This is a genomic window from Paenibacillus solani (assembly GCF_001277345.1).
GTDB lineage: Bacteria > Bacillota > Bacilli > Paenibacillales > Paenibacillaceae > Paenibacillus_AQ > Paenibacillus_AQ solani.
In genome coordinates this window covers 1603876-1644717 of record NZ_LIUT01000001.1, presented here as the reverse complement: position 1 = coordinate 1644717, position 40842 = coordinate 1603876, and the positions used below count along the sequence as shown (strand labels likewise).

Here is a 40842-nt window from a genome sequence, read left to right as displayed (position 1 = left end):
TGGCTAACAGTTCCTACTGCCAAGCCTGTAGCGGACTTTCACCGCCAAGTTATCGCCCATGCCGGGCGCACCTAAAAGAACAAGGATGCCTCTTTATGCACCCTTGTTCTAATTTGTTTCATTTTATTATTCTAAAGGCCTGCCTTCTTTATAATAAAGATTCCGCTGAAGAATCACGAAGAAAATATGTACGTTCCGATACCCGTGTTCCGACAGAATGTCGTGAATGCTGGCTGCGATCGCATCATGAATTTCCTGAGATCTTTGGAACATAAGAATTTCCACAGATAATGGCGTATTTGTAATGATCTGATAAGGAAGCCCTTCGATTTTCACAATTTCCTTCGGGATTTGCACAATCCCCGCGAATTCCTCAACAACCTTTGGCGTTAGTTCTTCAAGAAAGACTTCTGGAAATCCCTTAAAACGTAAATATGGCACTCTAATCCCTTCATTTCGTCGATTTATTGTCTTGTAGCTGTCCAAAGTGACTTTTGTCCTTCCTATCTACTATACAATAATGTTTATGTGAAAGGAATCACTATGATTTAATATTCAAATTCATCAGCAATACACGGTTATACTTATTGTTTCACTTGCTGTGTACGGAGCGAAGCTATAGACTTGATAAGTGTTCCACTTCATCCAACAAATATTTTAGCTTAAGGAGTTGAAACCTGATATGGGCCGTCAACTATGGGATGCGGATTGGGAGATTACTAAGCCATTAGTCCAGCAATTGATTCACCACCAATTTCCGCAATTATCCTCCCTCCCGATCCAAGAAATTGGGAACGGATGGGACAATTCCGTCTTTCGTATCGGCGATGATTACGTGTTTCGTTTTCCCAGAAGACAAATAGCCGTTTCTTTATTAAGAACCGAAGCGAGAATTCTCCCTAAGCTTGAAAACTACATAACGATTCCTTATTCTAAGCCTCTCTTCTTCGGAGAAGGGAGCGAAGAGTATCCATTTCCCTTTCTCGGATATACCTATCTATCAGGAAAGTTTCCGATTGGCATATCGGATAAAGCTCGGAAGCAATCGACAGTAACGCTCGCTCGCTTCCTGAAGAACCTGCACGCATTTCCAGTAACAACGGCGCAGCAGGAGGGGGTACTGTTTGATCAGCGCAATCTGACAGATCTCGCTGAACGCAAAGATAAAATGCTGAGTTTTCTAGATCATCTTACCCTCTTTATTACTCAAGAGGAATTGAATGAAATCGCAGAATATCTGCATGGCATCACCCTGGATCGGGTGAAGCCTCAACATGTCCTTATCCATGGAGATCTCCACTTTAAAAACATGCTGGTCGACGATACCGGCAAGCTCACGGGAATCATTGATTGGGGTGACGTTAACATTGGGCATCCTGCCTGTGACCTGAGTATCGCGTACAGCTTCTTGCCCCCGGCATCAAGGCATGCATTCTATGAGATTTATGGGGAAGTAGACGAAGAGACCCAGATACTGGCGCAGATGATCGCTGTATACATCCCCATGTTAATACTCATGCAGGCCATCAATGACAAAGAAGAAGTCATTGCATTGGAAGCTAAATCGATTATACAGCGTGCCATTGCCAATTCGTGAGAATGGGTATGCCTTGGTCATGTCTCATATAAAAAAAGAAGCTTGAATGAACCGTTCAAGCTTCTTTATCATACAAGCAAGTAATACCGTGATTATATTTTAAACATCGCCATTAGCGGCATAATGGTTTTAATTACGTCCATCCCAAGTTTGATATGAGGTACGATTTGCCCAAAAAAACCAAAGGCGCTTGGACGGCCAGCCGCTCCCCCTTCCGCAGCACCTTCTGCTACTGGTGCACGGGGTGGCCCCCCAAACAAACCGCTTAAAAAGCCGGATATTTGCGCTTTATCTCCGCTGCAAGCAACTGAAGTGGGCATTTTTTTGTTGGCGAGAAGGCCCGATATCATCACCTCACGGTCTTGAATCTGAGTCAGTTCTCCAAAGTAGCAGCTGCCATCCTTGAGAACGACTACGACCGGTTGACCCACCCATTGCTGCGGGGCTCTGGTCTTGGAAGCAGTTCTGGACTTCCTTGCGCGATTTGAAGCCATTATAGGATCACCTCGCTTCCCATGCTCTTGATGATGACATCATATGCAATTACGCCTTTTTATCCTGTGCCTTTACCAGAGATTTCATATAAATTGCTTCGATAACCTAGCTCTGGCAGCACAGTACATTAACACAATAGTTTGCTTTAGAATTTTTTTTACAGTCGAATGTGGCTTTTTACCTTCTTCCGGTGTCTAATGAGTTGTAAGGTCAAGAGGAGGTTCTTATCCATGTCACGAGCTCATGACAATCTCCCTGTTTATCCGGATAATCAGGGAACCAAGCACATATTTGAAGATGTGTATGAAGAATACCGCCTGAGGATTCGCCATTATCTCGCATTGAAAGTAAATCCGATGGCTGCAGATGACTTAACACAACAAGTGTTCATAAAGGTAATGGAGAATCTCGATAAGTTTAATCGAAACTCCAGTCTGTTCACTTGGATCTTCAAAATAGCCCAGAACACTGTAAAAAATGAATATCGAAGCATATCACGAAAACATGAGATGCCTTATGACTTTACAAGCTATGAATCACAGTCGATCTCCCTTGATTTTGCCAGATATGTTGATATTCGAATTGATATTGGCGCGGCACTTAAGCAGCTAAGTGAGCTTGATCAGCAGATTATATCCCTGCGATTTTTCGTGGATTGTACTCTATCCGAAATATCCAAGATCGTGGGCATGCGTGAAAGTGCGGTTAAAAACCGTTTATACCGTGCTTTGGAAAAGTTAAAAAAAGAATTAAAAGAATGGGGGGACATCACCATGATGTCGATTCTCGATTTGATATCCATTGAAAGCAAAAGTGAAGGCAGTCATCGCCAGAGCAAGGTACATGAGGACCTCTTTCAAGAACTTAAGAATAATGTAGAACAGATCACAGCGAAATATAAACATCAGCCTTCAAGCAAGATTGTTATTGAAATATATCCCGATCTGCCAACGTTTCATCAAGCAGTAGGAGAAGTAGATGCACCTGATTGGTTCATGGGCACATTCGATAACAACATCTTAAAAATCGTCTCGCCCTTGAACCCGGGGCCCGAACATACGTATCAATCGATCCTAAGGTCCACGCTGCACTTGTATACGATGTGGTTGATTAGTGACATTAATCCACTCACTCCTAAATGGATCCGCCAGGGGATCGGAGGTTACGAAGCTCAGCAAATGTCCAGAGATTTCATTCGAAGCACCACTTCCGAAGCGATCCGTAATGGGACTATTCCCAGCTTCGAGGAACTTAACGACCATTCCTGGGAATTTGGCAAGACAGGATTTCAATTTTCATATCTGATCATAGAGTATATAACCAAGGAATATGGGCTAGGTCGATTAAATCAATTCATCCGAAATCTGGATGATTATCACGGCATCTTTCACCTGACTAAGGAAGAGCTTCATAGACAATGGGTAGAAGCGTTACAAAACCAACTAATTTAGCTTGATAAAGAAACCCGGCCTGGGGGCCGGGTTTCTTTTATTTTTCATGCCGCATATGCTGCGGTTTAGAGCTGCTCCCCGTCTCATGCTCTCCTGTTCTTACAGGTCCGATAGACGAAACTGCTGTATAGAGTCCTCTAAGTATAAGGAACACCAAATACCCAAGGACGCCGCCCATCGTATTAAGAATGAGATCATCCACGTCGAAAGTTCCCATGGTGAACACGAGCTGTGAGCACTCCAGCCCCAAGCTTAACGCGAAGGATATCACACAAGTGCCAATGAACCCGAGGAGCTTGCTCCTGAACAAAAGACCTACGAATATACCGGTGGGCATGAATATGGCGATATTGCCAAAGAGATTAATCACATCATGCGGACTCGAAAGGTTCTTCAAATTCATACGAATGGATTCAAAGGGCGTCAAATTAGCCAGCTGCAATCGGTTCTGCATACGTTGCGGGTTCTCAATCGCTCGATTCAGCTGCTCCCACAGAAATGATAGATCTACGGAACCGAACTTAAACAAAATCACCTTGAGCAAGATATAAAGATAAACAAGACATGGTATGACAAGGAACCATTTATACGATAATTTCATTTCGTTTCAACCCTGTTTAACTGTACCGTCACAATAATTCCGTCCATATTGTTTCCCGATATCTCATACTCGCTTTCTGCCGGTATCTCAATCTCCATATCTTTGGACGTAACAGGAACATATTTCACCTCATATTCATTCCCCTCAACGGTCGTTCTATAGCTGGATCTATCCTTCAGATAATCAAGATATTCTTCCAATGTAAGATTCAGTTCCTTCATAATCATGCTGTGCGGCTGACCAACATAACGAAAATGCCACGGTTCATACTGAATACCTGTAATCTTTGTCTTGTCTTGAGGATAACGCAGAATGAATCCGTACGCCCATGCATGCTCCTTCAGCCACTTCCCTTCGGGCGATCGATCAATCGACTGCTGCGTCGAACCGATATCCATCGAAAGCCCGAGATTATGTTCGCTGTAGCCTGGAGGTAGGGCGTAATCGGAACCTTTTTCTCGATATAGCTGTTCTTGCTCATCTTCATCGCGATATCCGCTGCTGATCATGAAGTGATTGACTCCGTCTTCTCCTGCGGCTCCAATCATATTACGGAAATGTTCCGCCACACTGTGTGATAACCGGATTGTATTGTCCAGAACGACATAACCATGCATTAAGTCTCGATTCTCAAACAATGTTACGATATCCTCCGGTACCGCTTCCGGATCAAGCGGGTGATTCTTATTAACCAGCACCAAATTTCCACGTGTCACTTGTTCATCTGTTACATGTATCGTAATGGTTCCTGATGGCTGATTCGATTGCGTGTCTGTACCCACTTTTAATTTTTGTCCATCTCTAATGTCCACTCTATCATTCTCGTTAGGCCTGTCCGTCAAAATGGAATCGCATCCGACCAATATAAATATAACGAGTATGATTAAACCCTTTTTCAACATAAACAACTCCCTCTAGCTTGGTCTCTCCAGAATAATGAATAGAGTTTAAGGAAAAGTAGAGAAAAGTTAAATTTTTTCTTAAGAGAGATAAGTGTGCCTGTCCCTTTTCCCTTTGACAAGATTGAAGCGGATGGCTTACCTTGTTATTTAGACAAAAAGAATAAAGAAGGTGCCAGTATCTTTGCTCAAACTATTTCGTTACTTACGTCCACATTGGGCCGCGGCCCTGCTTGCACCCTTGCTTATGCTGCTGGAGGTTGCCATGGACCTGCTGCAGCCCATGCTCATGGCAAGCATTATTGACCAAGGCGTCATGCAAAACGATACTTCACACATTCTAAGGACCGGTCTGTTCATGCTGGGGGCAGCTGCCGTCGGGCTTGTCGGAGGTGTGGGGTGTACAATCTATTCTTCGATTGCTTCGCAGCGTTTTGGCGCCGATATCTGCGCCGGGATTTATTTCGCAAAGTACAAACTCTATCGTTCCGCAATCTCGATGAAATATCTACCGGATCACTCATCACAAGATTAACCAACGATATCGTCCAGCTGCAGACGATGGTGCAGATGCTGCTCCGCATCTTCGTGCGTTCTCCGTTTCTGGCGATTGGCAGCATCATCATGGCGGTCATTATCAGCCCCAAGCTGGCCATCATTCTGGCTGTTGCCGTTCCGCTGTTGTTTATTGTGATGTTTTTCCTGATCCGGGCTACCCTGCCCTTGTTCGCCACCGTTCAGAAGAAGCTTGATAAAGTGAATACGGTGCTGAAGGAGAACTTTGCAGGCATCCGGGTTTCCAAAGCATTCGTGCGGGCCGGTTATGAGAAGGACCGGTTCCATCATGCCAATTCGGACTTTACGCAGGTTTCGGTGAAGACTCAGCGCATCGTCGCCCTCAATATGCCTATCCTGACGATGATCCTGAATATCAGCATCGTAATTGTCCTGTGGCTTGGTGGAAAAAATGCCATCGATGGTTCATTTGAGGTCGGACGACTGGTAGCTTTCATTAACTATGTTACGCAGGTGCTGTTCTCTGTTTCTTCTGTCGCAATGATGCTGGTGCGAATCTCGACAGCCAAGGTGTCTGCTGATCGTATCCAGGAAGTCATGCATATGGAATCCGAAATCGTGAACGAAGCCAATCCGACCATGAATTCGTACAAGCAAGGAGAAATCTTATATGACCACGTGACCTTCTCCTATGATCCCAAGATACAGAAGCCTGTATTGCAAGATGTCAGTTTCAAGGTACGGCCGGGGCAGACTGTTGCGATTATGGGAGCCACCGGTTCTGGAAAAACCTCACTGGTATCCCTGCTCCCCCGTTTATACGATGTAACATCCGGGCGGATATTCATCGATGGAACCGATGTGCGGCATATGGACTTGTCCGCATTACGTGAGCGAATTGGCATCGTCCTGCAGGAGTCCATTCTCTTCTCAGGCTCCATCCGCGATAACATCCGCTACGGAAAGCCGGATGCTGATGATGAAGACGTCATTGCTGCGGCTAAGGCTGCGCAAGCGCATGAGTTTATTTCATCCATGCCGGAAGGTTACGATACCATGCTTGGACAGCGCGGTGTCAATCTCTCCGGCGGACAGAAGCAGAGGATATCCATCGCAAGAGCCTTATTGCTGCGCCCCTCGATTCTTATTCTTGATGACAGCATGAGCGCCATCGATATGGGAACAGAATCGAGGCTGCAGAAAGAGTTGGCCAAGCTGATGATAGGACGCACCTGCCTCATGATTGCCCAGCGCATTTCGTCCGTGATGGATGCCGATCTCATATTAGTTCTGGATGATGGGAAACTAGTTGCTCAAGGAACGCACAACGAACTGCTTGCTTCATGTGATTTGTATCAGGATATTTATCAATCGCAATTCGGCAAGGAGGTAGCTTCCCATGGCTAAATCGGATCAACAATCTCAACATGGCAATACAGCAGCTCCGGATCTTAGCTTGCGAGGCGGCAGTCCCGTACGCGGAATGACCATGGCGAAAGCCAAGCCGAAGAATACGATGGGTACGATACGCCGGATCTGGAGTTATATTCGTCCGTTTAAGGGCGGAATGATTGCTGTTTTCATTTTCACGCTTATGACAACCATACTATCCCTGATCGCTCCCTATTTGCTGGGGACAGCTGTGGACCGTTACATCATACCGGGTGATTTCAAAGGACTCATTGGACTATGTGCCGTTCTTCTTGCCGTTTATGCCGGTACGGCTCTCTCTGCATGGCTGCAGCAGCATGTGATGGTTAACGTGTCTCAGCAGTCCATTCGGGCGATGCGGAGAGATATTTTCGGAAGACTTCAGGTCCTGCCTCTTCGTTTCTTTGATAGCAGGACGCATGGAGAATTAATGAGCCGGACAACCAATGACATCGAGAACATCTCCGGGACGCTGAATCAAAGTGTGACTCAGTTAATCTCAAGCGTACTGGCTCTGGTTGGATCGCTTGCCATCATGCTGTATCTGAATATATGGCTCACACTCTTGAGCATGGTCACCATTCCGCTCGTTATGCTGTTCACGAAGACGGTTGCCAGCCGGACAAGAAAGCACTTTGCGAAGCAGCAGAGCACGCTGGGTGAACTTAATGGTTTCATTGAGGAAACCGTTTCGGGTCAGAAGGTTGTTCAGGTATATCGTCGAGAGCGGCACGCCGCTGCGGAGTTCGACCAGATGAATAAGAAGCTGACAGATGCCAGCATTCAAGCCCAGATCTATTCAGGAACCGTCGGTCCAGTTATGAACGTCCTGAATAACGTAAGCTTCGCCTTGATTGCAGCAGTTGGCGGTTACATGGCCTTCTCAGGCCACACCACCGTGGGCATCGTCGTGGCCTTTCTGAATTATTCGAAGCAGTTCCAACGGCCACTGAACGATTTGGCGAATCAGTTTAACCTTGTGCAATCCGCCGTAGCCGGAGCTGAACGGGTCTTTGAAGTCATCGATACCGAATCCGAATATCAAGACAAGCCTGAAGAACAGCATGCTGATGATATGTTTGGCGAAGTTCGATTTGACCATGTCAGCTTCAGTTATAAAGAAGGTATGCCTATTCTTGAGGATGTCTCACTCACTGCCAGGCCGGGTGAAACCATTGCGCTTGTAGGCCCGACAGGTGCAGGCAAAACTACAATCATCAATCTCCTCACCCGTTTCTATGAAATCGATGCTGGCAAAATCACGATAGACGGTAACGATATCCGTCTGCTGGACAAAGACTACCTGCGAAGTAAGCTCGGTATTGTCCTTCAGGATGCCTACGTATTCTCCGCATCGATTCGGGAGAACATTCGCTACGGCCGGCTTGATGCCTCGGACGAGGAGATTGAAGCTGCTGCCAAACTAGCCAATGCACATGACTTCATCATGAAGCTGCCTGAAGGCTATAATACGGAGCTACTATCAGGTGGAGGCAATCTTAGCCAGGGGCAGCGGCAGCTTTTGACGATAGCCCGGGCGGTGCTGGCCGATCCGGTTATCCTCATCCTGGACGAAGCGACAAGCAGCATCGATACGCGGACAGAAATGCATATTCAGACCGCGATGCGGACCTTGATGCAAGGCCGTACCAGCTTCGTCATCGCTCATCGTCTGAGTACCATTCGCGAAGCTGATCAGATCCTGGTCATGAACCAAGGCAGAATTGCCGAACGTGGTACACATGAGGAACTGCTGGCTAAACGCGGCTTCTATTATGAGCTGTATAACAGCCAGTTCAAGATGACCAGTTAAAGCTAAGTAGTTAAAGGGAACGTTCTTATTCCGCAGGATAGATAAGTTGCTGACTGTAATCATAGATAAGAGAGCCGATTCTGCTAGAATCGGCTCTCTTTTCTAAAAACTATGAACTATATAACTGCCAAGCGGGCGAAATGCAGCTTTCCCTTTTTCTGGTCTAGCAAACTTACGAAGGTGGAAAGGGAGAGCCTGCTGACCAATCATTTCTTTCGGGCTTGGCTTGCACTGCTTACAATCCTTTTTACCGCTCCGATGATCCACTCCATCTCGATATATTGGTTGCCTGGTGCATTGTATTCGACGCCCCAATACCCTTTATATCCGCCCGCAAGGAGGCTGCGCACCTTCTCCTCCGCTTCGGGAAGAACCGCGGTTTTTGCATCAAAATGCGTATGAACCGTCCAAGGGGCAACCATTTCATCCCCTTCGGACTCATCGGCTTTCCACCTGCCAAGATGAAGCAGGAAACCAAACGCTGGGTGATGAACTTCCTCCGCAATTCGCTTCATTTCCCGTGGCAGCAAGGAAGCGCCCATATGATTTTCTGGACCTACAGTATAGCCCCGATCCGCTGCACGTTCAGCATATTCACGATAACGTTTGACCGTATACTCGTATTGTTCATCCGACATCGATTCCGATTCCTGGTAGCTGCCCCCAGTATCAATCCGCACGGTTTCCGCCCCCAATATTTCAGCAGCATCAAGATGAACCAGCGCATTCTCATACAGTCTCTGCCTAACATCCGGGTCAGGATCCCATAAATGCGCCCCGTCGACGGCGAAGTTGACTACCCTCATCTCCTTCTCATCCAGAGCCTCTCTGATTTTCCGAATGTAGCTTTTATCCGCGAGCTTATAGACGATATCGCTCCGATCAATGAAAAAGCCGTTCCACAAATCAACCGCGTCCATCCGATATCGGTACTTAACTGTCTCCAAATAACCGAATACATCCATTTTCCCTTCAAGAAACGTATTATAAAAAGAATAGCCGCCGATCGATATGTTCACTGGCTTGACCTCCTACTAAAAATGGTTGAATAAGGGTACCATCTCCAGTTTATCTTGCTCCCATGACCATTACCCTACATTTCTTACTCGATGGTATATTTATAATGATGATATTCCCCACCTGAGAGAAAACCTTTCTTCCTATAGAGCAGCTCCGCTTGATTCCCCCTTGTAACAAAGAGACGGAGCACAGGGTATTCAAGTTCCAAGACCGTTAAGGCTTTCTCCAGCATTGCGATTGCCAGCCCTTTTCCTCTATGTTGCTGTAGCACGGCTATACTGTAAACGAGCGGTAAGCCCTCCCAAATAGAAATCAAACACACACCCGCGACTTCTTCCGTCGTTCGATCGCATATTACACTAGATGCTTTCAGCAGCTTCTCGGGCACATGGTCAAAATATCGGACCAAATCGTCTGCATAAACCCCTTCTTCTCTCTCATCCGGACCATTGGCATATGCTTTGCTAAACACCTCTGCAATTCTAGACATATCTTCTATGGCAGGTCTTCTGTCTACATAATTGATATTTATCGATGTTTCCAGCTGCTCGGTAGGCCGAAGCATGCATTGTCTTGATCCAACCCATACAAAACCAGCATCGCGATAAGCGCTCTCTTGCTCATCCAGAACATTATATGCATGCAGTTCCTTCGTCAAATTCCAAGTTGTAAAGGCATGTCTCTTCAAGAAATGGATCAGCTCTGTCGTAATCGAATAAGGGGATATGCCAAATACAAGTCCGATGGAAAGGTCAGGCAAATAAACTCCAGCTGCTTTATCGTCACCCGCAAAAACCCAATAACCATCATCCGAATTTGAAAGAACCTTGGTTAAATCATCCCAGCTTGGTCTAAACCAATTGTTCTTATAATAGGTAGCAAAATATTTTGAGAACATAGTGCGATCAGACTTTACCAATCTATATTCCATGTCTCCCCCTCCTCATACCCTCTTTTGAATTAGGTTCATTATATAGGTTGGAAAAAGTGCTGACAAAGAGATTAATCATCTATAATTAAAAATTCACAACTAAATCGTTTTAACTATGATAGCGTCAAGCTCCACCCCAGGTATCCGGCTGTTCCCCACATAATCAGCGCCGATATACGGTTCAACACGGATAACAATCTCCCTGATGGATCCATCCTTCCGGCAGCCCGTCCGGCGATGCCCAGGCCCAAGAACCACAACCACGAGACAGCGATGCAAACAGCTGCAAATACGGCTTTCTCTGAGCCTGAATAATGCAGTGAGCTTGTACCAATGACACCTATCGTATCCAGGACAGCATGAGGGTTTAACAAGGATACAGACATGGCAAATACGATTTGCTTCTTTTGGGTAAATAAGCGAGCTTTTTCTTGTGCTTGACCTGAAGGTATACTCTTCCAGGTCACCAACCCCATATAGACCAGGAAACAAATTCCCAATACAAACAGCACGGACCGAAACCATTCGTATTCAAGTACGACAACGGATACCCCCATAACTGCTAAGGAAATCAGCAGCGTATCACATAACGATGCGGTAATGATGACAGGCAGCGCCTTGATAAAGCGGGTTTGTATCGCTCCCTGATTAAATACAAATATGTTCTGCACACCTAAAGGAAGAATAAGACCTAAAGCTAGAATGAAACCATGAACGATGACGCCTAACATATGTAACCATACCTCCAGTGAATTTTTTCATCATTGTACAGGAGGAAATCAGCTGCGTCTCCAACCAATTGGTTGGCACGGAACCCAACCAATACGTTATACTGAGGCATAACACTACATGAAAGCAGGATAATTGATACCTATGACTGAAGATTGGAAGTTAAATAAATCCTCCTCCGATATACCGCTGCATCGACAAATTTATGAATATATCAAACGCAAAATCATGAATGGTGAATGGCCTGTCGGCATCCGGATTCCTACGCAGCGAGATCTAGCTGCCAAGTTTCAAGTTAACCGCAGTACCATTGTATATGCGCTCGGGGAGCTCGTCGCAGATGGATTAATTGAATCCCGCGTGGGACAAGGGACTCTTGTCATTAATAACACCTGGAGTTTGCTCGCTGCCACGCCCCCGCCTGATTGGAATCACTATGTGAATTCAGGCTCATATCAACCTAATATCCATATGATCCAGCTAATCAATCGTGCAGAAACCGATTCGAACATGATCCGTCTCGGAACAGGCGAGCTTTCGCCAGATCTTCTGCCGACCGACCAAATGCGGAAGGCGTTTAGCGGCAATATGGCCAGCCATTTCACTTTGGGCTACTCGGAACCGAAAGGCAGCCTATATTTAAGGGAAATCATCAGTGAGCATCTGAACAAGAAGGGGATTATAGCCTCCCCCTCCTCCATTCTGATCGTCTCTGGCGGGCTGCAAGGCTTACAATTGATCTCGCTGGGACTTCTGGAGCAAGGCTCTTCCATTTTGGTAGAGAATCCCTCTTATCTAAACTCCATCCATGTGTTTCAATCTGCCGGTATGTATTTGCACGGCATTCCGATGGATGATCAAGGAATTAAATTGGATGATATTGACAGACTTAAGCGTCAGCACAGTGCTGCCTTGCTTTACACGATTCCTTCCTTCCATAACCCTACCGGCACGCTCATGTCTTCAGATAGACGAGCAGAGTTACTTCGGGTTTGTGCACAGGAAAGGCTCCCTGTTATCGAGGATGATGTGTACGGGGATATATGGTTTGATACGCCCGCTCCTCCCCCTCTGAAAGCACTGGATAAACAAGGACTTGTGCTCTATATGGGAAGCATGTCCAAGACACTTGGACCCGGGCTCCGCCTCGGATGGATCGTTGGCCCTGAGCCGGTCATTGATCGATTGTCCGATATCAAAATGCAAACCGATTACGGCTCCAGCTCCCTCTCCCAACATGCTGTCGCCGAATGGCTCTCAAGCGGATTATATGAGAATCATCTCAATCATATCCGGGCAGAGTTGTTGAAACGCCGAGATTTCACTCTCTCTATACTGGACCAATACTTCAGTGACATCGCATGTTGGAATATCCCGCAAGGTGGATTTTATATTTGGCTTTGCATCAATAACCCCCTCTCCATTCGTCCTTTATTTGAACAGGCGCTCAAGGAAAATATTTTGCTTAATCCCGGAAATATATATGACCGCAACGACCAGCAGCACCTGCGCTTATCCTATGCTTATGCCTCATACGATCAGCTGAAGAGCGGGCTTATCCGGCTTGCGGAGCTTATCCGTCTCCAACTTGGTAAAGAAAGGCTTTCCCTAGATCATTGATCCCTGGGAGAGTCCCTACCGAAGGTATTTCATATATTATTGAACAGGGGGTGAAAGAGTCATATGATTCCAAACCCCAATATCACAGCAAAATTCTGGATGCCGATATGGGCTTTTTTCTGACAGATTCACGAGTAACTTTATACCGGATGTCTAATATATTCGCCATTGTTGATCTACACGAGATCACGGAACCTACCTATGGGCCAAGCAGTGTGATAAATGGCATAGCGGGAAAAATTCAGTACAATAACCTGTATGAACCTCCCTAAAATGCATGCAATGCTCCTCACTCTTAGCAACCTGCTTACCCACCAGAATACAGGAATTGATAACCATTCACCTATCGAATGCCAAGTCGTCTTTTTCCTTTTATACCGCGTCTTATAGTTTTTCCTATGCATTTTAAAATACCTTTTTTTGATAATCTCAATTTCAGAAACAAATTCAACCGAATGTGATTTTGGTGGAGCACATCATTTATCAACTCCTTTTATTCTTGTGAAAAAATTTACATATTCGTCTAAGTCCTTATAAATAAAGGAATTTGTCTGGAAAATGGAGGGTGATGCCCCGTCAAAAACAGCCCAAATTTGTGACGAAACCAGTAACTCTCGTGAAAGTTTGAACAAAGTATGAACTGCCCGAAAATCGCGCCACTACAATGATTTCGCTCACACGCCGTCCCTTCTGTAACAAATTGAACACACAATAGTACATGTTTTGACACGAATATGGATTTATATGTAATTGATTCTAATTTATGTGTTTTGCAAAGGGGATCGGAAATTCCTACTATATATATGTCAGTAAAACATGATTCGAATGAAGCCGTTTCAAGGAAAGGGGTACATCATGAACAAAAGAGGGCCGTTATTTGCAATGTTATTAAGCTTCACCTTGCTCTTATCGGGATGCAGCTCGCTCACTGTGTTAAATCCGAAAGGACCTGCTGCTAGAACCCTATCCGATACAATCATTTTTTCCATATTAGTGATGGTCGGAATTTTAGCCGTGGTTTACACGCTCTATATTGTGATACTCACCAAATATCGAGCCAAAAAATCGAACGAAGGCTATGAGCCACCGCATGAAGAGGGCAATAAATGGCTGGAAATCCTATGGACTGCCATCCCGATTCTGATCGTTGTCGTCCTCTCGGTTGTTACCGTGAAAACGACGGTGGCTGTTGAGAAGGTGCCTGCAGGCTATGAGGACCAGAAGCCTTTGGTTATTTACGCTTCTTCTTCCAACTGGAAGTGGCACTTCAGCTATCCTGAAGAAGGCATCGAAACGGTAAACTACGTCAACATTCCAACCAATCGTCCGATTGAATTTAGACTCTACTCTTTCGGTCCGATCACAAGCTTCTGGATTCCGCAGCTTCATGGTCAGAAATACGCGATGAGCGACATGCTCACGAAGCTCAACATGGTTGCCGAGGAACCAGGCTCTATGCTGGGCCGCAATGCGAACTTCAGTGGTGAAGGATTCGCGCATATGGAGTTTGAAACACTTGCCATGACTCCAACGGAGTATGATAAGTGGGTTAAGGATGTAAAAGAAACTGCGCCTGAACTGAAGGAAGATGAGTTCAATAAGCTGCTCAAAACAGAGCATGTTGGACGAATGACCTTCTCGAGCAATCACTTGGAGTTCAGTCCTCCACCAGCCGAAGGCCACCATCATGGTGGAGATGCCAATGGCAATATGGAGGGTATGGACCATAATGAACTACATCCGGATCCTGCTACTACAGAAGAATCCGAGTTTGACAACGTACCGAACGTTGATCCTAACAAACCAGATCCAGATTCGTCTTTAGATGAAAGTTCAAATCATCAACATGAAGGACATTAAATCGGCGAGTCAAGCGTGCTTAATCCGATATCCTTCACACATCCAGAAAGGAGCTAGGCCTTTATGAAATGGGACGAATTTTTCGTTACCGGTGAGCCGTTAATTTATGGTGCCATGGTGAGCATCGTACTCGCCTCTCTCGCAATCCTCTTCGGTTTGACCTATTACAAGAAGTGGGGATATCTGTGGCGGGAATGGCTCACAACCGTGGATCACAAAAGAATTGGTGTCATGTACATCCTCTGTGCATTGATCATGCTCTTCCGCGGTGGCGTTGACGCCATCATGATGCGTGCGCAAACCGCCGCTCCAGATATGAAGTTTCTGGACGGTCAGCATTACAACGAAGTATTTACAACGCATGGCGTTATTATGATACTATTTATGGCTATGCCGTTCATCTTTGGACTTATGAACGTCGTTATTCCGCTCCAGATCGGTGCACGGGATGTTGCTTTCCCTAAACTGAATGCGATCAGCTTTTGGCTGTTCTTTGCTGGCGCGATGCTGTTTAACATTTCCTTCGTTATCGGAGGATCGCCGGATGCTGGTTGGACCGCATATTTCCCGCTCGCAAGTATTGAGTTCAGTCCAACCGTTGGTAACAACTATTATTCACTGGCACTTCAGATTTCAGGGATTGGTACACTGTTGACGGGCCTTAACTTTATCGTCACCATTATGAAAATGCGTGCTCCTGGCATGACCCTGATGCGTATGCCAATGTTTACATGGGCTGTATTGATTACATGTGTCATCATTATCTTTGCTTTCCCTGTACTTACAATTGCACTCCTGCTTATGCTGTTCGACCGCGTTTTTGGCTCCCAATTCTTCACGATGGCCAATGGCGGTATGGATATGCTCTGGGCCAACTTGTTCTGGGTATGGGGTCACCCTGAGGTATATATCGTTATCTTGCCTGCGTTTGGTATCTTTAGTGAGATTATTTCGACCTTCTCCAGAAAGAACCTGTACGGATATTCCTCCATGGTACTTAGTATGGTGATTATCTCGGGACTTTCCTTCCTGGTTTGGGCCCACCACTTCTATACGATGGGTCAAGGCGCTATGGTTAACGGCTTCTTCTCGATTACGACGATGGCCATCGCTGTTCCGACCGGGATCAAAATATTTAACTGGCTCTTTACGCTGCGTAAAGGCCGAATAAGCTTCACAACACCAATGCTCTACTCGCTCGCATTTATTCCGATCTTTACGATCGGTGGCGTAACAGGCGTTATGCTGGCGATGGCAAGTGCGGACTATCAGTATCATAACACCATGTTCCTGGTTGCCCACTTCCACTATGTGCTCATTCCAGGCGCCGTATTCGCCGTTATTGCAGGTTTCCATTACTGGTTCCCTAAAGTATTCGGCTTCCGTCTGAATGAGAAGCTCGGTAAACTTGCTTTCTGGTTCATTGCCATATCGTTCAACGTGACTTTCTTCCCGCTGTTCTTCCTGGGATTGAAAGGGATGACCCGCCGTACTTACACCTACTCGGCTGAGACCGGCTTTGGTCCGCTGAATATGCTGTCGATGGTCGGCGCGATTGGACTCGCAATCGGATTTATTATCTTGGTATACAACATCTACTGGAGTACACGTTACGAGCCGCGCGACAAAACAGGTGATCCATGGGATGCACGCGCACTCGAATGGTCTACACCAAGCCCGGTCCCTGTTTACAACTTTGCCGTTACACCAAAAGTTAAGGGACGCGATGCATACTGGTTCTCCAAGAAGAACAACGAACCGTTGTCGGATGAGAAAATCACCAAGATTCATATGCCTAGCAACACTGGAAAACCGTTTATTTTGGGTATCGCCTTCTTCTTCCTTGGCTTCTTCCTGGTATTCAGCTGGTGGATTCCATCCATCATTGCCGGTATTGCGGTCCTGATTATCATGGCAACCATGTCCTTTGACCGTAATAATGGCTATTACATTCCGGTTGAAGAGATTGTGCAAACTGAACAGAAACTGCGGGGTGATACGGTATGAAAATAGATGCCACTCAGCCGCTGGAATATGGTACAGAAGAAAACCGTAATCGAATTTTCGGATTCTGGCTGTTCCTTGGAGCTGAAATTGCGCTCTTTGCCACCTTGTTTACAGTCTATATCGTTCTCGCTAACCGCTTTGCCAGCGGACCGAGCGGAGCAGAAATTTTTGAAATAACACCTGTTCTGCTAGAAACATTCTTGCTCTTAACAAGTAGCTTCACGATCGGTTTGGCTGTTCATGCGATGCGGCTGGGCTTGAAAAAGCAAATGATGATGTTTATGATCATCACCTTGCTGCTGGGTGCAGGATTCCTTGGGATCGAAATCTTCGAATTCTTCACCTATGTGCATGAAGGAGTAACGCTCTCAACCAGCGCCTTCTCATCCAGCTTGTTTACATTGCTCGGCACTCACGGGGCTCACGTTACCTTTGGTCTTCTGTGGGGAACTGCTATTCTGATTCAAATTAAAAAGCATGGACTCGATCATTCCACAGCTAACAAGTCCTTCATCTTCTCGCTTTACTGGCACTTCCTGGACGTTGTGTGGATCTTCATTTTCAGCTTTGTATATCTGAAAGGACTGATGTGACATGATAAAACAGCTGTTTCCAATTAAGCATGTAGCGGGTTATATCTCCTCTCTCGTCCTTTCAGCTGTAGCACTCGTCGTTCTGCTGGATATGCCGGCAGCTTCGAAAATGGCTATCCTGTTTGTTACCGCGATCCTGCAGGCATCTGTTCAGCTTATGCTGTTCATGCACGTCGGAGAAAGTGATAACAAGAAGTCCATTTACATCAACATCGCCTACGCGCTGTTCGTAGGACTGGTGACCATCTTCGGTACGCTGTTCATCTTCGTATGGGGCTGGTACTCGTAATTAAGTAACATTCCATGCATATAGCATCACTGGATGAAGAACTTTAAGTAGAATTCTTCATCCAGATGCAGAAGCCTCCTTCATGAGAAGGAGGCTTTTTTTTTTGGCATTTGGCATCACATGATGGATAGCTATCGTTCATACTGCCCATGCCCAGCCTTTGTATCCAGGATCTCATCGAGTTCACTTTGAAGCTTGGTCGTCAGGTTATGTTCATCGCCGATAATCCAGGCATGATTATTTAAGGTCTCCATCGTCGGCTCCGTGGAAGGTTGTTGAATCGATTCAATATACTTCACGACCGGATGTGACACCCCGTTTCGTTCGGTATACAGAAGAGGTGCATGTCTTCCCATATGGGATAGGGAAGCAGCTGCGATCGACAATACAGGTGACTCTGAGGTTGTGATAGAGAAACTGTAACCGGCCCTCTGTATCCCCCAGCCAAAGCCTGTCCCGGCGTCCTTGAACTTAGCAAAATGAATGGCATTCTCAACGGGATTGCTACCGGATATTCTTGTCACTTTTCCGTACTTTTGCAGTTTCTGTTCCACTGACCGAGACACTGCCTTGTAGGGACCTATGACATAGATGTGAGCGTCTCCTTGACGCTTCTCAAGCGCTTGGATTGTCTCTTCGGGCACATCCTTCTCGCTGACATACAGCAGCGTTTCCGGTTGATGGACAATCCAGCTCACCGCTGGCAGTGTGTAATCGGGATGCTCCATCGTGCCGACTATGACCGCCTCCGATAACTTCCCGGTTACTTTGGCTGCATATTGATCAATTACGGCCGCGGCTTTCGCAGCTTCCTTAACAGCTATATGTTCCACCTTGTAGTTGAGTTCATCCAACTCCTGTAGTACCTTCTCCGAGATCGGCCCAACCGTAATGATCTCAATCCCCTTGTTATTTTCGACTCCTCTGGGCTTTAACCGCCGCAGTTCTTCCAAAGTCTCCTTCGGAATCCGGTCATGATTCACAAACAGTAAAGGTCCCTCGCTAAGCTGTGTAAGTTTGGTACTAACGGCGGCTATGGACCAATCTGCTGGATCCACAAGAATCACCGATTGCGGGCGGCTATGGTCACTTGTAGACTGCCATAATGTCTTAGATGTCAGCACGGCTGCATCTACAGGGTCAGACGTATTGAGCCGAATGGTATTTTTGGTAGCAGACCAAGGCACAGGAACATTCTTAATCAGCCCTTGACTGTGAGCCGCCTTAGCAATGGAAGGTTCCGAATGATTCTGAGCATGAGTCCATGCCAGAATACCTGCAGTTAGAAGGGCTAAAGCCCAACCGGCCAACGTTTTCTTCACGGTTTATTCCTCAATTCTTCTCAGATCCCAGTTAAAAAGTCTATAGATCTTCCATTAATTTCTCTTCTTCCAGATCAGGAAGAAGGCCAAGACCACCATGGGTTCGGTTTCGCATCCATTGTTCCTTTAACATGGATACAAACACATCATCACGCGACAACCAAGCGCCATACTGCCTTTTCATATGCCGCTCCGCCTCCTCGAATGAATGAAATCGAAAAGGTAAAGGCTCGCCGTTCCATTCAACTACCCATTCTCCTGCATTAGCATAAACAAATAGCAGATCATCACCTAAGCTTTCATATAAAACGCCCGTTTCAGTACCTTTGAGGTTGAACCGATTTCGCTGAGCATCAAACCGGATCGGTTCAAGCTCAAATGGATCAGCTGCGAATAACGGATACACTTTCTCGGTTATCGTGCACCCTGCTGCTTTCGCATGACCGCCCCCGCCATAGCGTGCAGCCACTTCAGAGACATCCACCTTATCGTGGATCGTACGAAGGCTCATCTTCCTGCCACCCATGTTCAGTATGGCTATATAATCGAGGTGAGGATAGGTAGTCCCCAGCTCGCTTGCAAGTTCCGAATGATAGGACTCAGCGTATACAATGCCTACACAATGCTCATCCACAAAAGTTTGAACCAACTCATGCTGCTTTCGCCTAATATAACGCTCGATTTTATTCTCTTCCATATCCAGAATTTTCTCTTCGAATTCATCAAAGAAAAAGCCACCTGATTCCCGAAGACGCTGCATCATCTTGGCCTCGAATTCATCGATGGACAACATATAGAACAAATCATTCAAACGCTTGGCCTGAATCTTTTGTTCCTCTTCCCATTCCCAGGTATCATAGAGCCGAACCAGCTCCACGAATTGATCTAGCGTTTCACTCCTGTATAAATGGCCATGTTCAATTAAATATTCATAAAAAAGCGAGGTAGCCGATGCCAAGCGGCCATCGCGATGCGTGACCTCCACGATTCCCCAACTGGTGTCATTCAGATGAAGAGCCGTCTTATGGTGATCGATTAGCTGCACCTGACCACCCTCATCAACAAACACATTTAATGCTTTCTCCATTTCGGAATCAACAGACAAATCCGTAATGAACAGAACATCATAGGGATGTTCCTGCAAGGAAGCCCGCTTTAGATATCTGGCAACTTGTTGATTCAACCCATGAACGGAGTTATAACGCACATCCGTCCCTTCACCAAAGGCATATTTAGCAATGATACCGCAGCTGACACCATCCAGATCATTATGGCTGTATATATGATACATCAGTGGCTTCCTCCCAACAGAAGGTGGACTTGCTCGTAGTGGAGCAACATGTTTACCAATTTATCGTCCCCTAAAATCTGCTGTTTTAACCGACACAATTTCGAATCGCAGGAACTCATAAAAAAGAAGCGGCTATTAGCCGCTTCATCGTAAATACATAGAATATATATTATGCCTGCTGAACAGGTCTTGGTCCTTTGGAAGCCATCACTTCATACATACCATGGCTGGAACTAACGATATGTTCTGGCTGTGGCTTGCCGCGCTTCTCACGATGTCCCTGGATATGCGCAGGACTGGTTTCCCAACGCTTCCATGCTTCCTTGGACTCCCAGCGAATCATAACGACAACTTCTTCTGTTTCATCTGTACGCTTTGCTTGCTTTACAAGCACATTCAGATCGATGAATCCTTCAATTTCTTCAATCGGTCCCGGTTTACTGAAGCGTTCTACAACCAGGTTCGACGTGCCCGCTTTGACAATGATCGTCTTTGTTTCAATTAACATATTCAATAAACACTCTCCTTAGTGATATCGGCCTAAATAATGAACTACCAACTACCTCCATTCTAAATGATAACGATTATCAATGTCAAATCTCGTTCCGCTAAAAAAAACTGACCGGCTAACATCTGCCGGTCAGACTAAGATTATATTAAAATGACGCATGTTTCGAGGAATTACACGTTGTGCAATCCTCTTGTAAATAAAACAGTGATGTGAAGCCAGCTTTTTTCAGCTTGCGTGCAGCCAAGATTCCATCCGAACGTTTTGGAGTTACGATGACTACCGCATCATCGGGGTCTAGCTCTTTTTCCCAAACATAAGACAATCTGCCAAGGGAGATGTTAATGGTCTCTTTCCTTGGATTGGCCATATATTCAGACACATCCCTTACATCAAGCATCTTCAGATCCGGACATTTCTTGAGGGCCAGTCGAAGATCACTGCACTTCATGAAACGCAGTCCGGATATCGGCACATATCTTCGATAATATAGACCGAGTATACTAATCATGACAACGGCCAACGCGATTAGCACGAAGCATTCCCCCATAATATAGTCTAATACATCTTCGAAATCAAAGCTTTTTACCCCTACGGGTATATAGTATGTGGAGCAGAAAAGAATGTCAACACCAAAAATTCTGGCTGCAAGATCATAGCCATCACCAAAGCTTGATCTCGGAGTAGCAGACCATTCGCAACCATTTTAACGGAATTGCCCAATGAATCAAGGAGACCGTGGCATCAGGCCTGGTTGTTAAGCAATGATCTTCGGTCCCCTTCCTTAGCGAGTTATCAAGGAGCCCGCTTAGGCAGCATTTTCACATATTCATCAGACAGCTTCATTAATTGAAGGATATAGTCATAATCGCTTCGGTACGGAGTGATATCCGTTACCGGCTCCAGCGTTTGTAACGAGACCGCCGTTCCATCTTCAAATCCATCCCCTGGCACGAACAGAATATCATTATTGAAGAAAGAGCCTGTCGGTAAATAGTATCTCATGCCGATCACGTTATGGTCTACATTCAACAAATCATGACCAAATGCATTAAAGCCCTCCTCATCTAGCGAGATCCCCAGCAAGTTCGCGACGGTTGGCAGAATATCAACCTGTCCTCCCACCTGCTGAATGACCTTCCCTTTCTCCATATCGGGAACATGTATGATCAGCGGAATGTTAAATCGACTGACCCGTTCATGGTAAGGAATACCCAAGGTGGATGAGATCAGTTTCGCATCTGCCTCCGCTGGGTTAATGCCGAAATGATCTCCATACACAACCAGAACCGTATCATCCCACAGTCCATTCTGCTTAAGACGATCTACCAAAGTCCCCAGAGCATAATCGGAGTAGTTTACCGACTTCAGGTAATTTCCCAGATGAGTGCCTTCCAGCTCGGAAGGCAGGGTAATCTTCGCAAATTCATCCTTTACGCGATAAGGAGAATGATTGGAGACGGTAATGTAGTGGGCGTAAGTTAATTGGTGCTGCTTCTGATTCTCCAGCAATTTCTCTACGCCAACTCGGAACAGCTCCTCATCCGAAGGTCCGAACTCGTTAAAGTTGTCATTCTTAAAATACGGTTTATCATAAATATGCTGAAAATCAAGCGCCGGGTACATTTTATTACGATCCCAAAACTTCACATCATTTACATGGAAAGTGCTCGTAACATAACCATGGTTATTCAAGAGCCGTGGCAGACCCGGCAGCTCCTTGCTCCCAAAGCCGGTAGACATGGCAACTGTACCTGTAGGATAAATTGACGTATTTACCGCAAATTCGGCATCCGATGTATTGCCTTGCCCGATCTGCTGGAAGATATGCGGAAAGTACAGCCCCTCACTCGCAAGCTTGTTCATTACTGGAGTAAGCTCCTGGCCGTTCAAGGATTGGCCAACCGGAAAGTTCTGCAACGATTCCATTTGAACGATGATCAGATTTTTTCCTTTTGCAGCTCCGAAATTAGACGGTTTATCTTTTGCTTCCTTTATATAAGGATAGGTGGCCATCAGCTGCTGAGACCGCAGGATGGTGTCTTGCAGATTCCCTTCTGCCAGTGCACGATTCTCCTGGGAGTTGCGAACCACCGCAGACACCTGGTAATTCATGAATCCCATTTGTTCTGCCCGTACAATTTCGTTCTCAATCCCCCAATCTTTCCGAATAATGAGTACGCTGAGAGTACCTGAAACGAGCAGGACAACGACCATGGATACACGCCATTTCATGCCAAACCTGCGTGAGAAAGTTAAGGAATATTGCGATCGACCCTCACCGAAGTGCCATCCACTTCGGGAACGCGAACGAATACTTCGAGTTGCCCATACGACCAATAGAACAAGCAAATCCAGGAAGAACAGAAAGTGCTCAGGCTCCAGCAAAGCCGTAATACTGGCTCTCACCTGATTAACTTGTCCGATACCTGCCAGCGCAGTATACGTTGGTATGGATCCAAAATGAACATTATAGACAGCAGAAGCAAACATGATAAAGGATAAGACGACATTCAGGGCCGCATACACGGCTTTTTTGCCTTTAACCGGCAGTAACAGCTCCAGAAGGCTAATCAGAGCTAGCAGGGATAATGCATCCGTAAGGACCTTTCCCCATGCGACCCCATTAAACAGAAACACTCTTAGAAGAATGAACTTCAATAAGAGCGTCAAAAAAACGGTTATGCATAATTTCAACCTTTGTTCAAGGTTACGTTCCATTCTCCATTCCCTCTTTTTATCGTTGATATATTGTTTTGCCGTTTTTTATTATAACAGGAATGTAAACATCAATCTAATCCGCCCATTCCTCAGTGACCCCTGTCAATTGTCCAATGCACGAACCTCCCGAATGACGTAGGATAGAGCATCCCATTCTAAAAGGCTGGAGGGTTAATACATGAAGATGGTTGTAACAGGCGGGGCAGGCTTTATTGGCTCTCACTTGGTGAACGGACTCGTAAGTGTAGGTTATGAGGTTCATGTGATTGATAACCTGACAACCGGAGATCCGGGTCGCCTTCATAGCGAGGCGATATTGCATGTAGCCGATGTGAACAGTCAGCAGACAACCGCTTATATATCCGTACTCAAGCCAGAGGTCGTGTTTCATCTAGCGGCACAGGCGGATGTCCAGCGATCGATTATGGAGCCTGGGCTGGACGCCGATGCCAATATCATGGGCACCCTCAACATACTCGAAGCTTGCCGTAAAGCAGGTGTTCGCAAAATCGTATTTGCTTCAACATCAGGTGTGTACGGAAACCTGGAGAAATCTCAACTCACGGAGGAGGATGAGGTTAACCCTATTTCCTTTTACGCTTTATCCAAATTGACGGGCGAGCGATATATTCAGCTGTATGAACACTTTTTCGGCCTGCAATACACCATACTTCGTTATGGAAATGTCTACGGTCCAGGTCAGACTGCGAAGGGGGAAGGCGGAGTGGTCGCAGTATTTGGCGATCGTCTGCGTCAGGGTAAGCCATTCCACATATTCGGTGATGGCCAGCAAACAAGGGACTTCATTTATGTAAAAGATGTTGTTGAAGCGAACATCGCTTCCATTGAGCACGGAGACGGGAGTATTCTTCATGTCAGTACGGGCACCGCTCATACGGTCAATACGCTTGTCGATCTTATCGGCAAACTGCATCCCGACCCGATTGCTGTCAATTATCTACCTGCTAAGAGCGGCGATATTCTGCATAGCTGCCTCAGCAATGTTAGGGCTCGGGAATCGCTTCGATGGGCTCCGTTATTCAGTCTGGAAAAAGGGATTGAGGAAACCTACCGTCACTGGCTTCGTTCCTCCTGATATAAGCCAAATCATGGCTGCATCCATGCCAGCAAAGAACAGCCTTCTCCCCTATTATGTACTTTAGGAAGAAGGCTGTTTTTTGTTGATACATAGACGGATGACAAGTATTACAGACCGAGCAGCATGCTGTCAAAATTCAGTAGATACCCCATCCAAGTCGTTTGTCAGCATGGGAGAGCGGCATTCCTTCTTCAGTTTAAGAAATCATAGCCGCCGGTCTTACACACTTAGAATAACATGCGCAGACCTACCACCGTCAGTATCCCCACAATAACGGTGGCAAACAGGCTCTTTGTCAGAAAAGCGGTCAGAAAAGCAGGAACCGCCGCAATGAGCTCCAGCGTATGAGCTCCGGGATTGACGCGCCCATCTGTTATAAGCAGTTCTTGAGCAAGCAGCGCCCCCATCACGGCTACGGGAACATGATCCAGCCAGCGGATCATCAGGTCTGGAATGCGAAGCTTACTAAATATCATGAGTGGCAGGACCCTCGGGATGAGAGTGACCACGGCACAGCCAATGATCAGTATAGCGATATGCCATCTTATTTCCATCGTTCTATCACCATCCCTGCAGTAGCCGCAGCTATAATCGCGATAATAACAGCCGCACTTCCAGGCAGAATCGTGCTGACAGCCATCAGTGTAACCGCCGCAGCCACAACCACCATGAAATCGAGTTTGTACTTCTTTCGGCTAATCCATTGAAGGGCCAGTAAACCGATAAACATCCCTGGCAGTGCAAAATCCAAGCCTAATTTCTCAGGTTCGGCGATCCAATCTCCGACCAATCCGCCCACAACGTTGGCCGCGCACCAGAAGAGATACGCCGTAATATTCAAACCTACCATCCATTTATAACCAAGCCGCTTCTGCTCGGTAGCCTTGGCAGCTGCAACACCAAACGTCTCGTCCGTTAACAGGGAACCGATGAAGAAACTTTTGCCTAGAGACAGACCTTTAAAATACGGAGCAATAGCTGCACTTAATAATAGATGCCTGGCATTTACGAAAAATATTGTCACAATGATGGATAGAATCGGGCTTGCGGCCGCAAGCATGCCAGCTGCAATAAATTGCCCCGAGCCGGCATAAAGCAGCAATGAGATTAATCCAATTTCGAGCAGGCTGAATCCGGCGGTACGCTCGACCACGCCTGCCGCAAAGCCGATGCTCAAGTAGCCCAGCAGCGTTGGGATACAATCTTTAAACCCTTGAAAATAGGTACCCAGGCTATCCTCTACACCTTGGGCAAGTTGATGTTCTGTCTTGGTGCTCATCTGAGTTATGTTTCCTCTCTTACTCTATCATTTCTATTTTTAACTACTATGAATTCTACCGGAAGTCTTGTCAATGCTTCTCTACTTTTCAGCCAGAGAAAGTGTTTTCTGTAAATTAGTAGACTAAAAGGAATGTTGCAGGAAAGCCGAGACTTCAGCCGATTGCTTCAGCTTCGGGCTGTATATCTACTGGCTGCTTCTTCGGTCTGCGGACTTTCAAGAATAATACCAGCCCTAACAGGACAAGCATTCCTCCAGCAGCCTGCATCGAGCTCATCGATTCATTCAATAGAAGAAACGCCAGTACACTCGCCCCTACAGGCTCTCCGAGTACGCTCATCGATACGGTTGATGCCGATGCAAATTTCATTAGCCAATTAAACAAAAGGTGACCGAATACGGTAGGCACGATCGCCAATAATGCAAAAATCCCCCACTCACGTCCGGAATACCCGGTCATCGGAATATCCATCATGAGATTGTACAATGCCAATACAACAGCAGCCACAGCAAAAATAAGCCAGCTGTACAGGAAGGCAGGCAGGCGTCTGAGCAGCAGTTGACCGAGCAGCATGTGCACAGCGACGGCCGCAGTGCCCAGTAAAGACATTAAATCACCAGTCAGATGTCCTTGCACCCCGCCTAGTCCGCTGCTGCCAATCAGGAGGAAAACGCCGAGAAAGGCGATAGCCATGCCACCTATAGCAGCAGGCGACGTCTTTTCCTTAAACCAAATGTAAGCACCAATCATCACGAATACGGGCTGCAGGGCAAGTATGATAGTGGAGCTGGCTACGGTGGTCCATCGTAAAGAGCCCATCCATAACAAAAAATGCAGAGCGAGCATCGTTCCGGATAATAGGAGTAACAACCATTCGGATCGTTTAAGCGACCGGATGAACGGCAGATGTTGTTTTGCAAAGGGAAGCATAATCAGGAACGTGATCGCCAGTCTGTACATCGCCTGTATGGATACGGGACTGCTGGACCATTTTACGAAAATGGAAGAAAAAGATATGGCAATAATGCCGATAAATAAGGGAATAAATACGGGAATCGGGGCTCTGTTTGAATTCATGATGGTTAAATGATTCACCTTTCGTGTTATATTAGAGAATGATTTTAAAATTAACTCTCGAAAAAAAGGAATTCATTCGTATGAAAAAGAAAGACCTTCGCAATCAAATGACTCCTCCCAAGTTCCTGGCGATTGGCTTTACCGCGATTACCCTGGTAGGCACGATCCTGCTTAAACTTCCCATCGCTACTGCAGATGGAACATCCACTCGATTGATCGACGCTCTCTTTACGGCGGTATCCGCCATCAGCGTGACGGGGTTAACTGTTGTGGATACGGGGACCCATTGGTCCATATTTGGACAAATTGTGATGCTCCTGCTCGTTCAGCTGGGCGGACTGGGATTCATGACTTCAGCTACCTGGGTTGCCTTAATGTTCAATCGCCGAATCTCGCTGCGAGAGCGCATGATTCTCCAGGAAGCCATGGGACAATACCAAATTCAGGGCATTGTGGACCTGATCCGTAGAGTGCTTGTATACACACTGCTAATAGAAGGCATAGGTGCTCTGCTGCTGACATTACGGTTCTCAGCCGATATGCCGCTTCCGCAAGCAGCCTACTTTGGCATATTCCAGAGCATTTCCGTTTTTAATAACGCTGGCTTTGATCTTTTTGGCCAAATTAACGGACCATTCTCGGGGTTTGCAACTTATGTAGCAGATCCCATGATCAATATGATTGTGATGGCTTTGGTTTTCCTTGGCGGGATCGGTTTTATCGTCATTTTCGATCTTATCGAGTATCCGAAGTGCAAGAAGCTGTCGCTGCATTCCAAGGTTGTATTGACCGTGACTTCTCTTCTTATCGTTATCGGTGCTGTCATGATCTTTATCCTGGAGCACAGCAATCCCAAAACACTCGGCCCGCTTTCCTATCCGGTGAAGATTATGGCCTCTTTCTTCCAATCGATCACGCCGCGATCGGGCGGCGTCAGTACGTTGGATATCGCAGGTCTTGAACAATCTTCCCAATTCTTGCTGATCCTTCTGATGTTCATCGGGGCTGCGCCGGGATCAACAGGCGGCGGCATTAAAGTAACCACCTTTGCAGTACTCATTGGAGCGGTCATTACAATGATTCAGGGTAAACGCGATGTCGTTCTCTATCGCAATCGAATCTCCCAGGCGCTGGTTTATCGTTCCATTACGTTAACTATCCTATCGCTGCTCCTATTGGTGGGGGCCTCGATGTTTCTCTCTGTAACAGAATCCAGTGACTTCTTGGGAATTCTGTTCGAAGCTGTATCCGCGTTCGGTACCACCGGGCTATCTATGGGCCTTACTACAGAGCTCTCCGGTGTAGGCAAGGTTACCATCGCACTGCTCATGTTTCTCGGCCGGTTGGGTCCATTAACGCTTGCTTACGCGCTGAGCCGCAAGAACAACAAAGAGCTGTACCGCCATCCAGAAGGACGAATCACGATCGGTTAAGTCATTCTCCCCTGCTGGCACATAAAAACAAACCGTACGTCCCTATCGTGGGTGGCGCACGGTTTGTTTACGCTTGGGATATATAAGGATCGTTCTTATTCCCCAAATTTGCCGGCATCAATGGCAGCATCCAGCAAATCATCAAACAGCTCGTCATCCGTTTCAATCCGTTCGTCGATCTGGAGAAACTGCTCTTCGACACCCGGTTCGCCGGCAAAGTTCAATGCGTAATCCCAGTCCCGCCCATTCTTGCTCAAGAATGTGATCTCATAAGACGATGCATGTCCATCTATTGAAAATACGGTATAACCCACGAATTGATCGCTCTCATCCCGTTTCATATCTGCATGCTCGATCCGAACTTGTGACACATCATCACGCTCCTTCGCTTGCGTTCTATAACACACGCTGTATACTCTCATGACTCAGTATATCACTTTTCGTGACAACTGATTATGGTTTTTATTATGCAGCGTGATCTAGTATAATATGGTTTGGTTCATTAAACTTTGCATTGGAGGGTACCATATGGCCGATTTTAAAACATCCTTGGACAAATATGCCGAGCTGGCTGTAAAAGTTGGAGTTAATATACAGGAAGGACAAACGTTAGTGGTGCATGCTCCTGTTGATTCCGCGGAATTCACTCGCTTGATTGCCACCAAGGCATACGAAGCGGGAGCCCGCCTGGTTAAGATTGTATGGGCTGACGAAACCATCACAAGACTTCAATTCGAACACGCAGCGGATGACGTATTTACTGAAGCGCCGAAATGGTATGCTGGCGAAATGACGGAATTGGTTGAGAACGGCGCAGCCATTCTGCACGTGCTTGCAGAGAATCCGGATCTGCTCAGCGGCATTGATTCTGAACGGATCAGTAACTTCTATAAAGCTCGCGGCGAGGCACTGAAGCAATATCGCGCTTATCAGCAATCCGACAAGTTTAGCTGGTGTCTGATCGCTGTTCCTTCTGCAGCATGGGCAGCCAAGGTATTCCCGGATGCACCGGAATCCGAACAAGTCGAGAAGTTATGGAATGCGATATTCCATACCGTTCGTGTGGATCAGGATAACCCGGTTGAAGCCTGGAATCAGCATCTTGAGGTGCTTGAAGCGAAATCCTCTGTCCTAAACGCCAAAAAATATAAGAAACTCCACTATATCGCTCCGGGAACCGATCTGACCATAGAGCTGCCTGTAGGGCATATTTGGGCACAAGGTGACAGCATCAATGAACGTGGACATTCTTTTGTGGCGAATATGCCAACTGAGGAGGTATTTACTGCCCCTCTCAAAACAGGAGTCAATGGAACCGTACATAGCACCAAGCCATTGAGCTATGCCGGTAACATCGTAGACAATTTCTCTCTAACCTTCAAGGATGGCAAGGTGGTCGATTTCACGGCTGAGCAAGGCTACGAGACGCTTGAGCGGCTCTTGAACATGGATGAGGGTGCCCGCTATCTGGGTGAAGTAGCGCTTGTACCGCATCAATCCCCGATCTCCGAGTCGAACATCCTGTATTACAACACGTTGTTTGATGAGAATGCATCCAATCACCTTGCCCTGGGCAGCGCTTATGCTTTCTGTCTTGAAGGCGGTAAAGAAATGACTCAGGATCAGCTAGTAGAAAGCGGACTCAATACGAGTGTCACTCATGTCGATTTCATGATTGGCTCTGGCGAGATGGATATTTACGGTGTGACCGAAGATGGCACGGAAGAACCAGTATTCCTGAAAGGAAACTGGGCATTCTAAAAATTAACACCTCCAGCAGCTATTTCTTAGGAAGTAGCTGCTTTCTTCAAATTACTCGGTCATTAATTGACCTCAGGTTGATTTACAAATGGAAATAATATGCGATAATCAAGAAAACCCAAAAAGCTGCCTATATAGCAGCTCTAATGAAATGGAGTGTTACGTCATGTCCAGCTTTGAACAAAAATTGGAACGCTACGCTGAGCTTGCAGTTAAAGTCGGTCCAAACGTGCAGCCGGGACAAACATTGGTGGTCAACGCCATGATCGATGCTGCGCCTCTGGTTCGACTGATCGTTAAGAAGGCTTATGAAATAGGTGCCAAGCAAGTAAAGGTAAACTATAGTGATGAAATCGTCAATCGCATTCGATATGACCTCGCACCGGATGAGGCATTTCTGGAACCACCAACTTACTACGCACAGGAGGTCACCGAGCTCGCAGAGCAAGGAGCCGCTTTCTTGACAATCCTCTCTTCAAACCCGGATTTGCTAAAAGGCATACAGCCTGAACGCATATCCAATTATCAACGTACATATGGCTCGGCTATGTCCAAATACCGTCAATACCAGCAAGCGGATAAAATGAGCTGGACCGGAATCGCTTTTGCTTCCCCTGATTGGGCCGCCAAAGTGTTCCCGGACGTTCCTGAAGACCAGCAAGTGAGCAAAATGTGGGATGCTATTTTTCATGCGGTTCGTGCTGATCTGGAAGATCCTATTGCTGCGTGGGAAGAGCATATTCGTACGCTTCAAGCCAAATCGGATGAGCTCAATGCCAAAAAATATCACAAGCTTCGCTTTACCTCAGCCGGAACGGATCTAACGATTGAGCTTCCAGAGGGTCATATCTGGGCACAAGCCGGCAGCCATAATGAAAAAGGCGAACGCTTTGTTGCCAATATCCCAACTGAGGAAGTATTCACGGCTCCGCTTAAAACCGGTGTGAATGGCACGGTGCGCAGCACCAAGCCTCTGAGCTATGGCGGCAACATCATCGATAATTTCTCCTTAACATTCGAGAATGGCCGCATTGTTGATTTCTCTGCAGAACAAGGTGAGGATACATTAAAGCGCCTGATCTCCATGGATGAAGGCTCACACTATCTGGGCGAAGTGGCCCTGGTTCCCCACCGCTCTCCGATCTCAGAAAGTGGCATCCTGTACTACAATACGCTTTTTGACGAGAATGCTTCCTGTCACTTGGCCATCGGCAGTGCCTATGCCTTCAATCTTCAAGGAGGCAAGACGATGACCTCTGAACAGCTGCAGGCCAGCGGACTGAACAGCAGCATTACCCATGTCGACTTCATGATGGGCTCCAAGGAACTTAATATTACAGGAATCACCCACGAAGGCAAGGAAGAGCCAGTATTCGTGGATGGAAACTGGGCATAGAGGCCGATCCAACCCTGATTGGAACATACACATTTCTATCATTACAGAGCAGCGATACACATAGCTGCTCTGTTTTTTTACACTAATATGGCTTGGTGGCCGAGCATAAGAATAAGAAGTCAACATTGTAAGGCTTTTTTATTCAATATGTTGTAAAATAATGAATGAAATAGGATGGTTACACCAGAGAGGGGATTATTGCGTGTCCAACCGATTGCAACTCCTCCTTGCAGCAGATTTCGCTGATCTGAGCGAACCTATTCAGGAAGAGATTTATTATGAATTTTATGACCTCGTCTACGGTCAAATATTATATGTGGTTCGGGATCATGCTGCTGTTGAGGACATCATTCAAGAATCTTTTATCAAAGTGATTACAAGTAAACCCAGCTTTGAACTGGAAAGCAAGATGCGGGGATGGCTGCGTGTCGTCGCCAAAAATTCAACCATGAATTATTTAAGAAAAAATAAAAAATACCGTAACCAAGTGGATGTCGATAGTGTTTTTATTAATGACGAGGATGTTCTAGCTTCCTCCACCAATGTTGAACATCAGGTAGAATCCAACATGCTGGAGGAATCCATTGAGTATTACCTCGACAATTTAAAGCCTGAATACAAGCTGTTGATCGAGTACCGCTGGAAACACAGTCTAACGTACAGGGAAATCGCGGAATTGCTGAATACTCGCGAGGAAATTGTTAAGCAGCGCTTGTATCGGGCCAGAGAATCCGTAAAGAAAATGCTATATAGAGAGTGGGGTGAATTGGATGAGCAACGAAAGATACGATGATTGGTTTGATGAAGCCTTTGACGAAGCCTTTGACGAAGCCTTTGATCGTGCGGCCTCACGTTCCTCACTCCCTACTAACAACGAATCCAAACGTCAATCATGGCAGCAAGTCAAACTGCAAATCGAACGGACGAACAAAAAGAAACAGCGCTTTCGCAGATTTCAACTAGCCGGAGTTATCGCAGCTTCCATGATGCTTGGGGCATTTGTGTTCTCTCAACCTTCAATCACACAAGCCTTATCGCCAATCTATCAGCAGATTGTGGACTGGGGCGACGGGATAACTGGCCAAATATTCGGAAAGAAAGAACCTGTCGATACAAGCAAGGCTCTTACTGCCCCGCCACCGGATTTAGCACCTTCATCTGGGCAAGAAAGTACGGACCAAGTACCAGAAGCCGTAATAGTGGAATCGAATGATGTTCCCTTTACGGATACTGACGAATCCTTAACGGAGTCGCAGAAGCGCGTTTTATTCAAGATACCTGAAATCGGTTATACTCCAGAAGGTTTTAAGTTCCATGAGGCAACGGGTATTGCGGAAAGTGAGCAAGCTCCGCTGTTGGATCTTCACCTCCAATACAAAAATGCAGATGATAAATTCTTTTACATTGATTTAATCGATATGTCTGCTGAAAGAGCGATTAGCATGGGGGGAGAGGTTATCGGAACACTGACGTTACAATCAGGAGAAAAGGCCTACTTGACTGAAACCAACCTCCGGTTTATGCATGACAATGACAGTATACTGGTGAATATTAGCGGGTTCTTCTCCAAAGATGAATTTGTTAAAATTGCTAACAGCATCCATTAACGCATATCGTACAAATACAAAGAAGAGCACTTGTATAAAGTGCTCTTCTTTCTTTGAGTTCTATCGATATTATTTTTCTACTAAAACAGAACTTGTAGTAAAATTCCCACTCTCGTATATACCACTCTTATTAACCCAATGAACGGTCTTGCCACGGTAATAGTAGCCTGCTGTAACGCTAAAATTCTTCACGCCGCTAAGGGAACTCCTATTCGTCCCGTTATCACTGGAACTACCAATATCCACCCACTCCGACCCTGTCCAGCGTTGAATGGTATAGTTAATGCCAATGGAATCTACAGTTTGTCCTGCACTTGTAAATCCACTAATGCTCACTTGGGTACTGCCTACCTTACTAATTGAAGAAGAGTAATTTAATAGATATGTATTGGCTAACAGGTTGATAGAAGAATTCAAATTCAATTCCACGGGTGGCGGTGTTGTTAAAGCACCAGGTGCGATGTCTTCAGAGGAATCCGCATAAGCTCCTCCAGCTAGAGATAAACTTAAGAGAACACTAACAGCAAGTGCAGCAACACGTTTAGAACTGCGTACTTTTGACATAACATCACCTTTCTTTCAATTATTAGGAACATCCATATTCTAACACATGAATCTAGCCCAAAAGTATCTATTTTTTCACAATTTGATATAATATTTGAAATCTTTACATAGAAAAAAACGACGACATTAGATGTAGTCGCTTTTATCCATTCAGCCCTACGCACCTGCTCCTTCTTGAAGCAGCTGCTGCTGTTGTTTAATCAATCGAATTCGCGAAATCCGCTTATTCTCCGTCTCCTCAATCACAAAGCAATAATCTTCGTATATGACAGACTGACCTTTATGAGGGAGCAGTACTTCAAGACGGGAAGATAACCATCCTCCGATGGTATCGTAGTCTTCTGTATCCAAATTCAGACCAAACTGGTCATTAATTTCATCAATCAGCATCAATCCATCAATGGAGTATTCATCCTCCCCCACCTGTTCAATCCCCGGACGCTCTTCATCAAACTCGTCTTGAATCTCACCGACGATTTCTTCCATGATGTCTTCCAGGGTTACGAGTCCTGAAGTTCCGCCATATTCATCGATAAGAATCGCGATTTGTGTCTTGCTCCGCTGCATCCGTCGCAGCAGCTCGCTAATCTTGATCGATTCCGGAACTGCAATGATGGGTCGAATCAGAGACAGATGGTCGCGAACATGTCCCCGCATGAGATCTTTAATATGGATAAAACCAATGATATGGTCCTTGTCTTCATCACAGATCGGATAACGGGTTCTCATTCCTTCGTTGGCAATCTTCAGATTCTCATCCATCGATAGATTGTTGTATAAGCAGATCATTTCGGTTCTGGGAATCATGATCTCTCTTGCCGTCGTATCGGCAAACTCAAAAATATTATCGACTAATGCCATTTCTGCACTATCCATCAGACCGCTTTCACTGCTCTCTTTCATCATATCCCTTAGCTCTTCCTCGGTGTGGACATTGCGCTCAATCACCGGCTGCATCCGAAATAAACGGAGAACATTATTGGTGAGACCATTAGCAAACCAGATAAACGGAAACATGATCGTATAAAATACCCGCAAGGGTCCTGCAGATAACAATGTGATTTGTTCCGCTTTACGTACAGCTACCGTCTTGGGCGCCAATGCTCCGAATACAATATGCATGAGTGCAATCAGAATGAACGCTAATACCAAGGATAGGATATGAACGGCTGAATTGCTCCAACCCATGCCGTTGAACCAAGGCATCATAATGGCGGATATCGTTCTTTCGCTGATCCAGCCAAGTCCAATGGACATGATCGATACGCCGAATTGGCATGCGGATATATATCCGTCCAGATTCTTCAGTATGTCCTGCACAAGCTTCGCTTGGCGATTTCCTTCTTCAACCAGAGCGTCTATTCGACTGCCTTTTACTTTCACTAATGCTAATTCTGCTGATACAAAAAAACCATTTAACAAAACAAGAAACAATACCAAGGTTAAACTGATCAAACTCGGTAAGGGGTCACTCAATCGATCTCCTACCCGCCATACAGCATACTATGGCGAATAGGAACACCTCCTTCGGTTATTAAAAATGTGTGGTGCCATCAAGCATAACAGCGTGTTCGGACTACGCATCAACTTCCCAATGGACTCATCTCCTTATCTTATTCCGTCTTGATCATGCTATATAAGTAATTATATAGTACTACGATACACAGTCAAACGCCGTCTTATGACATTAATCCGCGTTGTTACAAGCTTTAATTTGATTCTCACCCTTTAGCACATCTTTTCCGATGAATTGATATATTCTATGAATCAAGTTACGTAAATGTTCATAGAATAGAATAATCTATATATATGTATGAACACAAACCATAGTTTCTGCATCCCTTCAGCACAACTAACCCCCGTTACCTTAGGTAAACGGAGGTTAGGCTACGTATGAACTCGAATTATCTTGCTGTTGGAGGCGGGTTGCCGATTACACCCGGATATTGATACGTAAGCGGCTCATCGAATACCACATAATCAAGATTTACCATGAGCAGAATGATGCGCCGCCCTGTCGACCGTTCGCTGATAATGATATGATCGCGTCCGGCGGCTTCAATGACACCCGTGAACACTTTTGCATTCCACTGGGAATTGTTTTCGTATGTCATGTAAAAGGTTCCTTGTTTCCCCAGGTTCAAACGAAGAATATTCTCGATATAGGATTGCTCGAATTGGGGAGGAGCGGGCATCACGGTACCCCCTTGCGTCATCGGACTCCCGCTTGGTACTTGCGGGGGAACGTTTGCGGTATAACCTGCTGTCCCGCGAGCGGGTATTCCCGGATAACGCACTCCATTCATAAAGTTCACAGGCGGCACACCTTGATTGTACATAAGTATTTTCCTCCTTTAATGTATATATCCCGCAAATGCGGCTGTAACACGTGAATCAGTAGACTCCCGGGCAATCTTCATAGGTTGGTGTGAAGAAACAGTGTGCTTTGAAACGACCTGTGTTTTGTTGATCGTACCAGGTTGCGGGGCAATCTCCCGCTGGACGGAAAAACCATAGCGCGTTGCTAGCCGGCCATATGCGTTCCCCGTTAATTACCCTTTGGGCAAGCCGACGATCTCGATCCCTGGCCCGCTGATAAAAGTAGCCTTTCTGTGTCGCTTCGAATCCCCCCGGGCTCTGGAACACCATATCATTCATATTGCGGACGTTGCGAAAATCAAGGCAGTTGCCTAAAATGCGATTTACACCGACATTCCCTACCATGAGCATGCCCTGCTCGCCTTCCCCTTCTGCCTCTGCGCGTATTAATCTTGCCAGAAGATCCACATCACTCGAATTTGTGCTGATGACTGCCACAGAGTTTCCCCTCGCTTCCTTAAGATCACGTTGTATCGTATGTGCATTCGCCCAGAAATGTGACTGATGATATAAAAAAAATCAAAAAAAAGATCCTGCTGGGTAACAGCAAGGATCTTTAACTCAAGGAAATATTTAAACCGCAGTGACCGAGAACATCAGCCCGCAATAGATCAAGACAACGCTGCCTAGCCCGCTTAAAAGCGCACCTGCCGCAGCTCGGTTCCTCCGAAATCCATGTACCACATTCCAGAGAAGAACCAGTCCAAGACACAAACTGATAATGCCGATCCAGTTCCATGTGAATGTCAGTTCACCAATGGTAAACCCGGGATGGAACCAGACAAAAGTTGCTGCAGGACCGTAAATGGCCAAAGAATCCGTCACTTCATGCGGGGCTGGCTGCTGGTTCATATAACCTGTGAAAACATAAATCAACCAGATCAGAACACTTTCCATTCGAGCCCATGCCACAGGTTGATACAGGGTATCTCGCTGGAGCTTCCGCTTAACAAGAAAGCCGTTTACAAAAGCAAATATAAGCAGCGGCAGAATTAGAATATGCTTTACCAGCAGCGCTTGCCCGTAGGACAATGTCCAGCTGTTCACCGGTTCCGGCGTTACAGCTGTCATTAATACCAAACCTGAACCGATCACTACGATGACACAGGCAACTGCCACGGGGTGAAACCATCTCAGAAACGCCAGCCAGTGTGCCTGATTTGTACTGAACCATCCCGTAAGCAGCAAAGTGCCCGTCCAGACTGCCATTGCTGTGAAATGACCAATGAATGCAAGCTGTCCAACGCCATCAAACAAAGAGGCTGCGTGATTAAACGAAGACATGGCCACAGCTATGCCTAAGAGCGCAATGGGCATAAGCCAGCGCAGTACGGAGCCTGGCTTACGCCGAACGATTACAGTCAGTACCGCCAGCAGGATCGAGATTACGAGAATCCAGGCATAACGCTCGCCTTCGCTGAATTTGAACATAATGCTCTGAAATGACTGCCAGAATCCGAGATCATCCTTAAAAAACATAATGATCTTAAGCAAGGGCATAAATCCAGATACGATGATGATCACCGCCGCTGACGGTCCGAGCCAAGCAGGAACGGAAATGGAGGGTTTCTTGGATTCCGGTACTAGGTACAACACCGACATACCTGCTAACAAGGCATAGGCTAAATAGAGAAATGGCTCACTTAACCAAAAGTAAGACATTATTTTTTCTTCCGCGATGCTTTAATACCAAAATAACTTGCAACAACAGCTACGACCACAACGATGATAATCCACACGATTGTCCCGCTGCCCGGGGAGTCTTCGTTTGTTGCAGATTTCTCCTCCTGCTGGTTCTGATCAGTCGTCTGATCCGTGTTGTCTGCAGTGTTATTATCTGCAGGGGCTGCTTCTTCCTGAGCATTTCCTGTATCTGCAGGCGCATCCTCATTATTGGCAGGGGTTTCGGCTGGTGTCTCTGGGACTGTCTCTGCTTCAGGTGCATCAACCTCAAAGTTGTAAGTACCGTCTACCGGATGTCCATCACCGCCTACGATTTTCCATTCAACGGTGTAAGAACCGCTAGGAAGTGGTGCCGCCAGCGTACCTACCATTTTGTTCTCGGATACGGTGACCTCGGCTACTTCAACTGCTTCGCCTTGTTCGTTCTTGATTTTGATCGTACTCAAATTCTCATCGATATTCTCATTAAATGACACACTGACTTCACTCACATTTTCCGTCAGCTTGGCATCCGCCGGAGGCGTACTGGTTTCCAGCTTTGAATGGGCCCAAGTAGCTGTGGGAAACGCCAATACAAGCAGGAAAACCAAGGTCAGCACAACTGAACTTTTCACATGTTTTAACACAGATATCTCCTCCAAATCAATTACCTCAAATTTAATCTACCTCATCATAACAAAGACATTCTGACAATGCTAATGAGATTATTGTGAACTATACTGCTCTAGCATTTATTGCAAAATAAAAGGAGGCTGTACACCTTGCAGCCTCCCCTGTATATCTCGTTGATTCAATTTGCCCGTGCTCGCTCATACCAATAACCGGGAACGCCTTTTGCCAGTCGCAGCAAGCCTTCAAGGTAATAATAATCTCCCCAGATCATGTAATCATCCGGCCCAATCCCGCCTCGGACGAAATAGGATCCGTGCTTGATCAAGCCTTCCTGATCGCTCTCACCTATAGTAGAATATCGGTTTACAAGAGAGATCATGGACTTCTCGATGGTCTCTGTCAATAGCCCTATATTGTCATCTTCCGCATCAAGATGCTCAAGAATTTCCAGCATGCCGCATATGGCGATCGCGGAAGCAGAGCTGTCGCGTGGCGTGTCCTCTTCTATAGTGACATCAAAGTCCCAATAGGCAACATGATCCTCCGGCAGATGTTCAATGAAGAATCGCGCAGCTCGAATCGCTGTCTCCAAATATTTAGGATCACGAGTATATCGGTAGGATAGTGCAAAACCATAGATTGCCCACGCTTGTCCACGCGACCAGGTGGAGCCATCATGAAATCCTTGATGCGTTCCTCCGGAAATGGGCTTTCCATCCGCAGGGTTGAAATAGAAGGTGTGGTAAGAGGAATCATCCCCGCGCATCAAATAACGGCGGCTTTTATCCGCGTGTGCATTCGCTGCAACCCGATATCGATCATCACCGGTTTGATCGTAAGCCCAATTCAGCAGTGGAATATTCATCATACAATCAATAATGATGCGCCCACCATTCTGCTCATCATCCTTCGGTCCCCACGCCTGGATATACTGGCCTTCTTCCCTCCAGCGCAGCATCAGATGATCTGCTGCTTTAAGAGCAAGCTGTTTACCATCTTCATTCTGATCTACAATCCACGCTGCAAGAGCAGAGGGCAGGTAGAGGAATCCGATGTCATGATGATCCAGCTCCCGCTTCTCCTCAAGCCGCTGCTTATAATCCTCCAAATGGGCCATTGCCGTTTCCTTAAACAAAGGCTCCCTTGTATATTCATAACATAGCCAGATCATCCCCGTATAGAATCCTTCAATCCAATCATGACTGTCCCCCCACTCATAACGCTTCTCTTCCGTAATGTGTGGAAATAGATTTGGGAATTGTTCGATGTTTCTCTTTGTCTTGGCTACTGCATCCATAATTGCTTGCTCCCACATGATCAAATAACCCTCCTAGTCTTTGTTAGCAGCGATCATAACTTTTCTCATGAATGTTGCATCATTGCATTTGATTCGCCAGCCCTCCTCAAATCTCCTTTGCATTCCGAATACTCCACGTAAAAATACAACGCGATCGGAAAAGTGCAAAAACAACTCAATAACCTGTAAATCGCTGAACAAAAAAGTACGCGGAATAACGTATAACAACTTGGCAATTAGCTCGATTATGAACCATAAGAAAGAGCATCCTCCTTAGGGAAGACGCTCTTTTTCCAATCTTTATCTGATCTATTTACTGGCTTCCTATTTATTTGGCGGGGCCTGCTCCGTCTTTTTATTCAGAATGGTTATAACCTTGGACTACGCGCAGATGTGCTCTGGGATGTCTGGCAAATCCATAATACCGAGTGCCCTGAAAACGCAATATTCCTTCGTCTCCTTCCGCGCAGATGCCAAACTCCTCTCCATTCACCACAAATTCCATGCGATCTCCACTTTCAACTTCGAATGTAAGATAATAGGTGGTACGTGTGCGGCTTGACATCGAATCATCTGTTTGTTGAATTTGTTTTATTTCCGTTCGCTTACTTACAATCTTGGAATCAACCGCTAGCAAGGGCTGCCGATTATTCCGACTCCACTGTAGGAATCCCTTTCCGGCCGACAGCAAAATGATTCCGATGACGACGATGAAAAACACGGGCATAACACTGCCGAAAAAATCGAACATCCAAACTGATCCCGATCCCATACGGCTCCCCCCTCCACCTTGTCTTGAAATATGTATATGCTTTATATCGGACAATTTAACTCCTATCATGCGAAAAGTTTATAGAAATTTTGAAGTACTTGTCCTTTTTTGAACAATCGAGTAGGAGGCTGCTCATTAATTGAGTAGCCGACCTCTCACACCACCGTACGTACCGTTCGGTATACGGC

38 protein-coding genes and 1 pseudogene are annotated in these 40842 nt (G+C 46.1%); 15 read left to right on the top strand and 24 right to left on the bottom strand.

Going from position 1 to position 40842, the window contains the following annotated elements; all coding sequences use genetic code 11:
• Nucleotides 1–126 precede the first annotated feature (126 nt).
• Entirely contained in the window at nt 127–441 is a 315-nt protein-coding gene (locus AM231_RS07510) for a DUF1904 family protein (protein WP_054402062.1), read from the bottom strand.
• Nucleotides 442–682: 241 nt separating this feature from the next.
• On the opposite strand from AM231_RS07510, the gene AM231_RS07505 reads away from it, so the two are divergent.
• A complete protein-coding gene (locus AM231_RS07505; RefSeq protein ID WP_054402060.1) occupies nt 683–1597 on the top strand; it encodes an aminoglycoside phosphotransferase family protein in 915 nt (304 codons plus the stop codon).
• 92 nt (nt 1598–1689) lie between these two features.
• On the opposite strand, the gene AM231_RS07500 is transcribed toward AM231_RS07505, so the two are convergent.
• Complete coding sequence (locus AM231_RS07500) at nt 1690–2091, bottom strand: hypothetical protein (protein ID WP_054402058.1); 402 nt, start codon at nt 2089–2091, stop codon at nt 1690–1692.
• Between the two features lie 231 nt (nt 2092–2322).
• On the opposite strand from AM231_RS07500, the gene AM231_RS07495 reads away from it, so the two are divergent.
• Nucleotides 2323–3543 carry an RNA polymerase sigma factor gene (locus AM231_RS07495; RefSeq protein WP_054402057.1) on the top strand — a complete coding sequence of 407 codons (1221 nt, stop codon included), beginning with the start codon at nt 2323–2325 and terminating at the stop codon, nt 3541–3543.
• Nucleotides 3544–3580: 37 nt separating this feature from the next.
• Here AM231_RS07495 and AM231_RS07490 read toward each other — a convergent pair whose 3' ends face one another.
• Together AM231_RS07490 and AM231_RS07485 are read right to left on the bottom strand one after the other, a co-directional pair.
• Entirely contained in the window at nt 3581–4144 is a 564-nt protein-coding gene (locus AM231_RS07490) for a VanZ family protein (protein WP_054402056.1), read from the bottom strand.
• Nucleotides 4141–5046, bottom strand: a complete 906-nt coding sequence (locus tag AM231_RS07485) for a M15 family metallopeptidase (RefSeq protein ID WP_054402054.1) — start codon at nt 5044–5046, stop codon at nt 4141–4143. Before AM231_RS07485 ends, AM231_RS07490 begins: the two co-directional genes overlap by 4 nt.
• Before the next feature lie 181 nt (nt 5047–5227).
• Here AM231_RS07485 and AM231_RS07480 point away from each other — a divergent pair.
• Nucleotides 5228–6966, top strand: a pseudogene (locus tag AM231_RS07480) (ABC transporter ATP-binding protein).
• Nucleotides 6959–8803, top strand: a complete 1845-nt coding sequence (locus AM231_RS07475; RefSeq protein WP_054402050.1) for an ABC transporter ATP-binding protein — start codon at nt 6959–6961, stop codon at nt 8801–8803. Before AM231_RS07480 ends, AM231_RS07475 begins: the two are co-directional and overlap by 8 nt.
• Before the next feature lie 206 nt (nt 8804–9009).
• Here AM231_RS07475 and AM231_RS07470 read toward each other — a convergent pair whose 3' ends face one another.
• The 3 genes from AM231_RS07470 to AM231_RS07460 form a co-directional block, all read right to left on the bottom strand.
• Nucleotides 9010–9822, bottom strand: coding sequence for a sugar phosphate isomerase/epimerase family protein (locus tag AM231_RS07470; RefSeq protein ID WP_054402049.1), 813 nt, complete (start codon nt 9820–9822; stop codon nt 9010–9012).
• Between the two features lie 83 nt (nt 9823–9905).
• Nucleotides 9906–10754, bottom strand: a complete 849-nt coding sequence (locus tag AM231_RS07465; protein WP_054402047.1) for a GNAT family N-acetyltransferase — start codon at nt 10752–10754, stop codon at nt 9906–9908.
• A 113-nt stretch (nt 10755–10867) separates the two neighbouring features.
• Nucleotides 10868–11485, bottom strand: a complete 618-nt coding sequence (locus AM231_RS07460) for a LysE/ArgO family amino acid transporter (RefSeq protein ID WP_054402045.1) — start codon at nt 11483–11485, stop codon at nt 10868–10870.
• Between the two features lie 142 nt (nt 11486–11627).
• Here AM231_RS07460 and pdxR point away from each other — a divergent pair, with 142 nt between their 5' ends.
• From pdxR to qoxD, 5 genes are all read left to right on the top strand, one after another.
• A complete protein-coding gene (pdxR, locus tag AM231_RS07455; protein WP_054402044.1) occupies nt 11628–13103 on the top strand; it encodes a MocR-like pyridoxine biosynthesis transcription factor PdxR in 1476 nt (491 codons plus the stop codon).
• A gap of 855 nt (nt 13104–13958) precedes the next feature.
• Complete coding sequence (gene qoxA, locus AM231_RS07445; RefSeq protein WP_054403555.1) at nt 13959–14963, top strand: cytochrome aa3 quinol oxidase subunit II; 1005 nt, start codon at nt 13959–13961, stop codon at nt 14961–14963.
• A gap of 63 nt (nt 14964–15026) precedes the next feature.
• Nucleotides 15027–16970: a cytochrome aa3 quinol oxidase subunit I gene (gene qoxB, locus AM231_RS07440; RefSeq protein ID WP_053493736.1), complete on the top strand. Its 1944-nt coding sequence runs from the start codon at nt 15027–15029 to the stop codon at nt 16968–16970.
• Complete coding sequence (gene qoxC, locus AM231_RS07435; RefSeq protein ID WP_054402039.1) at nt 16967–17563, top strand: cytochrome aa3 quinol oxidase subunit III; 597 nt, start codon at nt 16967–16969, stop codon at nt 17561–17563. The genes qoxB and qoxC overlap by 4 nt, the downstream gene beginning before the upstream one ends.
• Before the next feature lies 1 nt (nt 17564).
• Complete coding sequence (qoxD, locus tag AM231_RS07430; RefSeq protein WP_053493738.1) at nt 17565–17852, top strand: cytochrome aa3 quinol oxidase subunit IV; 288 nt, start codon at nt 17565–17567, stop codon at nt 17850–17852.
• 131 nt (nt 17853–17983) lie between these two features.
• Here qoxD and AM231_RS07425 read toward each other — a convergent pair whose 3' ends face one another.
• The 5 genes from AM231_RS07425 to AM231_RS07405 form a co-directional block, all read right to left on the bottom strand.
• The gene (locus AM231_RS07425; RefSeq protein WP_054402037.1) at nt 17984–19174 is read right to left on the bottom strand and encodes a hypothetical protein; all 1191 of its coding nucleotides are present in this window, start codon (nt 19172–19174) and stop codon (nt 17984–17986) included.
• Nucleotides 19175–19214: 40 nt separating this feature from the next.
• On the bottom strand, nt 19215–20465 hold the full coding sequence (locus tag AM231_RS07420) for a DHH family phosphoesterase (protein ID WP_054402036.1): 1251 nt from the start codon (nt 20463–20465) through the stop codon (nt 19215–19217).
• A gap of 169 nt (nt 20466–20634) precedes the next feature.
• Nucleotides 20635–20973, bottom strand: a complete 339-nt coding sequence (locus tag AM231_RS07415; RefSeq protein ID WP_053494272.1) for an antibiotic biosynthesis monooxygenase — start codon at nt 20971–20973, stop codon at nt 20635–20637.
• Nucleotides 20974–21121: 148 nt separating this feature from the next.
• The gene (locus tag AM231_RS07410; protein ID WP_053493741.1) at nt 21122–21508 is read right to left on the bottom strand and encodes a rhodanese-like domain-containing protein; all 387 of its coding nucleotides are present in this window, start codon (nt 21506–21508) and stop codon (nt 21122–21124) included.
• A 260-nt stretch (nt 21509–21768) separates the two neighbouring features.
• A complete protein-coding gene (locus AM231_RS07405; RefSeq protein WP_054402035.1) occupies nt 21769–23694 on the bottom strand; it encodes an LTA synthase family protein in 1926 nt (641 codons plus the stop codon).
• Between the two features lie 178 nt (nt 23695–23872).
• On the opposite strand from AM231_RS07405, the gene AM231_RS07400 reads away from it, so the two are divergent.
• On the top strand, nt 23873–24790 hold the full coding sequence (locus AM231_RS07400; RefSeq protein WP_054402034.1) for an NAD-dependent epimerase/dehydratase family protein: 918 nt from the start codon (nt 23873–23875) through the stop codon (nt 24788–24790).
• Nucleotides 24791–25020: 230 nt separating this feature from the next.
• Here the strand turns inward: AM231_RS07400 and AM231_RS07395 are convergent, their stop codons facing one another.
• The 3 genes from AM231_RS07395 to AM231_RS07385 form a co-directional block, all read right to left on the bottom strand.
• The gene (locus tag AM231_RS07395) at nt 25021–25347 is read right to left on the bottom strand and encodes an AzlD domain-containing protein (protein WP_054402032.1); all 327 of its coding nucleotides are present in this window, start codon (nt 25345–25347) and stop codon (nt 25021–25023) included.
• Nucleotides 25338–26072, bottom strand: a complete 735-nt coding sequence (locus tag AM231_RS07390; protein ID WP_054402030.1) for an AzlC family ABC transporter permease — start codon at nt 26070–26072, stop codon at nt 25338–25340. Before AM231_RS07390 ends, AM231_RS07395 begins: the two co-directional genes overlap by 10 nt.
• A gap of 154 nt (nt 26073–26226) precedes the next feature.
• Complete coding sequence (locus AM231_RS07385; protein WP_054402028.1) at nt 26227–27150, bottom strand: DMT family transporter; 924 nt, start codon at nt 27148–27150, stop codon at nt 26227–26229.
• Between the two features lie 80 nt (nt 27151–27230).
• On the opposite strand from AM231_RS07385, the gene AM231_RS07380 reads away from it, so the two are divergent.
• The gene (locus AM231_RS07380; protein ID WP_054402027.1) at nt 27231–28583 is read left to right on the top strand and encodes a TrkH family potassium uptake protein; all 1353 of its coding nucleotides are present in this window, start codon (nt 27231–27233) and stop codon (nt 28581–28583) included.
• Nucleotides 28584–28678: 95 nt separating this feature from the next.
• On the opposite strand, the gene AM231_RS07375 is transcribed toward AM231_RS07380, so the two are convergent.
• A complete protein-coding gene (locus AM231_RS07375; RefSeq protein WP_054402026.1) occupies nt 28679–28954 on the bottom strand; it encodes a hypothetical protein in 276 nt (91 codons plus the stop codon).
• A 157-nt stretch (nt 28955–29111) separates the two neighbouring features.
• On the opposite strand from AM231_RS07375, the gene AM231_RS07370 reads away from it, so the two are divergent.
• The 4 genes from AM231_RS07370 to AM231_RS07355 all read left to right on the top strand — a co-directional run bounded on the left by AM231_RS07370 (nt 29112) and on the right by AM231_RS07355 (nt 33347).
• Nucleotides 29112–30344 carry an aminopeptidase gene (locus AM231_RS07370; RefSeq protein WP_054402025.1) on the top strand — a complete coding sequence of 411 codons (1233 nt, stop codon included), beginning with the start codon at nt 29112–29114 and terminating at the stop codon, nt 30342–30344.
• A gap of 166 nt (nt 30345–30510) precedes the next feature.
• On the top strand, nt 30511–31740 hold the full coding sequence (locus tag AM231_RS07365; protein ID WP_054402023.1) for an aminopeptidase: 1230 nt from the start codon (nt 30511–30513) through the stop codon (nt 31738–31740).
• A 202-nt stretch (nt 31741–31942) separates the two neighbouring features.
• Nucleotides 31943–32533, top strand: coding sequence for an RNA polymerase sigma factor (locus tag AM231_RS07360; protein WP_054402022.1), 591 nt, complete (start codon nt 31943–31945; stop codon nt 32531–32533).
• A complete protein-coding gene (locus AM231_RS07355; RefSeq protein ID WP_054402019.1) occupies nt 32511–33347 on the top strand; it encodes a DUF4367 domain-containing protein in 837 nt (278 codons plus the stop codon). The genes AM231_RS07360 and AM231_RS07355 overlap by 23 nt, the downstream gene beginning before the upstream one ends.
• A 69-nt stretch (nt 33348–33416) precedes the next feature.
• Here the strand turns inward: AM231_RS07355 and AM231_RS28020 are convergent, their stop codons facing one another.
• The 8 genes from AM231_RS28020 to AM231_RS07320 all read right to left on the bottom strand — a co-directional run bounded on the left by AM231_RS28020 (nt 33417) and on the right by AM231_RS07320 (nt 40654).
• The gene (locus AM231_RS28020) at nt 33417–33911 is read right to left on the bottom strand and encodes a hypothetical protein (RefSeq protein WP_082341558.1); all 495 of its coding nucleotides are present in this window, start codon (nt 33909–33911) and stop codon (nt 33417–33419) included.
• Nucleotides 33912–34067: 156 nt separating this feature from the next.
• The gene (locus AM231_RS07350) at nt 34068–35387 is read right to left on the bottom strand and encodes a hemolysin family protein (protein WP_054402017.1); all 1320 of its coding nucleotides are present in this window, start codon (nt 35385–35387) and stop codon (nt 34068–34070) included.
• Nucleotides 35388–35815: 428 nt separating this feature from the next.
• On the bottom strand, nt 35816–36217 hold the full coding sequence (gene gerQ / locus AM231_RS07345; protein WP_423212917.1) for a spore coat protein GerQ: 402 nt from the start codon (nt 36215–36217) through the stop codon (nt 35816–35818).
• 88 nt (nt 36218–36305) lie between these two features.
• Nucleotides 36306–36728: a cell wall hydrolase gene (locus AM231_RS07340; RefSeq protein WP_054402015.1), complete on the bottom strand. Its 423-nt coding sequence runs from the start codon at nt 36726–36728 to the stop codon at nt 36306–36308.
• Between the two features lie 135 nt (nt 36729–36863).
• Complete coding sequence (locus AM231_RS07335) at nt 36864–37952, bottom strand: copper resistance D family protein (protein ID WP_054402012.1); 1089 nt, start codon at nt 37950–37952, stop codon at nt 36864–36866.
• Entirely contained in the window at nt 37952–38587 is a 636-nt protein-coding gene (locus AM231_RS07330) for a copper resistance CopC family protein (RefSeq protein WP_242615082.1), read from the bottom strand. Before AM231_RS07330 ends, AM231_RS07335 begins: the two co-directional genes overlap by 1 nt.
• Nucleotides 38588–38763: 176 nt before the next feature.
• Nucleotides 38764–39900 carry a glycoside hydrolase family 88 protein gene (locus AM231_RS07325; RefSeq protein ID WP_207383541.1) on the bottom strand — a complete coding sequence of 379 codons (1137 nt, stop codon included), beginning with the start codon at nt 39898–39900 and terminating at the stop codon, nt 38764–38766.
• 337 nt (nt 39901–40237) lie between these two features.
• Nucleotides 40238–40654, bottom strand: a complete 417-nt coding sequence (locus AM231_RS07320) for a DUF2500 domain-containing protein (protein WP_053493760.1) — start codon at nt 40652–40654, stop codon at nt 40238–40240.
• Between the last annotated feature and the right edge of the window lie 188 nt (nt 40655–40842).

Bases quoted from the DNA above. Each gene is read 5' to 3' on its own strand.
- AM231_RS07505 (WP_054402060.1), top strand. From the start codon at position 683: ATGGGCCGTCAACTATGGGATGCGGATTGGGAGATTACTAAGCCATTA.
- AM231_RS07500 (WP_054402058.1), bottom strand. From the start codon at position 2,091: ATGGCTTCAAATCGCGCAAGGAAGTCCAGAACTGCTTCCAAGACCAGA.
- AM231_RS07495 (WP_054402057.1), top strand. From the start codon at position 2,323: ATGTCACGAGCTCATGACAATCTCCCTGTTTATCCGGATAATCAGGGA.
- AM231_RS07490 (WP_054402056.1), bottom strand. From the start codon at position 4,144: ATGAAATTATCGTATAAATGGTTCCTTGTCATACCATGTCTTGTTTAT.
- AM231_RS07485 (WP_054402054.1), bottom strand. From the start codon at position 5,046: ATGTTGAAAAAGGGTTTAATCATACTCGTTATATTTATATTGGTCGGA.
- AM231_RS07475 (WP_054402050.1), top strand. From the start codon at position 6,959: ATGGCTAAATCGGATCAACAATCTCAACATGGCAATACAGCAGCTCCG.
- AM231_RS07465 (WP_054402047.1), bottom strand. From the start codon at position 10,754: ATGGAATATAGATTGGTAAAGTCTGATCGCACTATGTTCTCAAAATAT.
- AM231_RS07460 (WP_054402045.1), bottom strand. From the start codon at position 11,485: ATGTTAGGCGTCATCGTTCATGGTTTCATTCTAGCTTTAGGTCTTATT.
- pdxR (WP_054402044.1), top strand. From the start codon at position 11,628: ATGACTGAAGATTGGAAGTTAAATAAATCCTCCTCCGATATACCGCTG.
- qoxA (WP_054403555.1), top strand. From the start codon at position 13,959: ATGAACAAAAGAGGGCCGTTATTTGCAATGTTATTAAGCTTCACCTTG.
- qoxB (WP_053493736.1), top strand. From the start codon at position 15,027: ATGAAATGGGACGAATTTTTCGTTACCGGTGAGCCGTTAATTTATGGT.
- qoxC (WP_054402039.1), top strand. From the start codon at position 16,967: ATGAAAATAGATGCCACTCAGCCGCTGGAATATGGTACAGAAGAAAAC.
- qoxD (WP_053493738.1), top strand. From the start codon at position 17,565: ATGATAAAACAGCTGTTTCCAATTAAGCATGTAGCGGGTTATATCTCC.
- AM231_RS07420 (WP_054402036.1), bottom strand. From the start codon at position 20,465: ATGTATCATATATACAGCCATAATGATCTGGATGGTGTCAGCTGCGGT.
- AM231_RS07415 (WP_053494272.1), bottom strand. From the start codon at position 20,973: ATGTTAATTGAAACAAAGACGATCATTGTCAAAGCGGGCACGTCGAAC.
- AM231_RS07405 (WP_054402035.1), bottom strand. From the start codon at position 23,694: ATGGAACGTAACCTTGAACAAAGGTTGAAATTATGCATAACCGTTTTT.
- AM231_RS07400 (WP_054402034.1), top strand. From the start codon at position 23,873: ATGAAGATGGTTGTAACAGGCGGGGCAGGCTTTATTGGCTCTCACTTG.
- AM231_RS07395 (WP_054402032.1), bottom strand. From the start codon at position 25,347: ATGGAAATAAGATGGCATATCGCTATACTGATCATTGGCTGTGCCGTG.
- AM231_RS07390 (WP_054402030.1), bottom strand. From the start codon at position 26,072: ATGAGCACCAAGACAGAACATCAACTTGCCCAAGGTGTAGAGGATAGC.
- AM231_RS07385 (WP_054402028.1), bottom strand. From the start codon at position 27,150: ATGAATTCAAACAGAGCCCCGATTCCCGTATTTATTCCCTTATTTATC.
- AM231_RS07380 (WP_054402027.1), top strand. From the start codon at position 27,231: ATGAAAAAGAAAGACCTTCGCAATCAAATGACTCCTCCCAAGTTCCTG.
- AM231_RS07370 (WP_054402025.1), top strand. From the start codon at position 29,112: ATGGCCGATTTTAAAACATCCTTGGACAAATATGCCGAGCTGGCTGTA.
- AM231_RS07365 (WP_054402023.1), top strand. From the start codon at position 30,511: ATGTCCAGCTTTGAACAAAAATTGGAACGCTACGCTGAGCTTGCAGTT.
- AM231_RS07355 (WP_054402019.1), top strand. From the start codon at position 32,511: ATGAGCAACGAAAGATACGATGATTGGTTTGATGAAGCCTTTGACGAA.
- AM231_RS28020 (WP_082341558.1), bottom strand. From the start codon at position 33,911: ATGTCAAAAGTACGCAGTTCTAAACGTGTTGCTGCACTTGCTGTTAGT.
- gerQ (WP_423212917.1), bottom strand. From the start codon at position 36,217: ATGAATGGAGTGCGTTATCCGGGAATACCCGCTCGCGGGACAGCAGGT.
- AM231_RS07335 (WP_054402012.1), bottom strand. From the start codon at position 37,952: ATGTCTTACTTTTGGTTAAGTGAGCCATTTCTCTATTTAGCCTATGCC.
- AM231_RS07325 (WP_207383541.1), bottom strand. From the start codon at position 39,900: ATGTGGGAGCAAGCAATTATGGATGCAGTAGCCAAGACAAAGAGAAAC.
- AM231_RS07320 (WP_053493760.1), bottom strand. From the start codon at position 40,654: ATGGGATCGGGATCAGTTTGGATGTTCGATTTTTTCGGCAGTGTTATG.